Source organism: Candidatus Defluviilinea gracilis (assembly GCA_016716235.1).
In the GTDB taxonomy this organism is placed as follows: domain Bacteria; phylum Chloroflexota; class Anaerolineae; order Anaerolineales; family Villigracilaceae; genus Defluviilinea; species Defluviilinea gracilis.
In genome coordinates this window covers 171,214-228,884 of sequence record JADJWS010000003.1, presented here as the reverse complement: position 1 = coordinate 228,884, position 57,671 = coordinate 171,214, and the positions used below count along the sequence as shown (strand labels likewise).

The following is a 57,671-nucleotide window of genomic DNA, read 5'->3' as shown; positions in this document are numbered from 1 at the left end:
ACCGTATCAAAGAAATCCGAGATGGAAACCCCATCGTTTGTTGAAATGGAAAAGAGGAGAATCTCAATAGCGACAAGTACTGTCATCATGAGAGGTGAAAGGACAAAAACTTTCACAATTCTATTTGTAGATTGATCGAAACTCCAAAACCACAAAATGCCTGCGAGAATTGAATACGGGAATATCCAAATAACTATTCCGAAGGTGTAAAAGATGGCAATCGTAATTATCGTTTCGTTGGCGTGCCCCGTAGCAAATATCGAAGACCGATCATTTTCAAATGCAAGTATGAGTGCTGCGACAAACCATAGCAAGTACGGGAACAGGAGTGAAGAACGAAGGTAATCTACTGTTTTCATCGGTAATGCTTCGCGAGCTCCGAGGCATATTTTTTTCCAAGCGCATTCTTGTTGTCTTCCAGCCAGGCTGAAAACTTTATCTTCCCCCGCCCAGGGTCTTTGGAAACAAGCAAGTTTCCCATCAAACCATCCACTTCTTCGGGCGTGAGCAGCACGTCATTGAGAAACAGGCTCAAGAACTGCGAGGCAAGCAATGCCAGCCGCGGCGGCGCGGAAATGATGAGCCGATTTGCGCCGATCGTTTCACCCACGAGTTTGACTAACTCCTTGAACGTGTATCTCTCGGCCCCAACCGCGTCAGTGATGTAACTGTCTTTGCTGTACGCGCCTTCCACAAGAAGATCAGCCACATCGTCCACGTGAACCGGCTGAATTCCATACAAGCCGTCGCCGGGGATAAGCATGAAGGGCAGTCGCCGCAGAAGAAAAGCGATATTGTTGATGAGAATATCCTCCCCGCCGCCGACCAGCACAGTGGGGCGGATGATCGCGTAGGGAATCCCCGATTCGATCACGGCTTTCTCGTTCGCCGCTTTGCCCCAATAATATGGAAGATGCGAGTCTGCCGATGGGTTGGCAATGCTGACGTGAACGATGCGCTTTACCCCGGCGGCTTTCGCGGCATTGACCAACTTGCGCGTATTTTCCACCGCGCGGGGTTGTGTGTTCTTTCCCTTATCAAACCGAACCCAATAGGTGTTGACCAGCACATCCGCGCCTTGCAGAGATTTGGTCATGCTCGCCTCGTCGAAATCAAGCGGAAACGATTTCACCTGTCCGTTGAATGGGTTGGGGCGGTTTGGGTGATTGGTCAGTGTGATGACTTCCTCGCCGCGAGCAAGTAACCTTGTTGTGACATACTTGCCCGTATAACTGAACGCGCCTGTGACTGCGATTTTCATTTTGACTCCTTCATGTCACTCTGAGGGAGCGATAGCGACCGAAGAGTCTCGTCTATCGCTTGAAAGATATTCATCGTAGCGTGAATGCCTGTAGAATGACACGATCAATTATTAGACTCTATCGGAAATACCTTGGGACGCAGATGAACGCTGATTCAAAGAGAAAAAAATCTGCGTTTTTCAGCGTCCAACAAAGGTGCTTATTACCGATAAAGTCTATTTCAACACGCTCAACACTTTCGAAACATTCGACAAGCCCAGGCTCTCTAACTTGATCACAGCTTTCGACAGACTGTCAACTGCGTCGAAAAATTCCTGTAATGCCTGAACGCGCTTGTACGTGAACTTCCACTCGTCGTTTTCCACCCAGTTCTCGTCCATCGCCGTCAATGCGGCTTTTACCGAACCGATGGCGCGGTCGAATTCGCTGTTCTGGCGTTCCTTCAAAATGGATTTGATCGCCGCGTAGAAATCGGCTTCCGCTTCGTAATAATCCTTGCGGTCGCCGAGTTTGGTCGAGCGGTGGACGAGTCCCATACGCGCCAATGCGCGGATTTCCGTGCTGATCGCGCCTTTGGTCAACCCGGTCTCGGCGACAATTTCATCCAGTGATAGAGGAGCGGGGGAGAGATATAGCACAGCGAAGATCGCGCCCATCCCTTTGGGGAATCCCCAGAAGCGGCTGATCTGGCTCAAGCCCTCGGTAAAGTCTTTTTTGATGCTTGTGAGTGATTGCGGCATGGACTGTCTCGTTATGTATGTTTAGTAATTACTAAACGAAGTATATAACTAAGATAGCAGTCTGTCAAGGTTTTTCGTTCGTGTAGCAGGCAATTTAGCGCGTTGGGATTGATGATCGTAGACTGTTTGTCATGAATAAGTTGCCCCCAAAGTCGAAAATAAAAAGCGGACGATTTGATTAACGCACACTTTCAACATCGGGACACTGACCGCGAAGCGCGCTGACACCGCAGATTCTCTTTCTTTTGAATCAGCGAAATCAGCGTTTTCACCTGCCCTTGCGGGCGGTGCAAGGGTCTGCGTCCAAAAAGATATTGAGGCGATTCGGTTCTCGTAACGCAACATTCATGTCGCGTTTGCTTCAGCGCATGATGTAATTGGGCGCTGTTTCCGCGCTTCATCGTTTTCAACGATTTGCGCGCGCAATAACGCGATTCTTGCCCGTCGCTTTCGCGTGATAGAGGAATTGGTCCGCTGTAGCGATGAGTTCTTCGCTGGTTTTTCCATCGGTTGGGAATTCCGCAATACCGCAGGAAATGGTAATCCCCTTCGTTCCGATGTTGTAGGCAGTGTTCGAATCTTGAAAAGAAATTCTCAATTTCTCCGCAATTTTTATGGCGTTTGCGCCCGCGCAATTTGGCAGGAGAACGAGAAATTCCTCGCCGCCATACCGATAGACCGTATCCTCAACTCGCGTTTGGTTGAGGAGTTGCCGCGCGAAGCCCTGTAGTACGGTGTCCCCGGCGGGATGACCGTAGGTGTCGTTCAAGCGCTTGAAATCGTCGATGTCAATGATTGCCAGACTGATCGGATCATTTTCGCGGGCGGCGCGCGCCAGTTCGCGCGTTAGCACCTCGCTCAGGTAGCGGCGATTGTACAATCCGGTCAATGGATCGCGGGTGGCTTGTTCTTGTAATTCGGCTTGGGCATTTTTGAGCGGGGTAATGTCTCTCCAAACGATGAGTCGTCCCAGAAAGTTGGAGCGACGATCGTATAACGAAGAAATTTTCAAATCCAGGAAGGCGCGGGTCGGCTGGTCGAAGGATAGCTCGACGCGAATGTCGTTGACGCCGGCGAAATCTTCCGTGAGTTCTGGCCATTTGGCGAACATCTCGTTGGCGGGTTGCCCCATTTGAGGCGGTTGCTCCAGCCCGAGGCTTTGTAGAGCGGCGGGGTTGAAATCCACCAGGCGGTTTTGCGAATCCAGCACGATGACGCCGTCGCTCATGTTCTCGATCAAGACATCGCGCGCGATCGGGATGATATCCAACAAACGATACCGCAACAGCGCGTATGTGAAGATAATTCCTGTGACGGTAAAGAACAGCGGGGTGTTGTCCATGTTTGGCAGCGGACTTAGCCCGGCGACGAAAACAAAATTGCTGACCCACGGAATGCCGATGCCGAGCAAAATGATCCCCAATTGCTTTCGGTAGATCCCAGCCGCTTTTCTGAAACGGCGCATCAGGATGAACAGGCTGGTCAACATGAGCGCGTAGGAGTAGGCGAGGTTTGCCCAGAAGATCGGACCTCCGCTTAAGATCATTTTCGCGCTTTTGATTTCGCGTCCCTCAAAAAATAAGCCGTGGTACGAGTCGGTTGCCAGGAGCGTCAAAACCAGAACGGAGACGGCGTACAGACCGACGACGAGCGAAGGCTTCGACCATGTAGTTAGCCCCGAAATTTGTATGGCGAACCATAGCACCGACGGCGGGGTAAAAACGACTCCCACGTAAACGGTATACAGCCAAAAATTAGGATACAGCGAGGGCGCGTTTGCTAAAAATAAACCGTACGTAATATCCCACCAGCATAAACTGAACAGCAAGGTTATTAATGATGACGCGCCTGTCGGGCTGTTGCGAACGTGCAGAGTGATAAAAACCCCGACAAGGCATAGCGCCCCCGCGATGAATAAGGCGGCGCTAACGCCCGTGTTAGGGGGAAGCATTGACCGCGCCTTTCCGCAAGGTCAAACATCCATCCCATGGATGGTTTTCGGATAAGCGGCTTCCCGGTGCGGGGCGCATGTTACTTCAACAAATCCGCCGCCGCGGTTGCCATCAGCGCCGCGCCGGTGACCAAGGCGCGTTCGTCAAAATCGAACTTGGGATGGTGATGGTTGTAGTTGAGATTCTTTTCATCGTTCGCCGAGCCGATCATGAAGTAACAGCCGTTCACTTGTTCCTGCATATAGCCCATATCTTCCGCGCCCATGGTCAGGTAGGGAGTGGTTTCGATCTCGGCTTCGGGGAAAAGCGTCTGCGCGGATTTGAACACGCTTTCGGTGACGGTTTCATCGTTGATGACTGTCGGGGTGACTTGCTTGAGCGTGATCTCCACTTCGCATCCCATAGACGTGCCGACGCCGCGCGCGATCTCCTCGAAACGCGCCAGCACCATCTTGCGAACCTCGGGGTCGAAGTTTCGAATCGTGCCGTTGAGTTCGGCGGTTTGAGGGATGATGTTGAACGCGGAGCCAGCGTGAATGGATGTGACGCTGATCACCGCCGGTTTGAGCGGGGGAACGTTGCGCGAGACGACCGTTTGAAGCGCGGTGACGATCTGCGCCGCGGCGACGACCGGGTCAACGGTTGTGTGCGGCGCGGCTCCGTGCCCGCCTTTGCCGGTCAATTTGACGGAGAACAATTCCGCGCCAGCCATCACGGGTCCTTTCGCCACGCTCAACCAGCCGACAGGCTTGTCGTTCCACACATGAAGCGACAACGTCTTTTCCACCTTGGGCGATTCTAAAACACCGTCGCGCATCATCATCAACGCGCCGCCGACCTCTTGTCCGTTCGTTCCCTCCTCGGATGGTTGGAAGCAAAACTTGATACTGCCTGCGAGTTCGTCGCGGTGGGCGTGGAGCATTTTCGCAACGGTGAGTCCGATGGCGGTGTGACCGTCGTGTCCGCAGGCGTGCATCACGCCGGGATTCGTGGACGAATATTCCGCACCGGTCTCTTCGTTGATGGGGAGCGCGTCCATGTCGAAGCGGAGGAGGATCGTCGGACCGGGGCGCGAGCCTTCGAGATAGCCGACCACGCCGGTCTTGCCGACTCCTTTGGTCACTTCAAGCCCGAGGGCTTCGAGTTCTTTGGCGACGATGCCGCCCGTGCGGATCTCGTTGAACCCAAGTTCGGGATGTTTATGAAAATCGCGGCGCAGGGTCTGGGTGTAGGGGAAGAGTTCTTCGGCGTGCTGGAGGAAGTTGGGCATAGGAGGCTCCTTTGGGTAAGTGGTAATTGCAAAAGAGAATTGGAGAAATAGAGAATAGAGAATAGAGACTGCGACTAAGTTGTTGGATATTGCGTGTTCATCGTTAACTATATTTGACGACTCTGAACTTTTCTTCATAGCGCGGATTTTCTTCGGTGCTGTCTTCGGCGCGGCGGGATTTCATGCGCTCGGCGAGTTTATCGGGTTCTTGTATTTGCGTTGTGTGTTCAAACAAGGCTTTGAGTTTTACATCCCACGTGTCGGTCACGTCGAGGATGGTGTTTGGCTGGAGAGTTAAGGAGCACCAAACTTCTTTCGGCATGTGAGGTTCGAAGCCTTCATCAATCAATTCGGGGAAGAATACTTTGCTCCCTGCGGCGGGGAAGACCGCATCCAACACCACTTGTCCGCAGGCGCGATGGTCGGGGTGGTTGAGTCCGTACATCGCAAATAGGTTTTGCGGATCGCACGTGACGAGGATATCCGGCTTGTGGCGGCGGATCTCGCGCACAATGTCGCGGCGGAGGTCAAGGTTGGGGGTGAGGTAACCATCCTCCACGTCGAGAAAATGAACCGCTTTTGCGCCGATGACATTCGCCGCATTGCGTTGTTCCACATGGCGAAGCGCGCACAGTTTCTCCGTCGTCATGTCTGGCTGTGTGGTGGGATTGAATCCCTTGTCGCCGCACGTCAAAAGCAGGTAGGTGATTTCGTGCCCGGCGCGCGCCCACTTGGCGAGCGACGCGCCGCAAAAAAATTCTGGATCATCTGGATGAGCCAGAATTACCAGAATTTTTTGGGAGGTTTCCCACGCGTTAGTTTTGTCTGCCATGTTTTTTCAATGGGCTCGATTTGCCGCACGTGCATCCGCCGGAGTTGTGACGGTCGCAGGGCGCGTTCGATTTGCGGCGCAGGGCTTCGAGTTCATCCCAGGGTTGCAAGTCGGTGTGGTCGAAGGTTTCGGTGAACCGTTTGCCTTCTTCGGTTTCGAGCAGCACCATTACTTTGTTGCTCATGGGCAACACGTCAATCACTTTGCCTTCGCCCTTCGGCGTGACCACGCGCTTGTTGCGCTTCGGCAATGATTTGCGCGCTTCGACGTATTGCTCGTATTCGTAAATGAGACAGCATCGCAAACGTCCGCACATGCCGGTGATCTCCTCCGGCGTGAGCGAGATGCCCTGCTCTTTCGCCATCTTGATCGAGATGGGGGAGAAGTCGGTGAGGAACTTCGAGCAACAGCGCGTTTCGATCCCGCACGCGCCCATGCCGCCGATGATCTTCGCCACGTCGCGCGGACCGATCTGCCTCAGTTCGATGTTCGTGTTCGGATACAAGTTGTGCATGTCTTTTTTCAGCGACTTGAGGTCAACTTTTTCTTCGGTCTCTGTGCTGAAAAGGAAAGCGAGGCGCGAGCCGTCGTAGTTATATTCGGCGGCGACGATCTTGACTCCTTCGAGTTTAAGTTCGGATGCGCGGGCGCGGCAGTTGATCATCGCTTCGGTCTGTTTGGATTGCCACGACTGGAGCAGGAGCAGGTCGCGCGGGGTGGCGCGCCTCTCCACGGACCTCCAGCCGCCTTCCGGTTTGGGAGGCGTTTCCTTCTCCACGCGGATGACCTCGCCGAGGTGTTTGCCGCGCGAGGTATCCACGATCACGTGTTCGCCGATCTGCACGTCCGGTACGGACGTTGTGTCAAAATGATAGATTTTGCCCACTTTGGTAAAGCGGACTCCGATAATTTGTGTTTGCATAGTCGGAATTATACCGTAAGCAAGTTTTAAAGGCTGTTCCCTTCGTAACGCGAGATTTACCTCGCGTTTTAGGCTGTCAATGTCGCGTCATATACGCCGCCTTGACTTCGACTTCGGAATATCAGGATCTACTCCCGTGAAAAAAATTTCAATGGTAGCATTGAGAACGCTGGACATAAATCATAAATTCGGAGAATGTATGTCTGAACAGAACAAGGCGGCGATCCGCCGCTTTTATGAGGAACTGGTCAACGAAAGGAAGCTCGACCTTGCCGACGAAATGATCCTTGATAATGTTGACGATCATGCCGCGCGGGGGGCGGGGTTGGAGAATTTCAAGAAGTTGTACGCCGTCATGCTGCGAATTTTCCCGGACATCCAAGCCAAAATCGAGGATTTGATCGCCGAGGGCGACAAGGTTGTGGCGCGGGTGGAGTTTACAGCCACCCAGTCCGGCTCGTTTCGCGGATTTCCGCCTGTCAACCGCTGTGTGACCTTTACCGGCGTGGATATTTTCCGCTTCCAGGGCGGGAAGATCGCGGAGAGGTGGGCGCAGCGCGATTTTCTCGGAATGCTTGAGAAGTTGGGGCATGTGACGAAGAGGTAGGTTCGGCAGGCTGGGGACTGCCTCATTCAAAAACATGCCAAAGGTCATGCTTGAAATTTGACACCGAAGTTTGTACACTGGGGTTGTAAGTAGTGTTCACACGTCAATTTCTAAGGAGGCGGTTTCTATGAACGGCAAACGTATTGTTCAAATTTTGATGGTTGTTGCCCTGCTGGTTGCGTCCTTCTCGACCGTGACCCGCGCGCAGGCTTGGTCTTCTTGTCCAAGCACGTACTACGTCCAGCCGGGTGACTGGCTCGCCAAAATTGCCCGGAACTGTGGGGTGTCGCTCTCGTCGCTGGTCGCGGCGAACCCTTGGGTAAATTACTCGTACTACATTTACCCCGGGCAGGTGTTATCTATCCCCGGCGGATACGATCCAGTTTCGTATTACTGCGGACCCGGGTACAACGCATACGGCAGTTACTACGTGGTATGCCGGGGCGATACGCTGGGCGGGATCGCCATGTACTACGGCGTGACGGTCAGTCACTTGCAATGGAGGAACGGCATCCCGAATGCAAACTACATCTACGCGGGCCAAGTGATCTACATTTACTGACCTGTTGCCAACCGGAACATTCAAAAGCGCGGATCAAAACGGTCTGCGCTTTTTGTACTATTTACCCATACCGGCGCGGATGTTTTGTGGGATAATTTCCCTGGCAATTTTGTGATATCCGCTTTTGTTGTGGTTATGAGGAGAATTTTGTAGTTATGCAAACCCAAAGACAACAGGGTTTTGCCATTCCCGTTGTTGTAATGTTCGTATGTCTGTTGGCATTCGGCATTCCATACCTTGTTGCGGGCGGCCGGGATGCCCATTCCGATGTTGTGCTGGCGCCCCGCCAATCTCCCACGCCTACGCCGCTCGACCGAATTTTAACCCAGCAAGCGTTTGCCAACCTTTTCATTACGCCCACTTCAGACTCGTTTTTCAAAATTTTAGTGACGGGTCCTTCCGTCACGCCCGGGGCAGGATCGCTAACCCCGGCCAGCGGATTCGCCTCACCCACGCCTGCGGTTGTTCCGCCAATTTTCGCCTTCCTTACTCGGGTAAGCAATGGGGGTGGCTTATTGGAAAGCCCGACGAGCCAGCCGCCGACCTCTACGTCGTTCCCTACAAAGACGCCATTGCCGACCAATACACTGGTCCCAACGAATACACAAGTCCCCACTGCGACCAACTCGCCTGTTCCAACCAACACGGCGGCGCCAACCGAAACATACACACCCGCCCCAACCGATACGGATGTTCCGCCGACACAGACCAACACGCCGATACCGACAGATACCTCCGCGCCCGCAACGAATACCCCCGAACCTCCCCCAACGGATACTCCGGTGCCCCCGCCAACGGATACGCCTGAGCCTCCACCCACAGACACACCAGAGCCTCCGCCTACCGACACGCCGGTTCCCGGTGGAAATGGGAGTAGTGGAGTCTTCTTGTTTGGATTGATCTTTCTCCTCCCCTTTGCGGCGGTTTTATTGCCGGGGATCCTTCCAAACCAAAAATAATGAGTTTAGGACTTACGCAATTGAACCCGTTGCGCCGTAGTTGCACTGCGGCGGCGGCAGTACAACTGCCCACCAACTGCGTCAGTCCTGGAGTTATAACTTACCTTGCGCAGAACACCCCGAAGGTTCTCGTGAATCGGGTTTGGTTGTTTATCCAAACCTTCGGGAAGGCGTCGTAACATCAGTGAGACGCCATAAAAGACCTGACGCTGCGTCAGGTCTTTTGTGGCGTGGATACGTCACTCAATAATATTTATCGGCACATCATTCTTTGCGCCTAGCGCCGCCACGCTGACCTTTGCCGCCAGGCTTTCCGCGATCTCGCGCAGGGCTTTTGCCACCGGCGAATCGGGATGCGACACGATGATCGGTCTGCCCGTATCGCCTCCAATGCGGACGTTCTGATCCATAGGGATTTTGCCGAGGAACGGCGTGCCGGTCATTTGCGCGAGGTGTTCGCCGCCGCCTGTGCCGAAGATGTCCATGTGTGTGCCGTCGGGCAGTTCGAGGTAGGACATGTTTTCAACAATGCCGAGAATCGGAACTTCGAGAGTCTTGAACATGTTGAGTCCGCGCCCCGCGTCTTCAAGCGAAACAAGTTGTGGGAGTGTGACGATCACCGCGCCGCTGAGGGGGAGAGATTGCGCCAGCGACAACGACGCGTCGCCGGTGCCGGGGGGTAGGTCGACAATTAGGTAATCCAGTTCGCCCCATTCCACATCGCCCAAAAATTGACGGATCGCCGAGTTGAGCATCGGTCCGCGCCAGATGAGGGGTTGACCGGGCTTGACGAGCAACCCCATCGAGATCATTTTCACGCCGTACGCTTCGGCAGGGATGAGGCGTTGTCCCTGCGGGGGAGGCAGTTTTTCCACGCCGAGCATGGTAGGGGTGTTGGGTCCGTAGATATCCGCATCCATGAGACCGACGCGCGCGCCGCTTTGCGCGAGAGCCACCGCAATGTTGACCGCGACTGTCGATTTGCCGACGCCTCCCTTGCCTGAACCAACCGCAATGGCGTTGCGAATCGGGGTTTTGACCAGTCCGCGCATACGCCCATCGTTCGGCACATCCGAATCCATTTTCACGGCGACCGACTTCACCCCGTCGATTTTCATCACGGCATCTTTTGAATCTTTTTCGATCTTCCCGCGGAACGGGCAGGCGGGCGTGGTGAGCATCACGGTGAATGTTACGTCGCCGCCGTTGATCTCGATGTTCCTCACCATGTTGAGGGAGACGAGGTCTTGTCCGAGGTCGGGTTCTTGCACGCCGCTGAGGGCATGGAGGATTGCGTCTTGTGTAATTGATGTCATTTGGTTTCCTTTGAGGGTTGTAGACACGTATACACGTACACATGTACACGCGTGTCTACCTGTCTACTTGTTTACGTGTCTACGCTGATGATGATGACGCCGCTTCTGCTCCAGCAGGCTTCGCGGCTTGTGCCGCCGCAGTTGCCGCTCGCGCCGCTTCTTTGGCTTTCTTCGCTTCCGCTTCCGCAATGCGCGCGGCTTCCTCGCGCTCATAATTCAACGGGCGGATGCTTTTGTAATACTCGCTCGACTTGAGCAGTTTTTCCATGTTGTACACATTGCGCCCGTACGAAGCGATCTCGAAATCGTGATCCATCTTGATCGCGTCGAAGGGACAATATTCGGCGCAGAAGCCGCAGTTCATGCAGATGTCCGCGTCGATGTAGAACTCGGTCGGTTCGGGGATGGGGCGTCCAGTCTGCGGGTCGTTCGAGCGGACGATCCAGATACACTGCGGCGGGCAGACCTTCGCGCAGATGCCGCACGAGGTGCAAAGGACTTCGCGTTTGCCGTCGGGCAGTTCATTGTAGACAAGGAACGGCAGAAAACGCGCCTCTTCGGGCTGGATCAATTTTTCTTCCGGGTATTGAACCGTGAAGATGCCTTTCTGATCTTTGCTCGAGCGGTGCTTCACGCCTTCTTCGGTGTAATAGCGTTTTTTGCCGCGCAAGACCCACGCGATATCTTCGGTGTATGTTTCCCAGAATCGTTTTGCGGTGACGCCGAGACCTTTGAGTATTCCTTTTCCGTACATACTGAGTTCTCCTTTATCGAAGACCTTTCACCACGAAGGACGCAAAGCCCGCACAGGGGAAAACGGACACGCTTTCATCGGCTCACTCCTTCGTGACCGTGGTGTGCTTTGCGGTAATGTTTTAGCGGTCGCATTCGCCCATCACCATATCGAACATGGCGAGCAGGACCACGAAGTCCGCGATCTTGGTGCCGATCGAAATTTTCTCCAGCGCGGTGACGTTGACGAATGACGCGGGGCGCACATGATAACGCCATGGATTCGGCTTGCCGTTCGAGACGACGTAGTAGCCGAGTTCGCCCTTCGGCGATTCGACTCGTCCGTACGCTTCGCCGGCCGGTACGCGGACCTGATACTGCGGTTTCTGCGAGTTGATCGGTCCCTGTGGGATCTGTTTGATGGCTTGGTCCAAGATCCGCAGGGATTGGCGAATCTCGTCGATGCGGATGAGGTAGTTGTCCATCAGGTCGCCGTTGTAGCGCACCGCCACGTCGAAGTCGAAGCGGTCGTAGATCCCGTAGGGGTCGGCGCGGCGGATGTCGTAGGGCACCCCAGCCGCGCGCAGGACAGGACCCGTGATCGAGTAGGCGATGGCGTCCTCCGCGTTGATCATCCGCACGCCCTTCATGCGCGAGAGCAACACTTCGTTCTCGGTCAACATGCGGTCGAGTTCGTCGGTCTTGTATTGCAGGCGGTCGTAAACCAGATCTTTGATCTTCGGCATCACGTCGTCGGGGATGTCTCGCACCACGCCGCCGAAGCGGAAGTAGTTGCACATCATGCGCGCGCCGGAGATGGCTTCGAAGATGTCGAGGATGAGTTCGCGTTCCTCGAAGGCATACAGCGAGGGCGTGTACATCGCGCCGAGGTCGTTGAGCAATGTGCCGATGAAGACGAGGTGGTTTTGAATGCGGCTCAACTCGGAGACGATCACGCGGATGTATTCGGCGCGTTCGGCGACGGGGATCTTCATCAGTTTTTCGACGGCGAGGGCGTAGCCGAAGTTGTTGGTCATCGAGTTGAAGTAATCGAGGCGGTCGGTGAATGGCATGTTCAGCAGGAATGTGTTGCGTTCGCCGATCTTGTCGTGGTTGCGATGCAGATAGCCCAGCACGGGTTTGAGCCCGGCGATCGTTTCGCCGTCGAGGGTCATCACTGCGCGGAAGACGCCGTGCGTGGAGGGGTGGTGCGGTCCCATGTTGATGACGATACGGTCGGTGTTGAGTCCGTCCTCTTGTTTCACCGTGTAACGCGCCAACGCGCCGTAGAGCAACGCGTCGCCTTCGGGAATCCATTTTTCGGGGTCGAAGTTTTGCGGGAAGGCGAGGTTATCCTTGAACGGATTTTTATCCTCCGCCATGTAGAACTGCCCATCGGGCCAACGGCTTTTGAACGGCTTGGTATCTTCCTCGTAGAAGCCCTCTTTCCAATCTTTGCGAAGCGGGTGACCTTCGAATCCTTCCCACATCAAAATGCGGCGCAGGTCGGGGTGACCGGTGAATTTGATCCCGAGCAGATCCCATGCTTCGCGCTCTTGCAAGTCTACGCCGGGATACAGGTGGATCAATGATGGGACTTCCACCGGGTCTGTTCGCGGGACTTGGACTTTGTACACTAAGCCGGGTCCACCGGTGGTGCGGTAGGCATGATAGACGACTTCCATTTTGTCGGGCGGATAGTCCACGCCGGTGACGGCGGTCATCAAGTCGAAGCCGAATTCGTCGCGGACGGCGGTGGCAACTTCGATGAGCGAATCTTTTTCGACGATGAAGCCGGAGTAGCCGGGGCGCGCGTCGGCTTGGACCATGCCGGGGAATCGGGCGACCAGATCGACCGTCGAGGTGGAGGCGGGGGCGGTCATTGAGTCCTCCTATGCGTCGTGAGGCGTGGGGCGCGTCTTCCTGCGTACCGGTCTACTTGTGTGCGTGTTTCCGCGCTTGGTACTGCGTATGGCATGAAGAGCAGGCTCATCTCATCCCTCCTTCACAGCCGCGGCGGATTTTATTTCCGCGTTGCGGCGCGGGTCGATCAGGTCGGGACCGAGGATCGGGACCGGCACGTAATTGGGGTCTTTTGTTTTACGTCGGTACCACGAGACTTGCTTAATGGACTGCTTGTCGATTTTTTCCTGCAGTTTGATCAGCCCGGCGATCAACGCTTGCGGAGTGGGGGGACAGCCGGGGATGTAGACGTCGACGGGCAGAAATTTATCGATACCCGCGACGACGTTGTATCCCTCTTTGAAGGGCCCGCCGCCGGACGCGCACGCGCCCATCGCCACCACGTATTTGGGTTCGGGCATTTGGTTGTAGAGGCGGATGATGGCGGGCACCATTTTCTTTGTGACGGTTCCCGAAACGAGCAACATGTCGGCTTGGCGCGGCGTGGGACGCATAACCTCCATCCCGAAACGCGCCATATCGTAGCGCGCGGTCTGCGCGGCGATCATTTCGATGGCGCAACATGCGAGACCGAACATGAGGGGCCACACCGACGAGCGGCGACCCCAGTTGTAGAGTCGGTCGAGCGTGGTCACCGCGATGGCGTGTTGCAGGTCTTCTGGAATTTCGTATTGAGGCAGGCTTAACGGTTCATTGTCCATGCAGATGCTCCTCGAACCAGTCTTGATAGATGGCGTACAAAATTTCGTCGTTGGCTAGCGCGGGATCGTCGTCGAACTCAGGCAGGGCGAGCGTCCAATCGTGGATTTGTTTCAATGTCACGTCTTCGATGTTCACATCGGGATACTTGCGCTTCAGCGTGAGGGCGATTGCGAAGGTTGATTCCCAATTGAGGACGGTATCGTTCATGAGAATTGGAGAATTAGAGAATTGCGTCAATTCTCTACTCCTCTCTATTATCGATCTGCGCTCTCTGCAATTTTCCCGAATAATCCACGTAAATGGATTTCCACTCGGTGAAGACTTCGAGCGCGGCTTGTCCCGCCTCGCGGTGACCGTTGCCCGTGCCGCGCACGCCGCCGAACGGGAATTGGATCTCCGCGCCTGTGGTGCCGTGATTGATGTAGACCAAGCCCGTGAAAATATCGCGCATGGCAGTAAAGGCGCGGTTGACATCCTGCGTGAAGATCGAAGTGGACAAACCGTATTTGGAACGGTTGTTGACTTCGATTGCCTCTTCGAGCGAGTCCACTTCGATGATGGAAAGCACGGGACCGAAAATTTCTTCTGCTTCGAGCATGGAGCCTGGTTTGACTCCGTCGAACAACGTTGGATTGTAGAAAAATCCTTTGCCGCCCACGTCCGCCACCGACGCGCCGACCAGCACCCGCGCTTCTTTCGCGCCCGCTTGCACCATGCTGTGAATTCGTTCGAGCGCGACTTTGTTGATGACGGGACCGACGTCCACTTTTGAGTCGAGTCCATCGCCGAGTTTGAGTTTCTTTGTGCGTTCGGTCAGCGCTTCTTTGAGTTTGCCCGCGATTCCCTTTTGGACGATCAAGCGGCTTGCGGCTGTGCAACGCTGACCCGTTGTGCCGAACGCCGCCCAGAGACTGGCATCCACAACCAGATCGAGATTCGCGTCGTCCATCACGATGATGGCGTTCTTGCCGCCCATTTCGAGCGATAACTTTTTATTGAGTTTGCCCGCCGCCTCCGCGATGGAGCGACCTGTCGTCGTCGAGCCAGTGAACGAAAGCACACGCACGTCGGGATGATCCACGAGCGCCTTCGCCACGTCCGCGCCTGATGCCATGAGCAGGTTGAACACGCCAGCGGGGATCCCTGCTTCTTCGAATACCTTTACGAACGCGGCAGAGACAGCGGGAGTCTCGGGCGAAGGTTTCCAAATGATGGTGTTGCCCGCAACCAACGCGGGGAAAATTTTCCATGATGGCACAGCGATAGGAAAATTCCAAGGAGTTATCAAACCAACAACTCCAGAAGGGTCGCGGACTGCCATGCCGAATTTGTTCATCATTTCTACGGGCGCGGTGTAGCCGAGCAAGCGGCGTCCCTCGCCGCCCATGAAGTACGCCATGTCAATCGCTTCTTGCACATCGCCGCGCGCTTCGGCAATCACTTTGCCCATATCGCGCGTGAGCAATTGCGAGAGTTCTTCTTTTTTCTGTTTGAGGATGTCGCCGACTTTGAAGAGCAGTTCTCCGCGCAGTGGGGCGGGGGTAAGCCGCCACGCATTGAACGCGTTCTTCGCCGCGCTCACCGCCGCGTCCACATCGGAGATTTCGGCTTGCGCGATCTTCGCTACAACCTCTTCGTTCGCCGGGTTGATTGTTTGAAACGCGCTTTTCCCCTCGACCCACTTGCCGTTGATATAGTTTTGAAATTCCATGATCGAACCTAAATATTGAGATTTGATTTCACGGCGATTATAACGCTTGAATGAAGTTCGTCAACAAATTTATGTAAAGATATTTTTCCATAAATAAGAAGGTGAGTATAATCACACAATGCCTGTGACAACCGTCCGACGCAAAATATTGGCTTACATGACGAAATACCGGACTTCGTCTGCGCGAGAGATTTCACGCGGATTGAAGATGTCTGCCGCGACGGTGCGACATCACTTACGCATCCTTCTTTCGGACGGGCGGCTTGAGTCGGCTTCGGTACGCCTCCGCGCCGCCCGCGGCAGACCGGAGAAGGTGTATTCGATCCCGCTGGCGGCGCTGGGCGATAATTTGTCCGCGTTGAGCGAGGCTCTATTGGCGGAGACAGGCAGAACCGTCGGAATCGAAGCGCTGGCGAAGCGCCTGGCTGGCGAATCAGATTTCGCGAGTCAACCCATTGCTCGGCGATTGAATCTTGTCGTTGAGAAGTTGAATCAAATGAATTATCACGCGCGTTGGGAGGCGGGCTCGGATGGTCCGCGCGCGATCCTTGGTCACTGCCCGTATGCGGCGATTGTCGCAAGGCATCCTGAATTGTGCAAGATGGACGCGCTCCTGTTGGAAAAAATGATGGGCGCCTCGGCGGAGCCGTTGACAACGATCAGGGAGGGAAGTTCGAGTTGTGTGTTCGCGATGAGAAGATAACGATCAACCTGGGGTTGTCTAAAAAGGGGAAGAACAAGTTGAGAAAACGGCGTAAACGGAGCAAGAGACAAAAAAACTGGCGGTCATTGGATCGCCAGTTTTCGTAAATTGTGCGCCATGCACACCAGACCCCACTCCACATCCACTTTTTTCAACCCTCGGAGCATGAACCTTCGGAAGCCCATGTTCTGTTTCACGTCCCCGAAGACCGTTTCGGGTTCAATGCTTGTAATTTACGCAGGCCATACCCTGCTCGGAAAGCAGGTTGTCTTTGGCTTGCTGACGATAGCGGCGGAGTTCAAATCCGACTTGCATTTGGCGATTGCCTTTGGCTTTGGTGCATTTGGGTTTGAGAGGGCAGGCGGCACACTCCAAACATTCATAAACCCGCCGTTCAGATAAGAAGCCGTTTTTGGATTGGTAGGGTTTGGTTTCGATATAGACCATGCGATGGTGGGCGGGACACACGAACTGATCCTTGTCCTGATCGTAGGGAAAGCAGGTTGACTTGAAGCGCATCTTCTCAAGCAGTTCGGGTTTGCGCGGCGGGTGTTGCTCCTGGTGGAAGGTGTTGTATTTGAGGTAGTTCCCCATGCCGTGCTTTTCCAAATAGGCATAGTTTTCTTCGCTGCCGTAGCCTGCGTCGCCAGACACGTTTTTGAATTGTTTGCCCTGCGGAAACTGCTGTTGTTGCATATGGGGAATGAAGCAACTGGTATCGTCGGCTTGTTGGTGGAGGCTATAGCCCACCACAAACTGTCCTTCGGTTCCTATTTGCACGTTATAAGCTGGCGCGCCAGCGGCTTGCGCGCCGCCCGGCCTTCCTTCATGCGCAGACTGCTGGCCTGCGGGTCGGTTTCTGAATAGCTGTTGCGTCCCGCCAGAATGCGTTCTTGCTCTTCGTACTTCCCAAACGCGGCACATCCTCCTGCTCCAATTTCTTCATTGCCTTTTTCTGTTCCGCGTCAGCGGCTTTTCCCTTCAACTGGGCGTTGATCTCCGCCGCTTTCCGCTTCACCTTCTGGCCGTCAACTCGCTTTGCTCGCCCAGTTCTCCCAGGTTTTCCTCCCCGTATACTGCATTCTCGCGTTCGTTCACCTGCTCGATTTCATCCAGCAACGCCTGAATTTGCTGTTGTAGTTTCTCCTTGTATTTCTGCGTCTTCTTCGCCCACACCACTTTGTGCGGGTTGGAGTTGGCGCCCAGCTTGCTCCCATCCACAAAGTAATTCTCCATCTTCACGTAGCCCTCTTCCACCAGAAGCTCCATCATCGAAGCGAACACTTTCCGCACCGCTTCCTTCAACGTGTCGCTCCGAAAGTTGTTGATCGTGTGAAAGTCCGGCCGGTGCCCCCGCTGATCCACATGAAGCCAATATTCTCCCACAGCGCTTTTTCGATCTTCCGCGACGAATAGATCTTCTGGGTGTAGGCATACACAATCACCTTCAACATCATGCGCGGATGATAACTGCTCGTCCCGCCCCCTTTGTATTTTGCTAAAAGCGGCTCGATGTCCAGCTCATCCACGACGCGATTGACCACCCGTACCAGATGTTTTTCAGGGATCAATTCTTCCAAACTCGGCGGCAGCAGACTCAACTGCTCCATTGCGTACGGCTTGAAGGTGAGGTTTCGGTTGTTCATCTCCCTATTGTATTAAACTTTTCCCCAACTGAGGAGGGGCTGTCCTCCCCTTTTTAGACAGCCCCAGGTTTTTTCCAAGGGGACAACGTTGATGCCTCCGCAGTTCAACTGCGGACTGAACGGATTCTATCAACTATCAAACCCAAGACCGAACAAGTCCATGGCTTTGAGCCAGAGATTTTCTTTGCCTTGATTCTTATCTGCCTGCGCCAGCGACCAGCGCGAGAGGTTGATGCCGATGGAACGCAACGGTTCGGGCGGAAAGGGAATCGGTTTGGTGCGGACCATCTCCAGTTCGGTTCGTTCGGTTTTCTTGTTGCCGAGAATGTCGAGCATCACTTGCGCCCCGAAGCGAGTCGCGCCAACGCCGAGTCCGGTGTAGCCCATCGCGTAAGCGGTCTTGCCGTGATGCGTCGTCCCCCAAAACGGACTGAAGCGCGAGCAGGTGTCGATCGCTCCGCCCCAGGCGTGGGTGAAGCGAGTCCCTTCAAGGGAGGGAAAGGCTTGAAAGAAGTGGTCAGCCAGAAGGGCGAACGAAGCGGGTCGGTTTTCGAGGCGACTCCCGAATCCGTTATTCCAATGATAGACGGCGTCGAATCCGCCCCAGAGGATTCGACCATCAATCGTTGTGCGGAAATAATGGAATTGATTGTTGCCGTCGCTGAGTCCCTCGCGCCCGCGCCAGCCGATGGAGTCGCGTTGCGAGGCGGTGAGCGGTTCGGTCATCAGCGCGTAATCGTAGACGGGGACAACGTAACGCTTGATCTCTTTGATGAGCGGGGGAAAGGCGTTGGTAGCGAGCGCGACTTTGTTCGCCGTAATTTTCGCGTGGGATGTGCGCGCGATGACTTTGTTTTTTTCTTCGATCAATTGTGTGACGGGCGAGTGTTCATATAACCGCACGCCGAGATTCAAGCAGGCTTGTCGAAGTCCCCATGCGAGGTGCGCGGGGTTGACGATGGACGAATCGAATCGTTTGATCCCGCCGAGGAAGATGGGCGATTTGACGACGCGCTGGATTTGGTCGCGGTCGAGAAACTCGAAATGGATGTCGTATTGCTTTGCGAGTTCGATGATTTCACGAAATGTTTCGAGAAGATAAGGCTCGGTGGCGAGGTCAATCTCGCCGGTGCGCTGGTAATCGCAGTCGATGTTGAGGCGCGCGAGCGTCGTTTCGATCTCCGCGAGGTTGTTGAGACCGAGCGCGTGGAGCGTTTTGATCTCGCGCGACCATTGCGCCTGCCCGTTGACGAATCCATGCGTGATGGACGCGTCCATGAATCCGCCGTTGCGCCCGCTGGCGCCGATGGCGGATTCGCCCGCTTCGAGGATGAGGATGTCGCGATTCGGGTCTTCCTCTTTGGCGAGCAGGGCGGTCCATAAGCCGGTATAACCTGCGCCGATGATGAGCAGGTCAGTGGAAATATTTTGAGTTAATGGCGGTTCGGGGTTGGGTTTGGCTGGGTCGTCGAGCCAGAAGGGGGTGTGCGAAACGTCGGCAACGGCTTGCTTTGCTTTGGAACTGGGGGTGGAGGAGTAGATCATGCTCTCATGGTTGTTTTATACCTCAGGGGTAGTTTGGCTTGCTACTTTTGATTATAACCTGACTGGAAAGAAGAAAGTGGAAAGTGGGTTTCTGGGATTCGCTACAATCAAACCATAAGCAGGAAGATGGGTGGAAAATAGGAATTTCTTCTTGGTATAATCGCCGTGTTTATTGAAAGGAGCGAACCTATGCCTGAAGAATTTCTTGCGAGGATCGAAGTCAACCCTGCGGTGATGTTGGGAAAGCCCGTTATCAAAGGGACGCGAATCCCTGTCGAGTTGCTTCTCCGTAAATTGAGCGAAGGCGCGACCGAAACCGATCTGCTGGACGCTTATCCGCGCTTGACAAAACTTGATATTCAAGCGGCGTTAATCTATGCCGCCAGCGCATTGGCGCACGAAACGATTATTCTCGCGACCGCGGTATGAGCGATCTGCGATTTCTCGCGGATGAAAGTTGTGACTTTGCCGTTGTCCGCGCTTTGCGTTCCAAGGGGTATGATGTTCTAGCAGTCGGTGAATACATGTAACGCTCCGATGACCGCGAATTGATCGAGCAGTCGTATCGCGAGAATCGGATTCTGTTGACCGAAGACAAGGATTTTGGCTGGCTGGTGTTCGCCAGCCATGCTGTTTCTGCGGGGGTGATTCTTATTCGTTATCCCAACAATGTTCGTTCCAAACTTGGGCAGTCAGTCTTGCAATTGGTGGAACGGCATGGTGACGAATTGGTTAATGCGTTTGTGGTTGTTCAGCCTGGTCAGATTCGATTTAGCCATAGAGAATAAAACTCTCCCAATGGGTCATCAAGCCAAAAGTTGTATTGCAACTCAGGGATATTCGGATTGCTACTTTTGAATTTGACTTGCGTAGAAAAGGTGAAAAGGAGCAAAAATGATCGCAAATCAAAAGAGAGCCCTGCGGCGTTCGCGGAGCAACCGAATGTTGGCGGGAGTGTGCGGCGGGTTGGCGGACTTCTTCGGGATCAGTTCGTTCTGGTTCCGACTGGGGATGCTGATCGCCTTCATCCCTGGCGGCGTGCCTGGGGTTTTGATCTACTTGCTGTTGTGGTTGATGATCCCGGGCGAGTAAACGAAGTGACTGTCACCTGAAAGGTGACAGTCACTTTTTATACCATGTTGAATTCTTTTTGCACCACTTCAATCTTCGCCGCGTTCAGGAAGTTCACGGCGTTTTCGTCGGTTCGATAGGATACGCTATACACGATTCGCGCAATACCCGCGTTGATGAGCGCCTTCGTGCAGTTGATGCACGGAAGGTGGGTGACGTAACACGTCGCGCCCTTGGTGGAGACTCCGTGCAACGCGGCTTGGATGATGGCATTCGTCTCCGCGTGGATCGTGCGGACGCAATGCCCGTCCACCATGAGGTGACCGATCTCGTCGCAGTGACCCTGTCCCTTGGGCGAGCCGTTGAAGCCTGTGGTGAGGATGCGCTTGTCGGTCACAAGCACACAGCCGACGAAGGCGCGGTCACAGGTGCTTCGTTCTGACACGGCGAAGGCGATCTTCATGAAGTACGAGTCCCAGTCGGGGCGCATGTTTGATTCTCCGCAAATAAACTACAAAGCCAATTTGGACGCTGAAAAACGCAGATTTCGCTGATTCAAAAGAAAAAGAATCTGCGTTGTCAGCGTGAATCAGCGTCCCCATTTTATTCCACGGTCACGCTCTTCGCCAGATTTCTCGGCTGGTCTACATCCAGTCCGCGCAGGGCGGCGATGTGGTACGCGAGCAATTGTAGCGGAATCACCGTCACGATGGGGGAGAGCATCCACGGCGAGTCCGGTACCCACAGGATATGATCCGCCATGCCGTGGATCAATTCATCGCCGTCAGTGGCGATCGCAATGACCATCCCGCCGCGCGCTTTTGCCTGCTGGATCTGCGAGATCATCTTCTCATGCCAGGGGTCTTTCGGCGCGAGGCATACGACGGGCATGTGTTCGTCAATCAACGCGATGGGTCCGTGTTTCATTTCGCCCGCGGGATAGCCCTCCGCGTGGATGTATGAAATCTCCTTCAACTTCAACGCGCCCTCGTACGCGATGGGCATGTTGATGCCGCGACCGAGATACAAGCAATCGCGGATGTCTTTCAGCGTTTGAGCAACCTTTTCTACTTCACTTTCGCGGTCAAGCGCGCGGCTAACGAGATCGGGAACGAGTCGCAGATCCGCGACGAGTTCTTTGCGTTGCTTTTCGTTGATCGTGCCGCGCAAATCGGCGAGCAGGATCGCCAGCATGTACTGGTCCACGAGCGGGGCGGTGAAGGCTTTGGTCGAAGCAACGCCGATCTCAGGTCCCGTTTGCATTGAGATGAAGCCATCCGAGACGCGCATGGCTTGCGAACCGATGGCGTTGACGATACTCCAGATCACCGCGCCTTTGCGTCGTCCCTCTTCCATCGCGGCGAGAGTGTCCGCCGTTTCGCCCGATTGCGAGATGGCAAGCACAACGGTCTTGTCGTTCAAGATCGGGTCGCTGTAGCGAAATTCCGAAGCGATGACCACTTCCACAGGCACGCGCGCGATCTTCTCGATCAAATATTTTCCAACCATCCCCGCATACGCGGCAGTGCCGCACGCGGTGATGTATATCTTCTCGATTTTTTTCGCGAGTTCTTCGGTCAACTTGAGATCGGGCAAACGGATTTTCCCATTGGCAAAGTCCACGCGACCCGCGAGTGTGTCGGTCAACGCGCGCACCTGCTCGTGGATTTCCTTTTGCATGAAGTGGCGATATTCGCCCTTCTCCGCCGCGACAGGGTCCCACGAAACATTATGCACTTGTGGTTTTACTTTTGCGCCGTCGAGCGTTTCGATGGTCACCGTGTCTCGCGTTACCACCGCCATTTGCCGCGATTCCAAAAAGATGACACTGCGCGTGTGATCCATGATCGCGGGCGTATCGCTGGCGACAAAATTTTCGCCTTCGCCCATGCCGATCACCACGCCGCCCGCGTTGCCGATCCGCGCCGTCACGATCTTATCGGGTTCATCGGCAGAGATCAGCACCACCACGTTCGCGCCGCGGATCTGGTTGAACGTTTTGCGCGCCGCTTCCACCAGTCCGATCCCCGTCGCAAGGTAATGCTCCACGAGATGCACGATGGTCTCGGTGTCGGTCTCCGATTGAAATTCCACGCCCTCGGCGGTCAGTTCATCTTTGAGTTCGAGAAAATTTTCGACGATGCCGTTCTGCACGACCACGACGCGCTTCGTCTGCCCGAGATGCGGATGCGCATTCCGCGCGTTCGGCGCGCCGTGAGTCGCCCAGCGCGTGTGACCGATCCCTGGCGCGCCTGCGATGGGAGATTTCTCGACAAGATCAATTAGTTGGGATAACTTGCCCGCGTCTTTTCGGACTTCGAGCTGGTCGCCGCTGATGACAGCGACTCCAGCCGAATCATATCCGCGGTATTCGAGCCGTTTCAAGCCGTTGAGGATGATCGGCGTCGCATCACGCGCGCCGATGTATCCGACGATTCCACACATGGGGAGTCCTCCGAAATTAAGAGACTAGAGAATTAGAGAGTAGAGACTTGGTCAGTCTCTGGTCTCCAGTCTTGTGATTGTGCCATTACCCGCGTCTCTGCCTGCCTGATCACTCATGCAGTGTTCTTTACGGATTTGTATTTTCGGAGGGAAAGAATAACGGGCGATGGCTCACCCGAAGGGCTTCCGCCGAACTTTCGATTTTCTCTCGTCAGTGGTTTCGATACGTTCCGCGAATTGCACGCGGAACTACTCAACCAGCGACGAGATTAACTCCACCTCGCGATGGAGAACCCTTATCCTCGTCAACTTTAGTTTTGATAGTCTTTCAACCGCGTACTCTTACAGTCATACCACTGCCTAAGGCAACAATGATCAGACTATTCGACTAACAAACTAACAAACTAAAGTTCATGCGCTGACTTTCCCGATTGAATTGGTGTGCGAGCCTCCTTTCTATAAGTGGCGGCATTATATCGCAAAACAAACCCGCCGATCGAAAATCAATCGGCGGGTTTGTTTTTACTTTATCTTTAGCGCTTCACTAGCAGTCGAAGCATACAGTAGGCGTCGGCGTGACGGTAGGCGTCGGTGATTGCGGAGGAACCGTGTGCGTAGGTGTCGGAGTCCGTGTGCGCGTGACGGTAGATGTAGGTGTCCGTGTCGGCGTCGGGACAGTGGCTGTCGGTGTGGGCGTGCGCGTCTGTGTCGGTGACGGGACTGTCGGTGTGACGGTTCTCGTATGTGTGCGCGTCGGCGACGGCACTGTGAGGGTCACAGTGGGCGTGCGCGTGACGGTAGCCGTAGGCGTGCGCGTCCGTGTCGGCGTGCGCGTCGATGTGATGGTCGGTGTGAAGGTGATGGTCGGCGTGTTTGTAATCGTCGGCGTGCGCGTAATGGTTGGTGTCGGTGTGATGGTTGGCGTGCGCGTCGGCGTGCGTGTGATGGTTGGCGTGCGTGTGATGGTTGGCGTGCGCGTGATGGTTGGCGTGCGCGTGATGGTCGCCGTGCCAGTGGCAGTGCGAGTAGCCGTGACCGTGGGGGTTGCCTGAGACGTCACCGTGATCGTACAACCGTTGTCGAGGTTCACGATCAATCCAAAGGAATTGGCAGGCACGATTCCGGGCCAGGCGCCGTCGAGGTTCAAATAGGTAAACCGTAATTGTCGGCTTGTGCTGGCGGGAAGATCAACGAGCGAGCCTAGCCCACCGGGGTTTGTCCAATTTGTTGGCGAGGCACCATCGTCTGTATTGTCAATGGTCGTGTTATTAAAGGACCAGCGGTCCAGGGTCTGTCCCGGGTTCGCGGCGTCGTAGGCGGTCCAGACGAACGTCAGGCTTTGAATCGCGGCTTTGGATGTGCTGCTATTGATGAGGTTTATATTTACGCGCGGGTATCCGCCGCTTGTGGTCGATTGGCTGAAATTGCCGGCGGTGAACAAATTACAACTCGGCGTCGGCGTATAGGTTGGCGTTCTTGTTTGGGTGATCGTAGGCGTGATCGTCGGCGTATTGGTTGAAGTGGAAGTGACGGTCGATGTAGGTGTGCTAGTAACGGTGGGGGTATCCGTCGGCAAAGGAGTATTGGTGATGGTAGGGGTATTCGTCGGCGTGGGGGGAATCGAAGTCACTTCCCATCCGAGTGGGGTGTTGATAGCGCGCACAGCGCGGAAGGATTCCACGTACCCCATGCGGTACGATGCAAGATGGATCATGGATGGTTCGACGCCAAAGGCCGGCATGACGATGAATCGGAAGTTGTAGTCTGCCGCCACGTACACACGATAGCCTGGAGACCCCGCAAACTCTTTTGTTATACCAGGATTACTGATTTCTTCGCAGTTGGCGTAGATCGGTTCGCTCATGACTGGAGGCGTGAAGTCATACCCTTCTTCTTTGGAGCCGCAGACCGTCACGTTGAAAAACAAATCCTCGGTATTCGCGACCGTTTCAAAACGGGCGTTTCTGAGAAGATAACCGATCACGATGCGCGTGGTTTCGTCCTTGATCGAGGGAAGGCGAGCGGCGTCGGTTTCCGTATCCGAGTCGCAGATTCCGCCATCGTATCCCTGACAGTAGATGGGTTCATACGTCCCGGCGGTGGCGTAACGAATTCCAAAACGGGTGGAGTTTTCGATGATCAGCCAGGCGAAGAGCAGGCGCGAGGTTTCCATGATCCCGATCAGTACAAGCAATAAGATCGGCAGGACCAGCGCAAACTCGATCACCGCTTGCGCCTTCGGCTTGGGGGCAGATCGGTTGGTTTTCGGTCGATAGTTGTTCATACGAATACCCGTTATTTTATCATTGTTCACGCGAACATCCTTGTCGCTACATTAAGAAATTCTTCTACTTGGCGATCTTGGTAAAGATGTCATTGGCGATCTTTTCGAAGATTGCGGCAAGATCGTCGCTGTTTGGCGCATAAAAATACAAGCCATGACTTGCAGAACTTCCGCCGGCATCCTCAGCGATATATTCCAATAATTTCTCCGCTTCATCTGGGTCGCCCACTGGAGAGTTTTTAATCAGATTGCCAAGTCCGATTGTGTAAATGGTGATACCGCCTCCGTTAGTTGGGTCTGCCACAGCGTCCGCGCTATCTCTGGCGAAATCATCCGCATCATAATCGGCAGATCCCTTGGCGTTTCGATTAGAAGCGTCGCCATCGCGGCAGGGAGGGGAGATCGATGGGCAGAACCCAAACGGATGAAAAGAAGGCTCCGGGGTCCAGCCCAGTGGAGGTTTCGGCTTCGCTTGATCAGCCTGAGGCGTATCGGTGGCGTTTGCTGGACCGCCTGCGAGCAAAATTGTCACCCAAACCGCTTCGGGGCGGACGTCGCCGACGGTAAATACTGACCACGCCCTTGTCAGGGCGCCGCCGATATTACTTGAATTGCATGAGGATAGGTCTTTAAAATCAGAATGACGTAAGCGGGCGCAATCAAATGGTATAAAAACCCCTGAATCATTAAGATTCCTGCAGAGTCCTTCAGTCGGAGAATCAGGATCGGGTGAAGCGCCATCCTTCACGCAGTCGGGGGGTCTAAACACTTTCAAACTTTCGATTGCATCTCTTACATCATTCTCGGTATCGGAAAGGGGAAGCACCGTAACGTGTTGACGGGTTGCGGTGCCGTCTAACTCCTGTCCTGTAAATGCCACAACAGCAACGCGATCATACGGAAAGTACATGGTCTGCAGAAAATCCTGCGCCACATTTTTCACATCCTCAAGCGGCTGACAGGGGGTGTCAACTGAAATGTTGCAAACGGCCGGGTCTTCGTCATCTACCGGGTTGCCCACATCGTTAGTTGGACCGTCAGTCGTATTCAAGTCCGGTCTGGCATTAGGACCCGTATAGGTGTCGTATGCCATGGAGGCGGAGGTGTCGATCACCAGCACAAGGTCGATCGAGCCGGCTTCACCAACGGAAGTGGCTGAAATCTCCCTTTGGGTTATCCCCAAAATTCGTAGAAAGCCAAAATTAACCATGCGCTTGGCTTCCACGCGCACCAATTTACGGCGCGGGGTTGTGCAAAGTTCAACATCGTGAAGCGTGCCATCCACGACGCTTTCCTCGCCTTCTTTACAGCGATAGATGAGGATTTCGGTGGCGTCGGATTCGTTGAGCACAAGAAAGTTTCTTGCCGCGGCGGCTAAATCCTCGCCGTTAAATCCTCGGCGAAACTGCTGGGATGCGGCAACGGCGGCGGCGTCGATCCCTCGTTTCAATTTGCCGTACTCGATCAATAAAACGCCGCCATCGGTCATGAGACCGACAAATGCGACCAGCCCCACCATGGCGAACGCGATGATCAAGATCGCCTGTCCGCGTTCTGTGTTTCGGAACCATTTTTTAAATCGTTTCATAGTTATCAAATCTCTTGGTTAAGTGGCGCCTTGATCGATTATGGATCAGCGGCGGGGAGGGGCATGATGGTATATGCCCTTAATTTCATGGGAAACAACGCCGCAGTCCAGGGCAGATTCATGACCGCGTTGTAGGTGTAATGGACTTCCACAATGAGTAACCCGGCGTCGGGCGTGCCGCTCTCGAACAATCCTTGAACCTCTTCGCTGGTGAACAATGATTCGGTATCGCTCGCAAAGAGGCGGAACGACCCGGCAGTTGGGTAACTCACGACGCCGCTATTCGACTTCGAGTATACAGTGACGATGACCTCATCTGTTACCGGATTCAGCGGAATGATTCTTCCCACGTACGGATCATCTGCAAACGCGGGATCCAAAGTTGGATCGAGGTTGTTTAATGCCATACCGGCCGCGCCTCCGTAAAAGAGAGGGTTGTCTCCAACGACGTTCCTGTCGGTATCATAGAGAAAAGGATCGAGTTTGCTGTAGTAACGTGCGGATTCTCTCGTGGCGTCGAGCAGGGAAAGATAATAGTTCAACGCGAAACCATATTCAACCACACCGGATAAAAGAATGAACAAGACCGGCAACGCGATCGCAAATTCTGTCAGGCTTTGCGCCCTGGATTTGCGCGGCAATACGGCGAGTTCACGCTGGGAGATTCTCTTTAACAAGTTTCGAATGTGATTTTTCATTTGTCCTGCGCGTTTCTTTAAACGATAGACCACGAAAACATTATACTACCCATGCTAGGGCTTAAAGAAGAACTTACGCTCCTGTAACGATTACATCTTTGTTAGAAAAGCGCGCCAGAAAGGGCGGGTTCAGCGAACCGGGGGCGAATTCCAGTAAGTATAATTCCGGGGTTGTATAGTCCAATGCGACATTCGTACTACGGGCGAAATAACATGTAGACCGCTCCGGCGATAAGATAAGGACCGTAGGGGATGAAGGTCATCAGCGAGTTGTTTGCATATCGTCTTTGCGCCAGAAGCGCCAGCACGAGCGCCAAACTGACCACGCCGCCGATCAAGATTCCAACGACCAAGCCGTACAGGATGAAGCGCGATCCGAGCATCAGCCCGAGCACGCCGGCCAGATACACGTCCCCGCCGCCAAGCGCCTCTTCTTCATCGTCTATCAGTCCATCAGCTGCCATTTTCTTTGCGCGATACCGCGCGACGAGCGTGCCTGCTTGATACAGCAGGAACATCACAGCGAACCCGATCAAGCCTCCCAGTAAAGAAATGCCGATCGCCGAAAGCAAAGGTTTTTGAAACCCGTTGTAATAAAGAAATGTGCCGCTAAATAACCCCAACAACGCGCCAAACACGCTGGTTGGAAACAAGATCAACCGATGCTCAAGGTCGATGACCGTGATGACCGCGAAATACAAGAGCACGATCAAGCCGAGGGGCAGACCAAGCGACTTGGGCGGATTCAGCCACACGTAGAGGAAAGAAGCGATGAGGATACACTGCGTCAGCCACGTCCGCAGACTGCGAACGATCCCGCAGTTTCGGCATCGGCGCAGGGTTACATAATCAAACCATAAAATATGCGATTCGCAGTTGCGGCATACCGGTGGGCTAAGGCGTCTTGTGCGCGGCAGGGTATCCGACAAGTAATTAACGAGCAACCCGCCAAGCCAGCCCAACGCAACCGGAATCAACAAAACGACATTCATAACGCAAATTATAGTCGATGGATAAATTCAAAAAAGATACGATTTTGTTGTGTAAGTCAACTGTAATGTCTGGTTGGCGGCGCGAGGACTTCTTGTCGAAGCCGATAATCTGACTTACAATCTTTGCGAAATATTCAGGAGATACAATGGAAAAATTTTTGATCGAAGGCGGCGTTCCGTTACGCGGCGAGGTCACGCCGTCGGGAAACAAGAACGCCGCATTGCCTTTGCTTGCCGCCTGTATTTTGACCGATGAGCCGGTGATCCTGCGGAACATTCCCCGCATACAAGACGTGCTGATCATGAAGCAGTTGATCGAAAGCCTCGGCGCGCAGGTGGATGAGTTGGATGAAAAAACCTGGCGGATCAGAGCGCGGGATATTCGCCCCGATTCGCTCGACGCCGATCTCTGCCGCCGCATCCGCGCCTCCATTTTGGTTGCGGGCCCCATAGCCGCGCGAGTCGGCGCTTTGAAACTCCCCCCGCCGGGCGGAGATGTGATCGGGCGGCGCAGGCTCGATACGCACATTCTTTCGCTCCGCGCCCTCGGCGTGGATGTGAAATATGATCGCGGCTTTACCTTTCAAGCCGATGGGTTGCGCGGGGCGAGTATCTTGATGGATGAAGCCAGCGTGACCGCCACCGAGAATGCCATCATGGCGGCGGTCACGGCGAAAGGGAAAACGGTCATTCACAATGCCGCATCTGAGCCGCACGTGCAGGAGTTGTGTTCCTTTCTCAACGCGCTCGGCGCAAACATCGAAGAGATCGGCTCGAACACGCTTCACATCAACGGCGTAAAAAATCTTCATGGCGGCGAATTTACCATTGGACCCGATTATCTTGAGGTGCTGAGTTTCGTGGGCGCGGCGGCGGTGACGAAGGGTAGTATCCGTGTAAAAAATGCCGGCGTTGAAAACCTCAAAATGATCGCCCATGTCTTTGAGCGTATGGGTGTCCGCTGGCAGGTAGATGGGGATGATCTGATCGTGCCGGAGAGTCAAGAGTTGGCGATCGCTCCCGATCTGGATGGCGCGATTCCCGAAATCAAAACCAACGTGTGGCCCGCCTTTCCCACCGATTTGATCAGCATCGCCATCACAGTAGCGACTCAGGCAACCGGCTCGATCATGTTCCATGATTGGATGTTCTCCGGACGCATGTATTTCACCGACAAGCTGGTTGGCATGGGCGCGAAGATCATTTTATGCGACCCGTATCGTTGTCTCATCCAGGGACCGAATCAACTGTACGGTGAAAATCTTGAAAGCCCAGACATCCGCGCGGGCATGGCGATACTTCTCGCCGCGCTTGCCGCGAAGGGACAGTCCACGATCCGCAACATCAGCCAGATCGAACGCGGCTACGAAAATGTGGATGTCAAACTTCGCGCGCTTGGCGCGAGGATCGAGCGGATGGAAGATTGAACGGTCGGCGTATCACTCGCAAGATGTTGCAGATTAAGAGTTTAATCCACTCCGTTTTGAGTCACGGAGATTATTAACTGACGTTACGCACATTCCTGCTCCCGCAGAGTCTGTGATCCTGCGGATTACCAGAAAGAGATAAGGCATAGGGTAAAACGACGGTCACAGACCGCCGTTGAGCAAGTCTGCGTAACATCAGTATTAATTAGGTGTATTGTCCGATTAAGTTGAGATTTTTTCTCTGCGGACTCAGTGTTCTCTGTGGTAAAGATGGTTTTTACATACTTGTTTCGCCACTCCCTAACCAAATTGAAACTCAAACATTTCTCTTACGCTGTTACAATTCGGGCTGGTAACATATCTTGAAACCAAGCCGTCTGAATAGCGACGAACTATCTCAAGTGAGGAATATAGTTAGCACATGTCTTTAAACGAAAACGAAAAACACGTAAAAGTATTGGTTTTGGGCTCGGGTCCCGCTGGGTATTCTGCCGCGTTATATGCCGCGCGGGCGGAGCTAGAGCCGGTGGTGTTGACCGGCTTGCAGTTGGGCGGGCAAGCCGCGCTGACGTACACCATCGAAAATTACCCCGGCTTCCCGGATGGAGTTGGCGGAGCGCAGTTGGGTGAATTGTTCCAGAAGCAGGCGGAACATTTCGGCGCGGTGACTGAGTTTGCTTCGGCAAATTCGGTTGATTTATCCCGGCGCCCGTTCAAAGTGGAAGCGGATAGCGGGAATTATCTGGCTGATGTGTTGATCGTCGGCACAGGCGCCAGCCCGAACCATCTCAACGTTCCTGGCGAAGTGGAATTGACCGGTCGCGGCGTTTCGTATTGCGCCACGTGCGATGGCTGGTTCTTTAAAGACAAGAAAGTGGTGATCGTGGGCGGCGGCGATAGCGCGTTGGAAGAAGGCTTATTTATCACGCGCTATGCTTCGTCGGTGACGATCATTCACCGCCGCGAGGAGTTTCGCGCCAGTTCGATTTTGCAGAAACGGGCGAAGGAACACCCCAAGGTGGATTTTATTTTGAATACGATCGTCACCGAGGTGGTTGGCGCGGAGAAGATGGAATCGTTGAAGCTCAAAAACGTGATGACCGGCGAGGAAACGATCTACAAAGCCGATGGCTTGTTCATCTTCATCGGTCACACGCCGAACACCGAGATGTTCAAAGGTCAACTGGAGATGAGCGATCTCGGGTACATCAGGGTCAACGACAAAATGGAGACGAGCGTGCCGGGCGTGTTTGCCGCAGGGGAGGCGGCGGACCCGCATTTCAGGCAGGTGGTCACCTCCGCAGGGATGGGAGCGGCGGCGGCTATTCAGGCGACGCGATTCCTTGAGGCGGAGGAATCAAGCGTAATTGTGGAATGAAGCGAACGGGACTTCCGAAGGTTGGAAGTCCTGTTTTTTGTCATGCGGTGTTTGCGCGTAAATGACATGTAATAATCCGAAAATTTCGGATAAAATTCATTTCTATAAAAATTCTGGAGGAACCAAATGAATAAAGTTTCCATCATCGGCGCGGGGATGACAGGCTCGACTACCGCGCACTGGCTGGCGGAACGCGAGTTTGCCGACGTTGTGCTGGTGGATGTTGTGGAGGGGATGCCGCAAGGCAAGGGGTTGGACCTGCTCGAAGCGTTACCGATCATCGGCAAGGATGTTTCTGTTGTGGGGACGAACGATTATGGGGCAACGAAAGATTCGGATATTATCATCATTACAGCCGGCATTGCCCGCAAACCCGGCATGAGTCGCGACGATTTGTTGAAGACCAATGCGGAAATTGTGGGAAACGCCGCCACTGAAACGCTGCGATATTCGCCGAACGCAATATTCATAATCTTAACCAATCCGCTCGATACGATGGCGTATCTGGCGATGAAGAAGACCGGCTTACCGCGCGAACGTGTGATCGGTCAAGCGGGCGTGCTCGACTCGGCGCGGATGCGCGCGTTCGTCGCCTTGGAGACCGGGGTGAGCGTGGAGAATATCAATTGCTATGTGATGGGCGGTCACGGCGACGAGATGGTTCCGCTGACGCGCCACTCGAACGTGGCGGGCATTCCGCTTCGAGATTATATTCCCGCCGAACGGCTGGCTTCGATCGTTGAGCGCACGCGCAAGGGCGGCATGGAAGTGATCAACCTCTTGAAAACCGGTTCCGCGTACTACGCGCCTGCCGCGGCGTGCGCTCAAATGGCGGAGGCGATTCTCAAAGACAAGAATCTCATTGTCCCCTGCGCGGCGTATATGAACGGCGAGTATGGATTGAACGATATGTATTTCGGCGCGCCCGTGCAATTGGGGCGCGGCGGCATGGTTCGCATTGTGGAATACGCGCTGGATGCTGATGAGAAAGTTATGCTCGAGAAGTCTGCCGCGGCAGTGCGCGAAACGCACGACGCGTTGAAGAACTTAGTATCTCTATAAATTTTGAACGGGGACACGCCGGCTCTTCGTCCCCGCACCTTTTGGAGGAAACATGATTATTTACGATAAGATCGAAACGCAATTGCCGTCGTGGCGCGAGCGTATCCGCGCGCTGGCGAAGGAACATGCGGAAGTTGTGGTCGATACGGTGACCATTGGCGAGATCCTGGGCGGGATGCGCGATATTAAGGGACTGTACACGGATATTTCTTCGGTTGACCCGGCCGAGGGAATACGCCTGCGGGGGTTGACCGTCAAAGAAGCGTTGAAGGTATTGCCCAAGGGACGCGGGAATAAGATTCCGCTTGTTGGCGGGTTGTATTACTTGCTCATGGTGGGTGAAGTTCCCACAAAAGAGCAGGCTCTTGAAGTGGAAGCCGAATGGGCAAAACGCGCTCATGTGCCCGCGCATGTGTACAAAGTACTGCGCGCCATGCCCAAAGACGCCCATCCGATGACGCTCCTTTCGCAGGCTGTGCTTGCCATGCAAAACGAGTCGGTGTTCGCGAAAAAATATCACGAGATGAAAAAAGATCAATATTGGAATGCCGCCCTCGAAGATTCGCTCGACCTGACGGCGCGCCTGCCGTTGGTTGCGGCGTTCATCTATCGGCTGAAATATTTCAACGAAACGAAGATCCCGCGGTATAACCCGAAACTGGATTATGGCGCGAACTTTGCGCGTATGATGAAAGTGGGCGACAAAAAAGGCTACGCGGAATTGATGCGCATGTACTTCATCATTCATTCCGACCATGAATCGGGGAACGCCTCGGCTCACGCCATGCATCTGGCTGGCTCTACTCTTTCGGACGCGTATCTTTCTTTCTCCGCGTGCTTGAATGCGTTGGCGGGTCCATTGCATGGGTTGGCGAACCAAGAGAGCCTGGGCTGGCTGTTGGAGGTGCGCAAGAAGTTCGGGGGGGTGCCCACTCGCGACGATCTCTATAAATTTGCATGGGATACGCTCAATGCGGGTCACGTCATACCGGGGTATGGTCACGGCGTGTTGCGCGTGATCGATCCGCGTTTTACCGCCCAGTTGGAGTTTGCCGAAACGCGCTTCCCGGACTTTGATTTGCTCAAACTGGCAGAGATGGTGCTGGACGTGGTCCCTGCCGTTTTGAAAGAGCAGGGGAAGGCTAAAAGCCCCGCGCCAAATGTAGACGCGATCTCCGGCACGTTGCAATATTACTATGGCGTGCGGGAATTCGAGATTTATACCGTTCTGTTCGGCGTTGGCCGCGCGTTGGGCGTGACGTCTAACTACGTGTGGGCGCGCGCGCTGGGGCAACCCATCGAGAGACCCAAATCGCTGACGACCAAAATGCTCGAGGAACTTGCGGCGCAACAACCAGCGTCGCGCCCGTCGTAACGCAAATCAAAAGCGACGCTCCAACAGCGTCGCTTTTTGTTTGCGTATGACTTGGTGAGGCAACGTTTACGTTGCTTTTCAAAAAGTAATGACAAAGTTTTGCGCTTGTCCAAATGAATCAAGCCATCCCGTTCGAGTTTATTTGTAACGCGAAAGGCGCGAATTAGGCGGATTTTGCAAAAAATTTCGTGGCGACTTGTTTTAAATTTCCTTCTTCGTGTGCGGCTTTGCGGAGCCGAACGTTTCCAACTTGACCACGCGCGCCTTATCGCGGATCTGCCAGGGGACGATCTGCCGGGCATGTTCGCGGTTATCGGTTTCGATGATCGCCCAACCGGCATGGACACCGTCGTGGCACCCCCATTCGAAATAATGCAAATATCCCGCGGCGTTGATCTCTTTGATGATGGCGTCGCAGTCGCGCGCTTCGTGATGTGATTCGACAAGATAGCGGTCCATGAATTTCTCCGTTCTGTTGCTGAATTTCTAGATTATACGCTTGTTCGCTCGGCGGCAAGCTGGTCGATCAGGAAGGCGTACTCGAGCGCGATCTCTTTCAGGTGGTCGTATCGTCCGCTGGAGCCGGCGTGCCCCGCGCTGTAATTGGTTTTGAGCGCGAGCAGGTTGTCGTCGGTTTTGTTGGCGCGCAGGCGGGCGGCGAACTTGGCAGGCTCCCAATACGCCACCCGCGGGTCATTCAAACCGGTGGTGAGTAAAATGTTCGGGTAGGCGGTCTTGTGAACGTTATCGTACGGCGAATAGGAGATCATGCACTCGAACTCATCTTGAATTTCGGGGTTGCCCCATTCGTTCCATTCGAGCGTGGTCAATGGGATGGTCGGATCGCTCATCGACGTGACCACATCTGTGAAAGCCACTTTGGCAACCACGGCTTTGAACAAGTCCGGGCGCATGGTCAGGCTGGCGGTGACGAGCAATCCGCCCGCAGACACGCCCATGATGCCAAGTTTTTCCTTCGAGGTGTAGCCCTCTTTAATCAGATGTTCCGCGCAGGCGATGAAATCGGTAAAAGAGTTTTTCTTGTGAAAAACGCGTCCGCCTTCGTACCAGGCGCGGCCCATATCCAGCCCGCCGCGAATGTGTCCAATGGCGAACACAAACCCACGGTCCAGAAGAGAGAAGCGGCTGGGCGCAAACTCCGCATCGATGATGGCGCCGTACGCGCCGTATCCATGCAGGAGGGTTGGATTCTGCCCATCCCGCGCCAGTCCCTTTTTATACGCAATGGAAATAGGCACGCGCGCGCCGTCTGGCGCGGTGGCGTGGATGCGTTCGGAAACGTAATCTTCTTTGTTGTAGCCGCTGGGAATTTCAGCCACTTTTTTTACATCCCATGCGCCGGTGTTCATGTCGACATCGACGATCATGGCTGGCGTGATGAAGGAGGAGTAAGTGATGCGAAGCAGGTGAGAGTCGAATTCGGGATTGTTCTCAAGTTCGACGGAATACGTGGGTTCGGGGAATTGCACCAGACGGGAGTCGTTCATGTCGCTTGGGTTACAAATGCGGATCTGCCTCAGCCCGCCTGTGCGTTCGCGCAACACGATGTGATGTTGGAATGCCGACACGCCCTCCAGCAATACGTCCTCACGATGGGAGATAACGTCCACCCAGTTCTCTTTCCCTGGGCGCTCCACAGGCGCTATGCTCAGTTTGAAATTCTTCGCGCCGTCGTTGTTCACGACCAGGAATTTCCCGTTGTGGTGCGCGGCGTAATACTCAAGCCCGCTGATGCGTTCCTGCACGACGCGAAGTTCGCTTTGAGAATCGTCTGCTGAGAGGAAGCGCATCTCGCGCGTGTTGGTGCTGTGGTGATACGTCATGATGTATTTGTCGTCGCGCGTTTTATGCATCCACAAAAAATACGACTGATCGGCTTCGTGAAAAAGCAGTTCGTCGCGCGATGGGTCGGTTCCGATCTTATGGCGATACAGCGTATCGGGGCGCAGAGCCGCATCGAGGGTGATGTAATAGATCGTTTCGCTGTCGTTGCCCCATTCCACGCCGCCGAGTTCGTACACACTGCCCGACGTGTTGGGGATCGTTTCATCGAACTTCTTCCCGGTTATCAGATCGCGGATGTGGATCGTGTACGCTTCGTTCCCTTCGTAGTCCAGCGTGTACGCGAGCGTGTTGCCATCGGGGCTAACCTCCACCGCGCCGACGCTGGAGAAGTCGTGACCCTCCGCCAGCGCGTTGTGGTCGAGCAAAATTTCTTCGGGACTTTCAAGCGAGCCTTTCTTGCGACAATAGATGGGATAGGACTTGCCCTCCTCCATGCGCTGATAATAGAAGTACCCGCCTCGCTTCTCAGGGACGCTTGAATCGGCTTCTTTGAGTCTTCCCCTCATTTCGGCGAAGAGCGTTTCTTGCAAAGGTTTGGTGTGTCCCAGAACTTCATCGAGGTAATCGTTTTCGGCGCGTAAATACTCCAGGACTTCCGGGTTCTCTTTTTCACGGAGCCAATAGTACTCGTCGTTACGGGTTTTTCCGTGCTGGGTGATGAGGTGGTCTCGTTTGGGGGCAATGGGGAAGGATGGCATGAGTTTCTCTTGGGTAGGATGTGGAAAGTAGTTGGCGTTAGAAAACGGGGGGCGCCGAATCGAGAAAGTATGACTCTTCTTTGCCACAGACAACGCAGAGTTCGTTGAGAAAAAATCTCAAGGTTCTCTGCGCACTCTGCCGTCTCGCGGCACGAACGGTGTGGCTAAAAATGCTTTGTTCGGCGCTTCCAGAAAACGTCAGCCACCTGTGTTCTGTATTCTTTCGGTTAAGTTCGGCGCTTTGCGCGGGAAAAGTGGGGCAACTGAAGGTTGCCTTACTGGCGGTGTGGTAATTGTAGCCGAAGAGCGGGCGAATTACGTGGCTTCTTTCCATCGTTCTGACTGCGAAAAAAACCGCAGGCATCAGCCTGCGGTTTTTTCTGGATTCGGTTAGCACAGTTTTCGAGTGCAGTAGCACTTATTCTTATGTTTGCGTTTGTCGTAGTAGCAGTACTTTCTTCGCCGTTGACCTCTCCTGCCGCACAAACACCCAATGCTATATCCCATCAAAGGGCTTCCGTATAGGACGATTTTTAACCCTACGACCAGCTGCGCGCCCGTGGTGGATTCAAGCGAAGCCTTAGCCTGTTCATATAACTTATCGAGGTACTCGATCGGGAGCGGGTGTGCTGAGAGCGACCCGCGAGTTTGCTCTTCCCAATCGCTTTCGCTGATTTCTTCGCTTTCGTTGTCCATCGCGCAATCAAGCGATTCGAGGTACCCAAACCTCATGGCGTACGGGAAGGTCGGCGAGTCGCCGGCATCGCTCTCCGGCGCATAACCGACTTCCAATCCGCAAAGTAGAAGATAGTGATCTCCCTCAGCCAATTGACCTTTAATGCTTTCTTCCGCCTCTTGGAAGACCCGGTAATGTTGATCGATCGGCACGGGAGGGGTTGTTTTTTGGAATTGCCCATCCATGGTTTTTTCCTTTCATCGATCTGGTTGAAGCCGTACAATAGAGTCGTGAGTATGAGGTTTTATTTTTTCAGCGCCTCCTTGATGATTTCAGCTACTGTGGCTTTGGTTTCAGGCTGAGACTCGCCAAGTTCATTAAGTTCATCTATGACAGTTTCTCGAAACTCATCGTCTAGATACAGCGCGAGCGTTTCGTAGGTGTGCCGGGCATCTTCATACATGCCTTCCTCGAGTTGAAACATTCCCAACACATGATAAGGAATGGGATTATCAGGCTCTTCAGCAATTGCGCTGGCAAAGTCGGCAAGCGCGCCCGCAACATCGCCCCATTCCCTGCGAGCGATGGCGCGAAAAAAGTAGCCTTCTGCCGGTGAGAGTTCGATCGCGGCAGTCAGGTCGCTTTCTGTCGCCTCGCGTGTGGGTTGCAGGGCAGAGCGGTTGATGTAAGCGATGGCAATGAAAGGCGAATTTGGATCTAGAATTAACTGAGTGAAATCCTCGAACGCCTTGTCCGTCTCCCCATTCTCCTGATGCAGATTGCCTAGATTGAGACGCGCGGCGTAGTGTTCTTTGTTCAAATCGACGGAACGGGAATAAGCCTGAATTGACTTTTCTAAATTCGGGCTGGGGTTCTGCCCAGAGCCCAAGACTGTGCCGAGATCAAACATAAGTCCTTTCAAAAAATAGCCCTCTGCGAGATCGTTCGGTATGGATACGCCCAGATTTTCCATCTCGGCGCGGGCAAGCGCTTCTTCGATCCGTTGTTGCGCCTCTTCCACCTCGCCCGCTTCGAAAAGGATCTCGCTGAGGGTAAATTCCGTCAGGTAGCCGAGATGCCGCGTTTCCAATTCAATGAAATTGAAATCGCCGGTCTCGTCGGCGGGAAGATTGGAGACCTCGCTGTTGGCGCGATCCCAGTTGGGTAATTCAATATGAACCTTATATGCGATATTGCGACTGCCCCAAATGATCATATCCGCTTTGGTCTTGTCGGCAAGTTCCAACGCGTCCACGCGCAGTTTGATCGGATTGTTGACGCTTGAACGACAGACCCTGAACCTCTTTTCATCGAGGTTGCTGATGAGATGGTCGTGTAAATTTTCCACGATCTCGATCTTCGGCAGAGTATCCGATTGGGAAAATTCGGCAATGACCACAAATAAAGAGCCCTCTTTGCGCGAGCCGAAGCAATCTTGCAACCCAAGAAATTCATCCTGCATGTCCCTGAAAGTTCGGATGGCGTTTATGATCGAAAAAACCAGAAGCCCCACAATCAACAAGATTTCTACACGCCTGCGAAAGAGCGGATGGATGTATGAGTGAATGCTGTGAGTCCGGAGAGGGTCAACCGCGCGACTCCAAAACGGGATGGTTTTGCGCGGCTCTCCAACGACGAGAATGCCGCCTGCGGGCGCGTCGTCTTTTCGGCGGGTTATTTGGGGCAGGCGAATCCCCGCGAGGAGCGTGGCTGCGATTAGGATCGCAAGCGTGGCGGTTGTGGTGGTATATGGCGCTGGGGCAAGACCGAAAACCCAGGTGATAAAGGCGATTACGACAGGGACGTAAATACCCGTATCCTTGAGGATCTGGAGAAGAGATTTTTGGAAAGGCTGGGTCTCTGAATTACTCATGAGTCGCGCTCAGTTCCCTGATGACGATACCCTACTGTACAACTTTTCAAACGAATTTACAACTATTTTCCAAAATTTGATATGAACGGAAGCGATTAAAATTCCCTCATGTCCCGGCGACGAATCTTTTCACGGCGCGGTGGCGAATCGCGCTTCCGCCTGCCTTTTGGTTTGCTTTTGGCGCTCCTTGCGGTTGGTTTATGCTTCCTCATTCCCGTCAACCAGATCGATGTCACGACGGTCAACGTTGAAAACCCCGACCTGCCTACCGCGCTCCCCACGCGCACGCCGCTCCCGTTGCCGACCAAGCCGAACATCGGGCGGATCATCTTCACCTGCACGCGAGGCGATTTCAACCAGCTGTGCTGGGTCAACGCCGACGGGACGGGATACCAGCAACTCACAAACGTGGAGGCGCATAACTATTATCCCGTGTATTCGCCGAAGGGCGGCTCCATCGTCTACGCCTCGAACCAAAACGGCGGCGCGTTCGACCTGTTTCTCTTTATCTTCGATGGGGCAAAATTGATCCGCCTGACGGATTTCATTGGGAATGTGATTTCTCCCAGCTTTTCACCGGATGGAAAACGAATCCTCTTTGCCAACCGCGCCGGCACAGGTCCAACTTCCCTGTGGATGGTGGATAACAACGGCGAAAACGCCAGCCTGCTCTACACCGGGGCAGACACCATCGTGGCGGCAGACTGGTCGCCGGACGGGAATACTATTGCCTTTGCCATGGCGGTGAATAACCCGAACGAATATCAAATCTTTCTCATGGGGGCAGATGGCTCGAATGTCCGGCAGTTAACACGCAACCTCGCTGGAATCGGTGGTAGCCTTGATTGGTCGCCGGATGGGCGCTACCTGCTGATCTACGCGGGACCCGATGGCGACAAGGATATCTTCCGCGTCGATGTTGCGGCGCAGACCGCCACACAACTCACCGACGGAGGCAATAACGCCGCCAGTTCCTATTCGCCGGACGGTCAGTGGATCGCCTTCAACTCGTTGCGAAATAACGATCAGGCTGATATATTTATCATGCGCGCCGACGGAACCGATATGCGGCAGGTGACTGTCAACCCCGACCCCGATTGGCAACCGCAATGGGAGCCGTAGTCGACCTGTACGGTTCCTTGTCTATGTTGCTCGCAAAGATAAACGCCGAGTAGTGGACAATGCGGTTTGAAACCTGATATCAAAGGTATTTCATGAAACGATTTTTTATCATCACCGCCATCATCTCCCTCCTTGCCGGTTGCGCCTCGCTTCCCGACTCTTTGGCGTTTCTACAACCCACGCAGACGAACACCCAGGGTCCAACCCCAACCGCTTTTGGCTTGCCCGATACATTCACCCCCGATCTGTTTGCGATCAACACAGCGAAAGCGACCACAACCCCTCCCACCGGGACGCCGCGCGTGACGGAAACGCCGCGCCCCACCTTTACGCCTACGGTTCGCCCCACCATTACGCTTGAGCCGCTCGACGTCAGCCTCTTCACGCCCGGTCCGCAGTTGTTTGTATCCGCCCAAAGGTCCACGAACCAACTCGTATGGGGGTATGGATGCGACGGCGCGCGGTCGGTCAAGTTGATCACCACCGTCATGAAGAAGCGCGGACTTCGCTACGTGTTGCTCTTCGTCCGCTTGCAAGATAAATACAGCGGGCGAAAAACTCCCTGGGGCGCGGGCGCCATCATGAACGATAACGATAGGGGAACGTATTTCTACACCCTGCATATCGACCAGATCGCCGAGTATAAAGATTTTCAAGACGCCTGGCTTCAATATCAATTCGTTGCCTCAACGGTGGGGCTGACGGTGTTGAGCCGCTCGATCGTTTCGCGCGTCGATATCTCGCTCACCAGTTGCCGGGCGATGAATATGCCTTGATGACCATCGATTGCACAGAGGATTTTTCATGAAGCGATTATTCCCCATTCTGCTCGCTGCCGCATTCTTGATGAACGGTTGTGGGGGGCTGGCTCCGATTCTCGAAATGATCGCCACCCCCACGCCGATCCCGCAGGATACGCCCACGCCGCAACCCACCGTTACGTTGTTTCCAACGGTAGACCTGTTCGCCACACTGACGCCCACGCCGGTCACGTTTACCCCAACCGCCACGCCGCTTGTGCCAGATCAAACTGAAACCTCCACGCCATTTCCAACCCCCACGTTTAAAGCGCCTTCCACGGTGATTGGCGAATCGTTTTTCACGCCAGTCGATAAAGGCTTCCTCACCATCCTGCTCTCCGGCGGCGCGGTCTATTGGAATTCCGGTCCCTGCTCGCCGCGCTCCATCAAGGTCACTGCTTTCGTGTCGGATATCATCCACACCGATTATGTTTTGCTGTTCATGCGCCCGCGCGAAAAATCGGATACCATGTTGCTGGGCGATTGGAGTTCCGTCGAAATGCTGCCGGGCAAGAATGGAACCTTCATCTATGAGGTTGGCGCAAAGAACATCCGCAAATATTACTGGTTCATCCAAGCCTGGGTCGAATATCAACTGGTCGCCTACGATAAAAACGGCGTGGAACTCTTCCGCTCGCAGGTGTACGATAAGACGCTCTCCCTGATAATGTGCCGGCCGTATTGACCTCTCGTGACTTTTCCTCCTGAATTGATCTCGCTTCTTTCACGGACGGGCAAACTGGTCGCGCTGACCGGAGCCGGCGTCTCGCAAGAAAGCGGACTCCGCACCTTCCGCGATTCGCAGACGGGACTCTGGGCGCAATACAAGCCCGAAGACCTTGCCTCGCCCGAAGCCTTTGCCCGCAACCCCAAACTCGTCTGGGATTGGTACGCGTGGCGGCGTGAAGCCATCAAAGGGGTGAGACCCAATCCCGGTCATTACGCCCTCGTTGAGCTCGAATCGAAGATTCCCCAATTTACCCTCATCACTCAAAATGTAGACGGTTTGCATCGCATGGCAGGGACTCGCAACCTGTTCGAACTGCATGGCAACATCCAACGCGTGCGCTGTTCCAAATGTGGAGAGTTTGCCGAAACGTGGGATGAAGATTCAGAATCCGTTCCCCGCTGTGTTCACTGTGACGGCTTGCTCCGCCCGGATGTCGTCTGGTTCGGCGAGTCGCTTCCGCGCGACCAGCTTGAAGCGGCGGTTGAAGCGGCTCGCGCCTGCGATGTCTTCTTCTCCATTGGCACATCGGGCGTTGTCCAGCCCGCCGCGTCGTTGGCGTATGCCGTGAAGAATAATGGGGCAGTGGTGGTGGAAGTCAATATGGAACCGACGCCGCTTACCTCCAAGGTGGATTTTTTCATTCAAGGCAAATCGGGCGAGATTTTGCCCGCGCTGGTGAAGGCAGTCTTTGGCGATTAGTCGAATAGATTGGAGATAGACGGCTCTTTCATGGCTTCCTTTCTATGCATTCCAATCTCTGAAGCGCCCAGCCAGCGCGGTGATTTGTTCGCGCGCCAGCACAGCAAAGATGCCAAGCGCGAGCAAGATAAGTCCCGTCGTGCCGATGATGACGACGAGCGAGAGGTTTTTCAGCGCGCTATAAATGATCGTTAATGTCCCCAGCACAACAAAGCCGATCGGCGCAAGCACGAGACTGCGCGAGCGTATGACGATGCCGTACGCAAGAATCACAAGCGATTGCACGAACAAGACCAGGAAGAAACCAAGCAACCAGGTGGATAACATTTGAATGTAAGTAGTGCCAAGCAAGACCAGTTGCGAAGCCATGCCCATCAGGAATGCGCCCTCTTTGCTCTTTGCGCGATCGAGCAAATAGTGCATCAACATGCCTAATAACGCCGCACCGATGGTGAAATATTGGGGTTCGTCCACGTTGAGTCTGATGAGCAGGGTGTAATATGAGGTCAGATACAAACCGTTCGCGGGAAATGCCAGCCACACATTGCGGCGCGCGAATGCCTCTGCCGCGAACAGCGTTGCGGCGATGGCGATTGGAAACGCATTCTCCACGCTGCTGTATTGCGCGGGAGTCAAAAACTCGACCAGTGAATAGAATATCCCAAGCGCAAGTCCGCTGTAACTAAACACCATACCCAATGCTTTGGTTTGTTTCATGCTTCTGAGGACGGTTCCCCCGAGGTAGTACATCGCGCTCAAGAAGGTGAGAACAGGAAGTCGTACGTCGAGTTCGAAAAACGCCAACATGTAGACGACCGTTAATGCAAAAGACGAAGTTCCAAGATAGCCAATTGTAGGAGATTTGAATCGATAGGCATATGCCGTAGACAAAAGCGCATAGACGCCGAAAATGATCGCCGCATAACCGAAGTACAGCGCGCCTTCGGTGAGGAATACATACGCGACCAGCATGTTGAATCCAACTACGCCAATTCCCAGAGCGACGGGGGGCCAGTTCCAGACGCGCTTGATGCTAAGCGGACCTGTGAAGAATAACTCGGGCAGGAGCAATAGCATACTCGCCAGTAATAACCGATAGCCAATGTATATCTCCATTGTTTTTATGGGAGGCAATGCAAAGAACGAGAGGAATGCGCCAAGCCCGGCGAGCAGGGCGGCTGTCCACACATACCAGCGCGGTTGGCTTGCGTGGACCAAGGCATACACAATGCCTGTGGCAAGGAATGCGGCGAACGCATACGTGACCCCTTCCGCCAAGCCCCAGAGAATCGCTACCGAAAACAGCGGCAGGGACAAAGCGAGCAGAGGGTATTGATATTTCTGAGCTAGATCGTCTTTCAAGCGGCCTGCAATAGCGCTGCTGAAGGCCATAAGCGCGCCCCACGTGCCGAAGCCGGCGATCATTGCGGGCGCGGGCGCGTCAAACATGGAGAGGAACAGGAAGGGGATGAGGAAAAGAGAAGCGACAGCCGCCCAAGGGAAAAGCACGAACGGAATGATCAGATCGCTCGCGGCGAAGTACAATACGACAACGAGGCACGTCAGGATATTTGCGATCCAAATATCGGCTGTGATGCTTGACTTGAAGAGATTCACAATGATCGCTATTCCAGAAGCGATTAGAGTCATTCCTTGCGCTGCTTGGGTAGAGATGAACAATGGCAGGGCAAAAGTAGTACCCTTCCACCTCTTGAGGCTGTACACACCGAGCAAGCCGATGAATGCGGAGATTCCCGCCGTGGCTATTATCCAGTCTAGAGATCCTGCGAACGCGGTCACGAGACGAATCCCACCGAGTGTGAGTCCTGCGAACGATGTCATGCTGAATATGCGCGATTGATAGAACCATGTGTCGAACGCCCAAATGACCGCCATCATGATGAAGACAGCAGACCAATATAAACCGTTGAACCTTGTGGGCATGCTTAGGAGATCGGCGATCACGCCCGCATCGATGAGGAGCAGGAAGGAAAAGATTACGGCAAACGCAAAACTGGGTTGAGGCAATCGCTTTTTGAACCCCACTGCGCCTGCGGCAAAAATAATCGTGGCGATCAGCAAAACGGGTAACCGCGCGGATTCAACAAGCGCGGCTAAGATCGCCGCCGCCGCGATCACAAAGAACGCGCCGAGATACAAATAGATCCGCGCGCTTGTCTCGCTCAATAGAACCTGCGTCAATGACATGCTTGGCATTGACGCGGGCAGAGGTTGGACGGTCGGTTTTGGCGTTTCAGGGTGAAGCGCCGGTGGAGCCGAAGGTTCGGATGGTTCGACTTTCGATATTGGCTCGGCGATCGTTTTGGCAGGCGCGGGTTGCTTGATCGCGATACTCGTGTGGATGTCGGGATTATATCGTCGTCGAATCTCCTCGGCGCGATGAGTTTCGATCAATCCATCCTCTTCCCACTTGGCAACTTCGCGCAAGATCAGCGTCCTGTCTTCGTTGGGGATGGCGGCGCGTAGAGACAAGACCCGTTGACTGGTTTGAAGTCCGAGCGCGATCAATGCGTATTTTTGAACTGCGCCTTGAGCCTTAACTGCCAATTCTTCCAGCCGCTTCACAATGGCAGGGCTGGAGTAATTCACGTGCTCCAACATATGCATGGCGTCTAACTGTTTTGTTGTATCGTCGCTGTTGAGATCCCCTAGAATCTTGTCCAAGACTTCCTGCGCTTCATTGTTCGACATAGCAGTTTCCTTTTCCTGCATAATCAAACCCTTGTAAGTGATGATGGTTATGATGGTTTTCGCGCAGTGCGCTGGAGCCGAACGTCCAAGATCGCCTTCAAAACTGCCAAAAACTATCAGGCTTTACAACTCGCCTGACGCAGTGTATCTCTCTTGAAGAACACCGAGGATGATGTGAGAGGGGCGAAGAACCTCCATCACGGCGCATGCGATCTTTGATTCACTTCAACACCACGCCGCTTCTGGCAGGGATGGTGAATTTCAGCCGTTCTTCAATAATAATGTCGTGGGCGATTCCATGCACTGCATGAAGATTCTTCTTTGTGGAAGGATGCGTTTCATGCGTGACGTGAATTTGCTGAGGCGATTCGGATACATTTAACGCCACGATGAAAGTTTTCCCCTCGAACGAACGCGAGTAAGCATACACGCCGTTCGCCGACCAGAGCCGCTTCATGTCGCCGCGCCTGAAGGCGGGATTCTTCGTCCGCAGCGCGATGATCTCCTTAAAGTAGCCCAACAAGTCCTTGTCCCATTTGTGTTCATCCCATGAGAATGACTTTCGGCAAAAGGGATCGTGCTCGCCGTCCAGGCCGATCTCGTCGCCGTAGTAGATGCACGGCGCGCCGGTGATGGTCATCATGAACAGCCACGCGAGTTTGAGCGAGTCTTTGTCGCCGCTTGCAAACGATAAAAAGCGCGGCATGTCGTGACTGTCGAGCAGGTTCAGTTGCGAGCGCGTAATCTCGGGTTTATACAAGCCCATCATGTGGTCAATTCGGTCTGCGAACTCGTGTGCGTCAATGGCGCCCTGAATGTTTTTAAAATTCGACTGCTGGTGCGCCACGCGCAAATCGAGATGCTTGGCGGGGAAAAATGCCGCACACGCGTTCGTTGCGACGTAATTCATCACCGCGTCGAACTGATCGCCCTGTAGCCAACGTTGCGACTCGTGCCAAATCTCGCCGACGATGTACGCCTCGGGGTTTGCGCTCCGCACGCGGCGGCGGAATTCCTGCCAGAACGAATCGTCGTCAATTTCGGCTGGCACATCCAGCCGCCAGCCGTCCGCGCCGAATCGAATCCAATGTTCGGCAACATCAAAAAGAAACTCACGCACATCGGGATTGTTCGTGTTGAGCTTTGGAAGCGCGGGCAAGTTCCACCACGCGCGGTAACCGATGGCGGTGAGACTGTCTTCATGATGCAAAAGTTTCTGCTCATGCGGGCTTGGGTACGCGCCCCAATGTTTTTTCCCTTGCAGGCGTTCTTCATCGAAGAAGAACCAATCCTTGTAGGGCGAGCCTGCTCCGTTCTCGAGCACATGATGAAATTGCCAAAAGCCGCGCGAGGCGTGATTAAACACCCCGTCGAGAATGACGCGGATGTTCTTCTTGTGCGCCGCATCCAGCAGAACGCGCAGGGCGTCATTGCCGCCGAGGAGCGGATCCACGTTGTAGTAGTCGAATGTATGGTAGCGATGATTCGACGCGGATGAAAATATCGGGTTGAGGTAGAGCGCGTTGATTCCCAAGTCCACGAGATAATCGAGTCGTTCCGCAACGCCGTAGAGGTCGCCGCCTTTGAAGCCGTGCGGGGTGGGAGCGGAATCCCACTCTTCAAATCCGATGTCGGGCATGCGCCTGCCGCGCGCGAATCGGTCGGGAAAAATCTGATAAAAGATCGCGTCTTGCACCCATTCTGGTGTGGTCATTCAACCTCGAAAAGCAGATTAGCGCGGTGTCGCCGCGCTAATCGTGATCTGAAAATCTTGCGTGAGAATTTATCGTATTGCCTGCTCGCTTGCCGCATCGAAAATGTGGAAGTTATCCATGTCGAACGCGACTTGCGCCTGTTGACCCACGCGCAATTTCGAGCGTGGATCGACGCGCGCGACGAACGTGTTCTGTCCGCTCATCAGGTAAAGGAAGATCTCGTTACCCATTAACTCGGTTACGTCCACTTTTACATTGACCTTTTCCGAGTCGATATTCGCGGGGACGAAGTCGGCGTCGTGAATGTTCTCAGGGCGGATGCCAAAGACCACCTCTTTGCCCGCGTGGTTTTCGAATGCCTTTGCCTTGGAGGAGGGAATCGCCACAGAGAAATCGCCGGTATCCACCAGTAATGTATCTCCATCTTTGCGCAACTTGCCGCGGAAGAAGTTCATGGCAGGCGAGCCGATGAAGCCAGCCACGAACAAGTTGTTCGGGCGGTCGTACAGATTCTGCGGCGTGTCGAGTTGTTGCAACACGCCTTTGTTGATCACTGCAATACGCGTCGCCATCGTCATGGCTTCGGTTTGATCGTGAGTCACATAAATGAAGGTGGTCTGCAACCGCTGGTGCAGTTTGCTGATCTCAGAGCGCATCTGCACGCGCAATTTCGCGTCGAGGTTCGAGAGCGGCTCATCGAACAGAAAAACTTTCGGTTCGCGCACGATGGCGCGCCCCACCGCCACGCGCTGGCGCTGTCCGCCTGAAAGCTGACGCGGCTTCCGGTCGAGATAATCCGTGATGCCTAAAATCTCAGCCGCTTCGCTCACGCGGCGCTTGATCTCCTCTTTCGGCGTTTTGCGCAGTTTCAAACCGAACGCCATGTTATCGTACACCGAGAGATGCGGGTACAACGCATAGGACTGAAAGACCATGGCAATATCGCGGTCTTTCGGCGCCACATCGTTCACCACGCGGTCGCCAATGCGGATCTCGCCGCTGGAAATTTCCTCCAAGCCAGCCAACGAGCGCAGGGCGGTGGTCTTGCCGCATCCCGAGGGACCTACCAACACAAGGAATTCCTTGTCTTCGATGTGAATATTCAGGTCATTCACAGCGGTTACATCACCATACTTTTTGAACACGTGATCGAACGTTACGCTTGCCATGGGTCTTTCCTCCGTTTCGTGGGAATATAGTGACCGGATTATACACCCGCATTTTTTATTGTTGGAAGGAAGTTCTTCCCGATTTTCACGTGGATAAATACCCGCTTCGCCCCAACGGGTGAGCCTGATTCTGCTCTTCGAGTTTGTCCACCCTTCACGCGTGGCGCGGGAGGCTATCGGCAGTAAGGTGACGGTCACTTGCGAAGTGACCGTCACCTCAACGGTTTACCAACCACACGCCAAACAAAATAATTCCACCGCCGACCAACGATGCAAGCGTGATCGCTTCATTGAGAATGAAGAACGCGACGACCATCGCGATCAACGGTTCGATATACAAAAATACACCGGTGCTTGCAGTGGTTAATGCTTGCAAGGCGTCGTACCATGCGATGTACGCCAGCCCCGAACAAAAGATTCCGAGAAAAGTAATTCCGAGCCAGCCGTTGAAAGTCAACTCAGGGACTTCTACAATCAATCCATTCCCAACAAATAGCGCGGAGGCGAACAGCCAGCCGAACAGCATCATATAGAAAACGAACAGACTTGCCGAGGTGGTTTTCAGTCCGCGCCGCGAGAGGACCGACACGACCGCCCAGTTGACCGCGCTGACGAGGATGAGGATGTCGCCCGGCGCGCCAAATTTCCCAATCGAGATCGAAGCGAGGTTTCCATCCGAAACGACAAGCAGAACGCCGAAGAATGCCAACGCAATGCCGAAAATCTTGACGAGCGATAATCCCTCTTTGAGGATCAGCCAACCGAGAATCGCCATGAAGACCGGAGTCGTCGCCACGATCCACGCGGTGGTGCCAGCCTCGGAAGTTTGCAAGCCGTTCGATTGAAGCCATTGATGAAACGTGATGCCCAAAAAGCCGAGTAGCGCGAAATACCCCCACTCGTTTTTCTTCGGCAGGGAAAATTCTTTTCGCAGGGCAACCGCCGCGCCAAGAACGAGCAGACCCATCCCAAAGCGGAGCCACACAATGGTGATCGGCGAGACATCCTTCAGCGCGACTTTGGTGGCAATGAACGACGCGCCCCAAACCACCGCGGCGAAGGTCGCTTCGAAGTACGGGAGCAAATTCGATTTTGTCATAGCGATTATTGGTTTTGCCAATTCCTTTAATAACTACCCGATACTTTCCTTTTTTGGACGCTGACCGCGAAGCGCGCTGAAAACGCTGATAAAAACTTTTTTCGCCCGTTTTTGAAAAATCCGCGTTTATCAGCGTTTTTCTGCGTCCCATTTTTTAAACTGTCAGGTAGGTAGTTCCTTTACTCTTGCCTCAATTGGCGAGCATACAATTTTAATTCGATATCGTCCGCAGACAGCCTGATCATTTTTTCATGCGCAAAGCCGATTCGCTCGAGCACGCGGATCGAGCCTGAGTTCTTCGGGTCTACAATGGCGACAATGCGTGTCAGCCCGAGCGTCTCTTGGGCAAACTCCACCACTCGTTGCGCCGCATCCACGGCAAAGCCGCGCGACCAGAATTGCGGCAGGAACGCGTACCCGATGTCCACATCCTCCAGCGCCTCGCGTTTAATCAACCCACACATGCCCATTCTTTCGCCGGTCTCTTTCAAAACGACCGCCAGCAAACCGAATCCGTTTGTGGCGTAACTTGCGATTGGTCCGCGTTCCAGATATCCTTCCGCGTCGGCAACACTTCGAACGCCGCGATCCCCGATGTTCTGGATGAATGACGGTTCGTTCAGCAGTTTGAGGATGAATTCGGCATCTGTCACAGCAAACTCTCTCAGGATCAATCTTTCGGTTTCCAGCATCGTCATAGCGTCTTTTCCTTTTTTCTTTCGATGGCTTCCGTGTAGTCGCTGTAACCACCGGTATATTCAGCGATGCGTGAATCTTTCAACTCGAAGATGCGGTTGACGGTTCGATCCAGAAAATAACGGTCATGCGAAATGACGAGGACGGTCCCGTTGAAATCGTTGAGCGCGTTCTCCAACACTTCAGCGGAGGCGATATCGAGATTGTTCGTCGGTTCATCCAGCAACAGGAAGTTGGCTCCCGATAGGACGAGTAACGCCAGCTGAAGCCGACTCCGCTCGCCGCCCGAGAGCGAGCCGACCTTTTGAGTCGCTTGACGATAGGTGAACAGGTAGCGGGTCAGGAAAGAAACGGCGCGTCCCTCGCTCATGTTGCCGCCGAGTCGCACCGCGTCCAGTACGGATTGATCGAAGTCCAGCGTCTCGTGTTCCTGCGCGTAATATCCGACCTTCACGCTGGGCCCGATCTTGATCTCGCCGCTTGTGGGATTCTCTTTTCCGAGGATCAATCGCAGTAACACAGACTTCCCCGCGCCGTTCGCGCCGATCAGCCCCACGCGCTCGCCATGCCGAATGAGGAAGTTGATGTTATCAATCACGCGACTCCCTCTCCCTGTGGGAGAGGGCAGGGGTGAGGGTAGAGTCGCAAGGTGTGGAAAATGTTTACTTACCCCCACAAACTCCAACACCTGATTCGACCCGCGCCAACCATTGAGTTCCAGATCCATTTTGCGGCGTTCGGTCACGGGCTTTTCGATCTTGTCCATCTTGTCGAGCCGCTTCTGCATGGATCGCGCTTTGATTGCCATCTTTTCGTTGTCGTAGACTTTTGCCCACATCGCAAAGCGTTTGATGGCAATTTCCAACCGCCCGATCTCGCGTTGCTGGACTCGAAACAACTCCTCCTGCCGCGCAAGCCGTTCTTCTTTGTCTATGATGTATTCGGTGTAGTTTCCTGCAAAGGTTGTGATCTTTCCGTCTTCGATCTCGGCGATGTGACTCGCCACCGCGTCGAGGATATAGCGGTCATGTGAAATGATGACTACCGCGCCGTCATAGGCATTGATTAGTTTTTCGAGAAACGTTTTGCCCGGCATGTCGAGGTGATTGTCAGGCTCATCGAGGAACAATACAGACGGTTTCGCCAGCAATAGCCGCGCCAGCCCGATCAACTTTTTCTGTCCACCGCTCAACACATGGACGGGCTTCTCGAAATCCGATTCGGGCAAACCAAGTCCGCGCAACATTTCGCGGACGCGAGATTCGTAATTCGCGCCGCCAAGCGACTCGAACTCTTCCAGCAGTTTGTGTTGTTCATCCAACACACGCGCCAATTTTTTCGAGTCGCCATACACTTCTGGCTCGCCCAATTTCGATTCGACTCGCTGCAACTCCGCTTCCACCTCCGCCACGCGCGGATTTCCCTCCAGCGCGAGCGAGATCGCCGTTCGATTCGGTTCGAATTCGGGATGCTGAGGCAGGTAGCCAACGGTCACGCCTTTCGCGCGAATGACCGTCCCGCCTTTTTCGGGCGCGTGCTCGCCGACGATCATTTTCAATAGTGATGACTTCCCCGCGCCGTTCGGTCCGATCAACCCGATCTTCTGGTCGTGTTGAATCTCCCAACCCAAGTCGCGGAAGATGGCGTGAGAGCCGAGGATGAGGGTGGTATTTGAAATTGTGATCGAGATCATGTGTGCTCCAATAATACTTGTTTACTTCGGTGGTCGAGTGGGCGAAGCCCGTATCGAGACCACCACGCCGTAAAATATTTCTTATTACAAAAGTTTGTATACGAACCTGTGGTTTCGGTACGCCCTCCGCTTTCGCTTCGGGCTACTCAACCACCGGGCTTGGATTAAACAAAAACGCCGTGACGCTTGGCGCCACGGCGTAATCAAACGAAGGAAATCCGTTCAGGCAACAGGCGCGATTCGAGGAGGCGGGGTCGTCTCAAATCCGCGCATACCGATGCAGAGGAAAGTATTGCCCAACTTTTCGTATCGCATGGCGCGGATTATTATGGCTTTACCAAAGTAGGTTGACAAAGAGCAAAAAGTAGATCCTTCTCGGTACAATTGCGAGTAGAGACAAGCAAAAAGACCGAGGAGGATCTAAAATGGAGTATAGCACAGGCAAAGTTGAACGAGAGTTCAGTGCGGAGGGCTTTGAGTATGAACGCGGGAGTGTGTATGAACGGTTCTGTCAGTTAACGGATGTTCGGAAGGCCAAGGGGAAGCGTTACCGTCTGGAAACTGTGCTGATGATCATTGTGCTGGCAAAGTTGTGTGGCAGTGATCGACCGATGGAAATTGCGGATTGGGCCAGCAACCATCAGGAGCAGCTTGTGAAGTTATTGCGTCTGGAGCGACCCAGCCTGCCGCATTACAATACGTATCGTCGGATCATGGCACACGTGGTCTATCAGGAAGAGATCGAGAGGTTGGTGGGGGAATACAACCAGGGTGGTGCGCACGGGGAAGTGTATGCGCTGGATGGGAAGGCGGTGCGCGGCATGCGCAAGAAGGATGAAGAGGCGGGAGAATATTTGTTGAGTGTCTATGATGTGGAACAGGCAAAAGTACTGTCGCAGGTGGAAGTGGGTCGCAAAGAAAATGAAATCACGAAAGCCTCCAAAGCCCTACACCCTGTGGAAATCTCACACAAAGTGGTCACCGCAGATGCGATTCACACTCAAAGAGCCCTAGCCACTCAGATTGTGAGCCAAGGCGGCGACTATGTTCTGCCAGTCAAGGAAAATCAATTGCACTTATACCAACACATTCAGCAACTCTTTGCCCCTGAATATCCGAAGCCTGGTTTTGGGAAAATCCAGACCGATTTCCTCACGGCTCAAAAAGTCAACAAAGGGCATGGCCGCCTTGAAACTCGCACGATGACCACCAGTGAAATGCTCAACCCCTATTCGACTTGGCCGGGTCTGGCGCAAGTCTACCGTTTGGAACGTCAATTCCAATGGTGGCGTTCTGGACGCTGCTACCGTACTTCCCATGAAATCGAATTCGGCATTACCAGTTTGACCCGTACCCAAGCCACTCCCGCCCGCCTCTTGCATATTCGCCGCGCCCATTGGGGCATTGAGACCGGGTTGCATTATCGCAGAGATGTCACTTTCAAAGAAGATGCTACTCGCATGACTGTCGGCAATACTGGAAAAGTCATGGCCTCCCTCAACAATCTTGTTTTGGCTCTCATTCGACAGGCTAAATTTCATAATGCCGCTCACGCCCGTCGCTGGTTTGCCGCGCACATCTCACAAGCCTTTGCCCTACTCACCACACCTTTTTCTCTACTTTGGTAAAGCCATACGCGGATTATAACATTCCCTGCTCAAATTACGAACATTCTGATACAATACCGCCCGCACGTCCTGAAATTCGGAAGGCTCGCGAAAGCCCCCGCTCGTCACAGGCTGGGGCTTTTTTGTCGCAAAGTGCGCAAGTAAACACGGAAACAGGTAAACACGAAATACGCAATACGCAATACGCAGTACGAAGCATATCCCCGTTGCTCGACTAACCAACTACCAAACTACCAAACAAAGAAACTAACCAATGCTAACAACCCGCACCGACCTCCGCAACATCGCCATCATCGCCCACGTTGACCACGGCAAGACCACCCTCGTGGATGGTTTACTCCGTCAATCGCACACCTTCCGCGACAACCAGCACGTGGAAGAACGCGTCATGGATTCCAACGACCTCGAACGCGAGCGCGGCATTACCATCCTTGCCAAAAACACCGCCATCACGCTCAACGATCCCAAGACCGGCAAGCCCATCAAGATCAACATCGTGGATACGCCCGGTCACGCCGATTTCGGCGGCGAGGTCGAGCGCGTGATGAACATGGTGGATGGCGTCCTGCTCCTCGTGGACGCGGCGGAAGGTCCCATGCCACAAACGCGCTTCGTGCTCAAGAAGGCGCTTCAAATGGGACACAAAGCGGTCGTCGTCATCAACAAAGTGGATCGCAAAGACGCCGAACCGGAACGCGTCCTCAATGAGACCTTCGACCTGTTCATCGAACTTGGCGCCTCCGACGAGCAGGCGGAATTCCCCGTCGTCTACGCCATCGGGATCGACCAACGCGCCGGGCTGACCACTGAACTTGGTCCCGACCTTCAACCTTTATTCGACGTGATTTTGAATCACATCCCCGCTCCCAACGTGGACGCGGACGCGCCCCTGCAAATGCTCGTCACCACCCTGGGCTACGACGACTATCGCGGCGTGACCGCGGTGGGTAGAATTTTCTCCGGCACGATCAAAGCCGGTCAGCGGCTTGCGCGATTAACCATGGATGGAAGAAATTTACCCGAATCGGCAAAGTATCTTTACACATTCCAGGGTTTGAATAAGATCGAGATCGAAGCCGCCAATGCCGGGGATATTGTTTCGCTGGCAGGCTTGGAGGAGATCGCCATCGGCGAAACACTCGCCGACCCGGCGAACCCCGTTGCTTTACCCACAATTAAAGTAGAAGAGCCCACCGTCCGCATGACGTTTGGCGTGAACACATCGCCCTTTACCGGCAAAGAGGGGAAGTGGAGCACCTCCCGCAAACTGCGCGAGCGTTTGTTCGAGGAACTTCGCACGAACGTTTCACTGCGAGTCGAAGAGACCGATTCGGCTGAAAATTTTTTGGTCTCAGGCCGCGGCGAGTTGCATCTTGGCATCCTCATCGAAACCATGCGGCGCGAAGGCTATGAATTCCAAGTCTCGCGCCCGGAAGTGATCTTCCACAAAGCGGACGATGGGATGTTGCTCGAACCGTTCGAGGAAGTGCACATCGAGACCAGCAACGAGACGGTTGGGGCGGTGGTCGAAATGCTGGGGAGTCGTCGCGCCAAAATGATGGAGATGCACGACGCGGGTCAGGGCATGACGCGCATGGTCTACATTGCGCCCACGCGGGGCTTGCTCGGTTTCCGTTATCAGTTCCTGACCTCTACGCGCGGCGCGGGGGTGATGCACAGCATCTTTCATGGGTACGATGAAATGGCGGGAGCGATGTCCACGCGGCAAACAGGCTCACTCGTGGCGTGGGAGGCGGGCGATTCCACGGCGTACGCGCTGAAGAACGCGGAAGAGCGCGGCACGTTGTTCATCGGTCCCGGTGTGGCTGTCTACGAAGGCATGGTGATCGGCGAGAACACGCGCGGGCAGGATATGCCCATCAACGTGTGCAAGAAAAAGCATCTCACCAATATTCGCTCGGCGGGCGCGGATATGGAAATCCGCCTCACGCCGCCGCGCCGCATGTCGTTGGATGAGGCGGTCGAATATTTGTCTGACGACGAATTGCTTGAGGTCACGCCCGAGTCGTATCGCATCCGTAAACGGATTCTCAACACCGACGATCGCGGCAAACAAACCAAGAAAATGAAGGAAGCGTTGGGAGAGGAATAATTTTCATTCACGCTCATAGAGTCGGACAGGTCTCGCGCGCCATGCGCGAGACCTGTTTCTTTTTGCGTTTATACCGCGACGGCGGTTTAACAACCAAATGAATTGGTGGAATCGGTTTCGATGCCAGCCGCGTTATACGCCTCGAGGCGATAACTCACGGTCTGCCCGGAGTCTACCGCGGATTTGTCCACGAACGAGGTGGTGTTCGCCGGGAGATCGGCGATCAACTCTCCGTTGCGATAGAGGCGGAAGCCGGTTTCGTTTTCCGATTTGTCGGACCAGGTCAGCGTTACAGTGAGTTCGGTGTTGACTCCGTTGAATTCACACGAATAATCCCAACTTTGAAACGATGGCGCTTTTGGCGGAGGTTTCGTGGCGGTCGGCGGCGGCGTGACGCTCGGCACAACCCAGTAACTGCCGCTCACTTCGACGAACTCGCCCCACAACCAGCATTGACCGGTTGGGCTGTCGGACGATTTCACGAGCCAGTAATTTGCGATCCCGTAGTTGCCGACGATCTCCAGTTTGGCGTTCGGCAAATAGGTGAACACCACTGCGTACTCTTGACCCGGTCCCGCGCGGCAGTTCGTTTGCTCGCGGACGATGAGCATCGGCACGGAATAGGTCGGTGTGATGGTTGCCGTCGCCGCGTTTGGATTCGTTGTGCTTGTTAGACTTGGTATCGGCGAAAACGTCGCGGTGATGGGAACGTCCGCGCCATTTTGGAGACCCTCCATGAGCGCGGTTTGAAGTTCCGGTGGCATTTGGTTTTCATCTGTAGGCGGTTGCGCGTCGGGCAAATTGCAGGCGAGCATCGCCGCGATCAACGCGAAGGATGCGATCGCAATGTTGGTTTTGTTTCTCATTTAATTTTCAAGTGCGCGCGCCCGCCCACGCGGAAATATTTCACGCGTCCCTTTTCGTCGCGGAGGATGTCGGCGAGCGCGCCGTTGTAGGGTTCGTCCAAACCGATGAGGTTATCTTTGTCGTAAAACGCGAATCGCATCGGCGCGAGAGCGGGACCCGGCGGCGCGTCGGGCGTGGGGAATCCTCCAAGCGGGATGTGATGATACACGAGATATTTTCCTTTTGTCTTGATGTCGAAACATTCGGTGCCGATCTTATATCGCCCGACGAATTCTTTTCCGTCTTGCGGATTCTTCATCGGCTTCGGTGATTTGAGTTTGATCCCAAAATAGAGGTCGAGCGCCCAGCCGAACGTCTGCGCGGTGATGACGCCGCCCTCGTCGCTGTTGGTGAGGATGGCGAGCGCGAAATCTTTTTCGGGGATGTAGAAGAAATACGCTTGCTGTCCGTTGGTCGCGCCGCCGTGCGCGTACGCGGTGAGAGCATCGGCATAGCGGATGAACCACGTGATGCCCATGTCGCCGCGCCCGCCCGCGCTCACTTGTTTGACGCGCATCGCTTTGAGACTCTTGCGCGTGATGATTCTGTTACCACTGCCCATGTGGAAGCGCGCATACTTCAGCAAGTCTTTGACCGTGCTGACGACTCCTCCCACGCCGTTGCCTGCCCTGCCAATCGCCCACGGACGCGACACGTGAGTTTTTTTGTCTTTGCGATAATGCCCGACAACGAAGCGATGCGTGAAGAGAATATCGCTTGGATAAAGGAACGACATGTTCAAGCCAAGAGGATCGAGCAACATTTCCTGCAATGCCTGCTCGTATGATTTTTTCGTCACCACTTCGATGACCCGCGAAGCGACGTTGAATCCCGTGTTGTTGTACGACCAGATTTTTCCCAGCGGCTGAATCTGCGGAAGATGGGAAATATCTTTCACCATTTTATCGAGCGCGTCGTCGCCATCGCCGAAACTGTTGAAATAATCGCCGACCCATCCGCCCGTGTGCGTAAGCAAGTGACGGATGGTGACTTTCTTCGCCACGCTTTCATCCTTGAGTTTGAAATCTTTGATGTACTTTCGCACAGGCGCGTCGAGATTCACTTTTCCCTGCTCGGCGAGCATCATCAGCAATGTGGCAGTGAATGTCTTGCTGATCGAACCGACTTGCATCAACGTATCGGCATTGACGGGCAAAGGGTTTTCGAGACTCGTGACGCCGAATCCCGCCGTCCAATCTTTGCCTTTGTGATAAATTCCGATGGCGACGCCGGGAACGTGGAGTCGCTTCATTTCTTTTTGGATACGCGTGGAAATGGTTTTGAAGTTTGCGTTGGGGGAGGTTGTCGTTTTCATAGACTGATTGAAGAGACCTCAGATGTTTTGAAAACCTCCGAGGTCTTTGATGTTATTCTCCGGTTCCTTCCATCCACGTGGACTGATACTCGGGCTTCTCGAATTCGAGCGCGTCCTTCGTGAGATGCAGCGGATAAAACGTATCCACCATCACGGCTAACTCTTTCGTTTCTTTCGCGCCGATGGAGGCTTCGGTCATGCCGGGTTGCGGACCGTGCGCCAAGCCGTAGGGGTGCATGGAAATGTCACTGCGGTCAATGCCTTTGCGCGACATGAAGTTGCCCTCGGCATAATAGATCACCTCATCCGAGTTGACGTTCGAGTGATTGTACGGCGCGGGGATGGCGAGCGGATGATAGTCGAATAGTCGCGGGACGAACGAGCAGACGACGAAGTTATGCGCGTCGAAGGTCTGATGAACGGGCGGCGGCTGGTGGACTCGTCCCGTGATCGGCTC

The 57,671-nt window shown here is 54.3% G+C and carries 54 protein-coding genes (2 of these 54 only partly in view); 17 read left to right on the top strand and 37 right to left on the bottom strand.

Going from position 1 to position 57,671, the window contains the following annotated elements; all coding sequences use genetic code 11:
* From IPM31_14895 to IPM31_14865, 7 genes are all read right to left on the bottom strand, one after another.
* Window positions 1-359: the 5' portion of a hypothetical protein gene (locus IPM31_14895; protein ID MBK9008269.1), read on the bottom strand. 133 nt of this gene lie to the left of the window's left edge; the window shows 359 of its 492 coding nt (coding positions 1-359); its start codon is at window positions 357-359; its stop codon lies off the left edge, out of view.
* The gene (locus tag IPM31_14890; GenBank protein ID MBK9008268.1) at window positions 356-1,261 is read right to left on the bottom strand and encodes an NAD(P)H-binding protein; all 906 of its coding nucleotides are present in this window, start codon (window positions 1,259-1,261) and stop codon (window positions 356-358) included. The genes IPM31_14895 and IPM31_14890 overlap by 4 nt, the downstream gene beginning before the upstream one ends.
* A 216-nt stretch (window positions 1,262-1,477) precedes the next feature.
* A complete protein-coding gene (locus IPM31_14885) occupies window positions 1,478-2,002 on the bottom strand; it encodes an ArsR family transcriptional regulator (GenBank protein ID MBK9008267.1) in 525 nt (174 codons plus the stop codon).
* A gap of 406 nt (window positions 2,003-2,408) precedes the next feature.
* A complete protein-coding gene (locus IPM31_14880; protein ID MBK9008266.1) occupies window positions 2,409-3,953 on the bottom strand; it encodes a diguanylate cyclase in 1,545 nt (514 codons plus the stop codon).
* 80 nt (window positions 3,954-4,033) lie between these two features.
* A complete protein-coding gene (locus tag IPM31_14875) occupies window positions 4,034-5,224 on the bottom strand; it encodes an amidohydrolase (GenBank protein ID MBK9008265.1) in 1,191 nt (396 codons plus the stop codon).
* Window positions 5,225-5,327: 103 nt separating this feature from the next.
* Window positions 5,328-6,056: a PIG-L family deacetylase gene (locus tag IPM31_14870; GenBank protein ID MBK9008264.1), complete on the bottom strand. Its 729-nt coding sequence runs from the start codon at window positions 6,054-6,056 to the stop codon at window positions 5,328-5,330.
* Window positions 6,040-6,978, bottom strand: a complete 939-nt coding sequence (locus IPM31_14865; GenBank protein MBK9008263.1) for a stage 0 sporulation protein — start codon at window positions 6,976-6,978, stop codon at window positions 6,040-6,042. Before IPM31_14865 ends, IPM31_14870 begins: the two co-directional genes overlap by 17 nt.
* A 199-nt stretch (window positions 6,979-7,177) precedes the next feature.
* On the opposite strand from IPM31_14865, the gene IPM31_14860 reads away from it, so the two are divergent.
* The 3 genes from IPM31_14860 (at window position 7,178) to IPM31_14850 (ending at window position 9,106) form a co-directional block, all read left to right on the top strand.
* Window positions 7,178-7,585, top strand: coding sequence for an ester cyclase (locus IPM31_14860; protein MBK9008262.1), 408 nt, complete (start codon window positions 7,178-7,180; stop codon window positions 7,583-7,585).
* 127 nt (window positions 7,586-7,712) lie between these two features.
* Window positions 7,713-8,147: a LysM peptidoglycan-binding domain-containing protein gene (locus IPM31_14855; GenBank protein MBK9008261.1), complete on the top strand. Its 435-nt coding sequence runs from the start codon at window positions 7,713-7,715 to the stop codon at window positions 8,145-8,147.
* A gap of 155 nt (window positions 8,148-8,302) precedes the next feature.
* Window positions 8,303-9,106: a hypothetical protein gene (locus IPM31_14850; GenBank protein ID MBK9008260.1), complete on the top strand. Its 804-nt coding sequence runs from the start codon at window positions 8,303-8,305 to the stop codon at window positions 9,104-9,106.
* Window positions 9,107-9,345: 239 nt separating this feature from the next.
* On the opposite strand, the gene IPM31_14845 is transcribed toward IPM31_14850, so the two are convergent.
* The 6 genes from IPM31_14845 to IPM31_14820 all read right to left on the bottom strand — a co-directional run bounded on the left by IPM31_14845 (window position 9,346) and on the right by IPM31_14820 (window position 15,493).
* Window positions 9,346-10,422, bottom strand: coding sequence for an Mrp/NBP35 family ATP-binding protein (locus IPM31_14845; protein ID MBK9008259.1), 1,077 nt, complete (start codon window positions 10,420-10,422; stop codon window positions 9,346-9,348).
* Between the two features lie 79 nt (window positions 10,423-10,501).
* Window positions 10,502-11,176: a 4Fe-4S binding protein gene (locus IPM31_14840; GenBank protein MBK9008258.1), complete on the bottom strand. Its 675-nt coding sequence runs from the start codon at window positions 11,174-11,176 to the stop codon at window positions 10,502-10,504.
* Window positions 11,177-11,297: 121 nt separating this feature from the next.
* Window positions 11,298-12,983, bottom strand: coding sequence for an NADH-quinone oxidoreductase subunit D (locus IPM31_14835; protein MBK9008257.1), 1,686 nt, complete (start codon window positions 12,981-12,983; stop codon window positions 11,298-11,300).
* A 165-nt stretch (window positions 12,984-13,148) separates the two neighbouring features.
* A complete protein-coding gene (gene nuoB, locus IPM31_14830; protein MBK9008256.1) occupies window positions 13,149-13,778 on the bottom strand; it encodes an NADH-quinone oxidoreductase subunit NuoB in 630 nt (209 codons plus the stop codon).
* Window positions 13,768-13,986 (bottom strand): Fe-S cluster assembly protein IscX, encoded by a 219-nt coding sequence (gene iscX, locus IPM31_14825; protein MBK9008255.1) that lies wholly within the window; start codon window positions 13,984-13,986, stop codon window positions 13,768-13,770. The genes nuoB and iscX overlap by 11 nt, the downstream gene beginning before the upstream one ends.
* Before the next feature lie 34 nt (window positions 13,987-14,020).
* Window positions 14,021-15,493: an aldehyde dehydrogenase family protein gene (locus tag IPM31_14820; protein MBK9008254.1), complete on the bottom strand. Its 1,473-nt coding sequence runs from the start codon at window positions 15,491-15,493 to the stop codon at window positions 14,021-14,023.
* A gap of 115 nt (window positions 15,494-15,608) precedes the next feature.
* On the opposite strand from IPM31_14820, the gene IPM31_14815 reads away from it, so the two are divergent.
* On the top strand, window positions 15,609-16,193 hold the full coding sequence (locus IPM31_14815) for an ArsR family transcriptional regulator (GenBank protein ID MBK9008253.1): 585 nt from the start codon (window positions 15,609-15,611) through the stop codon (window positions 16,191-16,193).
* An 83-nt stretch (window positions 16,194-16,276) separates the two neighbouring features.
* Here the strand turns inward: IPM31_14815 and IPM31_14810 are convergent, their stop codons facing one another.
* From IPM31_14810 to IPM31_14790, 5 genes are all read right to left on the bottom strand, one after another.
* Window positions 16,277-16,390: a transposase gene (locus IPM31_14810; protein ID MBK9008252.1), complete on the bottom strand. Its 114-nt coding sequence runs from the start codon at window positions 16,388-16,390 to the stop codon at window positions 16,277-16,279.
* 22 nt (window positions 16,391-16,412) lie between these two features.
* Window positions 16,413-17,117, bottom strand: a complete 705-nt coding sequence (locus tag IPM31_14805; protein ID MBK9008251.1) for a transposase — start codon at window positions 17,115-17,117, stop codon at window positions 16,413-16,415.
* A gap of 90 nt (window positions 17,118-17,207) precedes the next feature.
* Window positions 17,208-17,498, bottom strand: coding sequence for a hypothetical protein (locus IPM31_14800; GenBank protein ID MBK9008250.1), 291 nt, complete (start codon window positions 17,496-17,498; stop codon window positions 17,208-17,210).
* A complete protein-coding gene (locus IPM31_14795; protein MBK9008249.1) occupies window positions 17,495-17,839 on the bottom strand; it encodes a transposase in 345 nt (114 codons plus the stop codon). Before IPM31_14795 ends, IPM31_14800 begins: the two co-directional genes overlap by 4 nt.
* 129 nt (window positions 17,840-17,968) lie before the next feature.
* Window positions 17,969-19,384, bottom strand: coding sequence for an FAD-dependent oxidoreductase (locus IPM31_14790; protein ID MBK9008248.1), 1,416 nt, complete (start codon window positions 19,382-19,384; stop codon window positions 17,969-17,971).
* A 189-nt stretch (window positions 19,385-19,573) separates the two neighbouring features.
* On the opposite strand from IPM31_14790, the gene IPM31_14785 reads away from it, so the two are divergent.
* From IPM31_14785 to IPM31_14775, 3 genes are all read left to right on the top strand, one after another.
* Entirely contained in the window at window positions 19,574-19,813 is a 240-nt protein-coding gene (locus IPM31_14785) for a DUF433 domain-containing protein (protein ID MBK9008247.1), read from the top strand.
* A 119-nt stretch (window positions 19,814-19,932) separates the two neighbouring features.
* A complete protein-coding gene (locus IPM31_14780) occupies window positions 19,933-20,172 on the top strand; it encodes a hypothetical protein (protein MBK9008246.1) in 240 nt (79 codons plus the stop codon).
* A gap of 106 nt (window positions 20,173-20,278) precedes the next feature.
* Window positions 20,279-20,476: a PspC domain-containing protein gene (locus IPM31_14775; protein ID MBK9008245.1), complete on the top strand. Its 198-nt coding sequence runs from the start codon at window positions 20,279-20,281 to the stop codon at window positions 20,474-20,476.
* Between the two features lie 37 nt (window positions 20,477-20,513).
* On the opposite strand, the gene IPM31_14770 is transcribed toward IPM31_14775, so the two are convergent.
* The 6 genes from IPM31_14770 to IPM31_14745 form a co-directional block, all read right to left on the bottom strand.
* Entirely contained in the window at window positions 20,514-20,945 is a 432-nt protein-coding gene (locus tag IPM31_14770) for a cytidine/deoxycytidylate deaminase family protein (GenBank protein ID MBK9008244.1), read from the bottom strand.
* 113 nt (window positions 20,946-21,058) lie between these two features.
* Entirely contained in the window at window positions 21,059-22,900 is a 1,842-nt protein-coding gene (gene glmS / locus IPM31_14765) for a glutamine--fructose-6-phosphate transaminase (isomerizing) (protein MBK9008243.1), read from the bottom strand.
* A 544-nt stretch (window positions 22,901-23,444) separates the two neighbouring features.
* On the bottom strand, window positions 23,445-25,184 hold the full coding sequence (locus tag IPM31_14760) for a pilus assembly protein (protein ID MBK9008242.1): 1,740 nt from the start codon (window positions 25,182-25,184) through the stop codon (window positions 23,445-23,447).
* A 64-nt stretch (window positions 25,185-25,248) separates the two neighbouring features.
* On the bottom strand, window positions 25,249-26,772 hold the full coding sequence (locus IPM31_14755; protein ID MBK9008241.1) for a hypothetical protein: 1,524 nt from the start codon (window positions 26,770-26,772) through the stop codon (window positions 25,249-25,251).
* A 38-nt stretch (window positions 26,773-26,810) separates the two neighbouring features.
* A complete protein-coding gene (locus IPM31_14750) occupies window positions 26,811-27,470 on the bottom strand; it encodes a pilus assembly protein (GenBank protein MBK9008240.1) in 660 nt (219 codons plus the stop codon).
* Window positions 27,471-27,667: 197 nt separating this feature from the next.
* Entirely contained in the window at window positions 27,668-28,462 is a 795-nt protein-coding gene (locus IPM31_14745) for a prepilin peptidase (GenBank protein ID MBK9008239.1), read from the bottom strand.
* 146 nt (window positions 28,463-28,608) lie between these two features.
* On the opposite strand from IPM31_14745, the gene murA reads away from it, so the two are divergent.
* The 4 genes from murA to IPM31_14725 all read left to right on the top strand — a co-directional run bounded on the left by murA (window position 28,609) and on the right by IPM31_14725 (window position 33,704).
* Window positions 28,609-29,889, top strand: a complete 1,281-nt coding sequence (gene murA / locus IPM31_14740) for a UDP-N-acetylglucosamine 1-carboxyvinyltransferase (protein ID MBK9008238.1) — start codon at window positions 28,609-28,611, stop codon at window positions 29,887-29,889.
* A 421-nt stretch (window positions 29,890-30,310) separates the two neighbouring features.
* The gene (gene trxB, locus IPM31_14735; protein MBK9008237.1) at window positions 30,311-31,267 is read left to right on the top strand and encodes a thioredoxin-disulfide reductase; all 957 of its coding nucleotides are present in this window, start codon (window positions 30,311-30,313) and stop codon (window positions 31,265-31,267) included.
* Between the two features lie 126 nt (window positions 31,268-31,393).
* A complete protein-coding gene (mdh, locus tag IPM31_14730; protein ID MBK9008236.1) occupies window positions 31,394-32,329 on the top strand; it encodes a malate dehydrogenase in 936 nt (311 codons plus the stop codon).
* A 52-nt stretch (window positions 32,330-32,381) separates the two neighbouring features.
* On the top strand, window positions 32,382-33,704 hold the full coding sequence (locus tag IPM31_14725; protein ID MBK9008235.1) for a citrate (Si)-synthase: 1,323 nt from the start codon (window positions 32,382-32,384) through the stop codon (window positions 33,702-33,704).
* A gap of 201 nt (window positions 33,705-33,905) precedes the next feature.
* Here the strand turns inward: IPM31_14725 and IPM31_14720 are convergent, their stop codons facing one another.
* The 4 genes from IPM31_14720 to IPM31_14705 all read right to left on the bottom strand — a co-directional run bounded on the left by IPM31_14720 (window position 33,906) and on the right by IPM31_14705 (window position 38,817).
* A complete protein-coding gene (locus tag IPM31_14720; GenBank protein ID MBK9008234.1) occupies window positions 33,906-34,163 on the bottom strand; it encodes a hypothetical protein in 258 nt (85 codons plus the stop codon).
* A 32-nt stretch (window positions 34,164-34,195) separates the two neighbouring features.
* Window positions 34,196-36,268 carry a S9 family peptidase gene (locus tag IPM31_14715; GenBank protein MBK9008233.1) on the bottom strand — a complete coding sequence of 691 codons (2,073 nt, stop codon included), beginning with the start codon at window positions 36,266-36,268 and terminating at the stop codon, window positions 34,196-34,198.
* Window positions 36,269-36,658: 390 nt separating this feature from the next.
* The gene (locus tag IPM31_14710) at window positions 36,659-37,189 is read right to left on the bottom strand and encodes a hypothetical protein (GenBank protein MBK9008232.1); all 531 of its coding nucleotides are present in this window, start codon (window positions 37,187-37,189) and stop codon (window positions 36,659-36,661) included.
* 59 nt (window positions 37,190-37,248) lie between these two features.
* Window positions 37,249-38,817: a tetratricopeptide repeat protein gene (locus tag IPM31_14705; protein ID MBK9008231.1), complete on the bottom strand. Its 1,569-nt coding sequence runs from the start codon at window positions 38,815-38,817 to the stop codon at window positions 37,249-37,251.
* A 108-nt stretch (window positions 38,818-38,925) separates the two neighbouring features.
* On the opposite strand from IPM31_14705, the gene IPM31_14700 reads away from it, so the two are divergent.
* The 4 genes from IPM31_14700 to IPM31_14685 all read left to right on the top strand — a co-directional run bounded on the left by IPM31_14700 (window position 38,926) and on the right by IPM31_14685 (window position 42,168).
* Window positions 38,926-39,939, top strand: coding sequence for a PD40 domain-containing protein (locus tag IPM31_14700; GenBank protein MBK9008230.1), 1,014 nt, complete (start codon window positions 38,926-38,928; stop codon window positions 39,937-39,939).
* Between the two features lie 92 nt (window positions 39,940-40,031).
* Window positions 40,032-40,715 (top strand): hypothetical protein, encoded by a 684-nt coding sequence (locus tag IPM31_14695; protein ID MBK9008229.1) that lies wholly within the window; start codon window positions 40,032-40,034, stop codon window positions 40,713-40,715.
* A 28-nt stretch (window positions 40,716-40,743) separates the two neighbouring features.
* Entirely contained in the window at window positions 40,744-41,424 is a 681-nt protein-coding gene (locus tag IPM31_14690) for a hypothetical protein (protein ID MBK9008228.1), read from the top strand.
* A 6-nt stretch (window positions 41,425-41,430) separates the two neighbouring features.
* Entirely contained in the window at window positions 41,431-42,168 is a 738-nt protein-coding gene (locus IPM31_14685; protein ID MBK9008227.1) for an NAD-dependent deacylase, read from the top strand.
* A 42-nt stretch (window positions 42,169-42,210) separates the two neighbouring features.
* Here the strand turns inward: IPM31_14685 and IPM31_14680 are convergent, their stop codons facing one another.
* The 6 genes from IPM31_14680 to IPM31_14655 form a co-directional block, all read right to left on the bottom strand.
* A complete protein-coding gene (locus IPM31_14680) occupies window positions 42,211-44,880 on the bottom strand; it encodes a hypothetical protein (protein MBK9008226.1) in 2,670 nt (889 codons plus the stop codon).
* Between the two features lie 220 nt (window positions 44,881-45,100).
* On the bottom strand, window positions 45,101-46,594 hold the full coding sequence (locus IPM31_14675; protein ID MBK9008225.1) for a glycoside hydrolase family 13 protein: 1,494 nt from the start codon (window positions 46,592-46,594) through the stop codon (window positions 45,101-45,103).
* Between the two features lie 69 nt (window positions 46,595-46,663).
* Window positions 46,664-47,764, bottom strand: coding sequence for a sn-glycerol-3-phosphate ABC transporter ATP-binding protein UgpC (gene ugpC, locus IPM31_14670; GenBank protein ID MBK9008224.1), 1,101 nt, complete (start codon window positions 47,762-47,764; stop codon window positions 46,664-46,666).
* Between the two features lie 217 nt (window positions 47,765-47,981).
* A complete protein-coding gene (locus IPM31_14665) occupies window positions 47,982-48,863 on the bottom strand; it encodes a DMT family transporter (GenBank protein ID MBK9008223.1) in 882 nt (293 codons plus the stop codon).
* A gap of 179 nt (window positions 48,864-49,042) precedes the next feature.
* The gene (locus tag IPM31_14660) at window positions 49,043-49,561 is read right to left on the bottom strand and encodes a GNAT family N-acetyltransferase (GenBank protein ID MBK9008222.1); all 519 of its coding nucleotides are present in this window, start codon (window positions 49,559-49,561) and stop codon (window positions 49,043-49,045) included.
* Window positions 49,558-51,252: an ABC-F family ATP-binding cassette domain-containing protein gene (locus tag IPM31_14655; GenBank protein MBK9008221.1), complete on the bottom strand. Its 1,695-nt coding sequence runs from the start codon at window positions 51,250-51,252 to the stop codon at window positions 49,558-49,560. Before IPM31_14655 ends, IPM31_14660 begins: the two co-directional genes overlap by 4 nt.
* Before the next feature lie 425 nt (window positions 51,253-51,677).
* On the opposite strand from IPM31_14655, the gene IPM31_14650 reads away from it, so the two are divergent.
* Entirely contained in the window at window positions 51,678-52,880 is a 1,203-nt protein-coding gene (locus tag IPM31_14650; GenBank protein MBK9008220.1) for an ISAs1 family transposase, read from the top strand.
* A gap of 253 nt (window positions 52,881-53,133) precedes the next feature.
* A complete protein-coding gene (gene typA, locus IPM31_14645; protein ID MBK9008219.1) occupies window positions 53,134-54,993 on the top strand; it encodes a translational GTPase TypA in 1,860 nt (619 codons plus the stop codon).
* Window positions 54,994-55,079: 86 nt separating this feature from the next.
* On the opposite strand, the gene IPM31_14640 is transcribed toward typA, so the two are convergent.
* The 3 genes in view from IPM31_14640 to IPM31_14630 are tightly spaced (at most 52 nt apart) and all read right to left on the bottom strand, a layout consistent with a single transcriptional unit that may run on beyond the window.
* Window positions 55,080-55,859 (bottom strand): hypothetical protein, encoded by a 780-nt coding sequence (locus IPM31_14640; protein ID MBK9008218.1) that lies wholly within the window; start codon window positions 55,857-55,859, stop codon window positions 55,080-55,082.
* The gene (locus IPM31_14635; GenBank protein MBK9008217.1) at window positions 55,856-57,214 is read right to left on the bottom strand and encodes a beta-lactamase family protein; all 1,359 of its coding nucleotides are present in this window, start codon (window positions 57,212-57,214) and stop codon (window positions 55,856-55,858) included. Before IPM31_14635 ends, IPM31_14640 begins: the two co-directional genes overlap by 4 nt.
* A gap of 52 nt (window positions 57,215-57,266) precedes the next feature.
* A protein-coding gene (locus IPM31_14630; GenBank protein MBK9008216.1) for a homogentisate 1,2-dioxygenase crosses the window boundary here: on the bottom strand, window positions 57,267-57,671 show its 3' end. 762 nt of this gene lie beyond the right edge of the window; the window shows 405 of its 1,167 coding nt (coding positions 763-1,167); the start codon falls outside the window, past its right edge; its stop codon occupies window positions 57,267-57,269.

Bases quoted from the DNA above. Each gene is read 5' to 3' on its own strand.
- IPM31_14890 (MBK9008268.1), bottom strand. From the start codon at position 1,261: ATGAAAATCGCAGTCACAGGCGCGTTCAGTTATACGGGCAAGTATGTC.
- IPM31_14885 (MBK9008267.1), bottom strand. From the start codon at position 2,002: ATGCCGCAATCACTCACAAGCATCAAAAAAGACTTTACCGAGGGCTTG.
- IPM31_14880 (MBK9008266.1), bottom strand. From the start codon at position 3,953: ATGCTTCCCCCTAACACGGGCGTTAGCGCCGCCTTATTCATCGCGGGG.
- IPM31_14875 (MBK9008265.1), bottom strand. From the start codon at position 5,224: ATGCCCAACTTCCTCCAGCACGCCGAAGAACTCTTCCCCTACACCCAG.
- IPM31_14870 (MBK9008264.1), bottom strand. From the start codon at position 6,056: ATGGCAGACAAAACTAACGCGTGGGAAACCTCCCAAAAAATTCTGGTA.
- IPM31_14865 (MBK9008263.1), bottom strand. From the start codon at position 6,978: ATGCAAACACAAATTATCGGAGTCCGCTTTACCAAAGTGGGCAAAATC.
- IPM31_14860 (MBK9008262.1), top strand. From the start codon at position 7,178: ATGTCTGAACAGAACAAGGCGGCGATCCGCCGCTTTTATGAGGAACTG.
- IPM31_14855 (MBK9008261.1), top strand. From the start codon at position 7,713: ATGAACGGCAAACGTATTGTTCAAATTTTGATGGTTGTTGCCCTGCTG.
- IPM31_14850 (MBK9008260.1), top strand. From the start codon at position 8,303: ATGCAAACCCAAAGACAACAGGGTTTTGCCATTCCCGTTGTTGTAATG.
- IPM31_14845 (MBK9008259.1), bottom strand. From the start codon at position 10,422: ATGACATCAATTACACAAGACGCAATCCTCCATGCCCTCAGCGGCGTG.
- IPM31_14840 (MBK9008258.1), bottom strand. From the start codon at position 11,176: ATGTACGGAAAAGGAATACTCAAAGGTCTCGGCGTCACCGCAAAACGA.
- IPM31_14835 (MBK9008257.1), bottom strand. From the start codon at position 12,983: ATGGTCCAAGCCGACGCGCGCCCCGGCTACTCCGGCTTCATCGTCGAA.
- nuoB (MBK9008256.1), bottom strand. From the start codon at position 13,778: ATGGACAATGAACCGTTAAGCCTGCCTCAATACGAAATTCCAGAAGAC.
- iscX (MBK9008255.1), bottom strand. From the start codon at position 13,986: ATGAACGATACCGTCCTCAATTGGGAATCAACCTTCGCAATCGCCCTC.
- IPM31_14815 (MBK9008253.1), top strand. From the start codon at position 15,609: ATGCCTGTGACAACCGTCCGACGCAAAATATTGGCTTACATGACGAAA.
- IPM31_14805 (MBK9008251.1), bottom strand. From the start codon at position 17,117: ATGTGCCGCGTTTGGGAAGTACGAAGAGCAAGAACGCATTCTGGCGGG.
- IPM31_14795 (MBK9008249.1), bottom strand. From the start codon at position 17,839: ATGAACAACCGAAACCTCACCTTCAAGCCGTACGCAATGGAGCAGTTG.
- IPM31_14790 (MBK9008248.1), bottom strand. From the start codon at position 19,384: ATGATCTACTCCTCCACCCCCAGTTCCAAAGCAAAGCAAGCCGTTGCC.
- IPM31_14785 (MBK9008247.1), top strand. From the start codon at position 19,574: ATGCCTGAAGAATTTCTTGCGAGGATCGAAGTCAACCCTGCGGTGATG.
- IPM31_14775 (MBK9008245.1), top strand. From the start codon at position 20,279: ATGATCGCAAATCAAAAGAGAGCCCTGCGGCGTTCGCGGAGCAACCGA.
- IPM31_14770 (MBK9008244.1), bottom strand. From the start codon at position 20,945: ATGCGCCCCGACTGGGACTCGTACTTCATGAAGATCGCCTTCGCCGTG.
- glmS (MBK9008243.1), bottom strand. From the start codon at position 22,900: ATGTGTGGAATCGTCGGATACATCGGCGCGCGTGATGCGACGCCGATC.
- IPM31_14760 (MBK9008242.1), bottom strand. From the start codon at position 25,184: ATGAACAACTATCGACCGAAAACCAACCGATCTGCCCCCAAGCCGAAG.
- IPM31_14755 (MBK9008241.1), bottom strand. From the start codon at position 26,772: ATGAAACGATTTAAAAAATGGTTCCGAAACACAGAACGCGGACAGGCG.
- IPM31_14750 (MBK9008240.1), bottom strand. From the start codon at position 27,470: ATGAAAAATCACATTCGAAACTTGTTAAAGAGAATCTCCCAGCGTGAA.
- IPM31_14745 (MBK9008239.1), bottom strand. From the start codon at position 28,462: ATGAATGTCGTTTTGTTGATTCCGGTTGCGTTGGGCTGGCTTGGCGGG.
- murA (MBK9008238.1), top strand. From the start codon at position 28,609: ATGGAAAAATTTTTGATCGAAGGCGGCGTTCCGTTACGCGGCGAGGTC.
- trxB (MBK9008237.1), top strand. From the start codon at position 30,311: ATGTCTTTAAACGAAAACGAAAAACACGTAAAAGTATTGGTTTTGGGC.
- mdh (MBK9008236.1), top strand. From the start codon at position 31,394: ATGAATAAAGTTTCCATCATCGGCGCGGGGATGACAGGCTCGACTACC.
- IPM31_14725 (MBK9008235.1), top strand. From the start codon at position 32,382: ATGATTATTTACGATAAGATCGAAACGCAATTGCCGTCGTGGCGCGAG.
- IPM31_14720 (MBK9008234.1), bottom strand. From the start codon at position 34,163: ATGGACCGCTATCTTGTCGAATCACATCACGAAGCGCGCGACTGCGAC.
- IPM31_14715 (MBK9008233.1), bottom strand. From the start codon at position 36,268: ATGCCATCCTTCCCCATTGCCCCCAAACGAGACCACCTCATCACCCAG.
- IPM31_14710 (MBK9008232.1), bottom strand. From the start codon at position 37,189: ATGGATGGGCAATTCCAAAAAACAACCCCTCCCGTGCCGATCGATCAA.
- IPM31_14705 (MBK9008231.1), bottom strand. From the start codon at position 38,817: ATGAGTAATTCAGAGACCCAGCCTTTCCAAAAATCTCTTCTCCAGATC.
- IPM31_14700 (MBK9008230.1), top strand. From the start codon at position 38,926: ATGTCCCGGCGACGAATCTTTTCACGGCGCGGTGGCGAATCGCGCTTC.
- IPM31_14695 (MBK9008229.1), top strand. From the start codon at position 40,032: ATGAAACGATTTTTTATCATCACCGCCATCATCTCCCTCCTTGCCGGT.
- IPM31_14690 (MBK9008228.1), top strand. From the start codon at position 40,744: ATGAAGCGATTATTCCCCATTCTGCTCGCTGCCGCATTCTTGATGAAC.
- IPM31_14680 (MBK9008226.1), bottom strand. From the start codon at position 44,880: ATGTCGAACAATGAAGCGCAGGAAGTCTTGGACAAGATTCTAGGGGAT.
- IPM31_14675 (MBK9008225.1), bottom strand. From the start codon at position 46,594: ATGACCACACCAGAATGGGTGCAAGACGCGATCTTTTATCAGATTTTT.
- ugpC (MBK9008224.1), bottom strand. From the start codon at position 47,764: ATGGCAAGCGTAACGTTCGATCACGTGTTCAAAAAGTATGGTGATGTA.
- IPM31_14665 (MBK9008223.1), bottom strand. From the start codon at position 48,863: ATGACAAAATCGAATTTGCTCCCGTACTTCGAAGCGACCTTCGCCGCG.
- IPM31_14660 (MBK9008222.1), bottom strand. From the start codon at position 49,561: ATGACGATGCTGGAAACCGAAAGATTGATCCTGAGAGAGTTTGCTGTG.
- IPM31_14655 (MBK9008221.1), bottom strand. From the start codon at position 51,252: ATGATCTCGATCACAATTTCAAATACCACCCTCATCCTCGGCTCTCAC.
- IPM31_14650 (MBK9008220.1), top strand. From the start codon at position 51,678: ATGGAGTATAGCACAGGCAAAGTTGAACGAGAGTTCAGTGCGGAGGGC.
- typA (MBK9008219.1), top strand. From the start codon at position 53,134: ATGCTAACAACCCGCACCGACCTCCGCAACATCGCCATCATCGCCCAC.
- IPM31_14640 (MBK9008218.1), bottom strand. From the start codon at position 55,859: ATGAGAAACAAAACCAACATTGCGATCGCATCCTTCGCGTTGATCGCG.
- IPM31_14635 (MBK9008217.1), bottom strand. From the start codon at position 57,214: ATGAAAACGACAACCTCCCCCAACGCAAACTTCAAAACCATTTCCACG.